Origin of the sequence: Anaerosphaera aminiphila DSM 21120 (assembly GCF_900129925.1) — a bacterium.
In the GTDB taxonomy this organism is placed as follows: domain Bacteria; phylum Bacillota; class Clostridia; order Tissierellales; family Peptoniphilaceae; genus Anaerosphaera; species Anaerosphaera aminiphila.
The window spans coordinates 1-57671 of sequence record NZ_FQXI01000007.1 but is presented as its reverse complement, the minus strand read 5'-3'; the positions used below and the strand labels follow the sequence as shown (position 1 = coordinate 57671).

Annotated in this window: 63 protein-coding genes (1 of these 63 running past the window's edge); 28 read left to right on the top strand and 35 right to left on the bottom strand. The window is 31.9% G+C overall.

Features of this window, described 5'->3' with window-relative positions:
• The 14 genes from BUB47_RS05840 to rlmD all read right to left on the bottom strand — a co-directional run.
• Positions 1-403: the 5' portion of a TraM recognition domain-containing protein gene (locus tag BUB47_RS05840; protein WP_407639559.1), read on the bottom strand. 29 nt of this gene lie to the left of the window's left edge; only the first 403 of its 432 coding nucleotides appear in the window; the start codon lies at positions 401-403; its stop codon lies off the left edge, out of view.
• Between the two features lie 311 nt (positions 404-714).
• The gene (locus tag BUB47_RS05830) at positions 715-4002 is read right to left on the bottom strand and encodes an Eco57I restriction-modification methylase domain-containing protein (protein WP_073184652.1); all 3288 of its coding nucleotides are present in this window, start codon (positions 4000-4002) and stop codon (positions 715-717) included.
• Between the two features lie 62 nt (positions 4003-4064).
• Positions 4065-4268: a helix-turn-helix domain-containing protein gene (locus tag BUB47_RS05825; RefSeq protein WP_073184650.1), complete on the bottom strand. Its 204-nt coding sequence runs from the start codon at positions 4266-4268 to the stop codon at positions 4065-4067.
• A gap of 108 nt (positions 4269-4376) precedes the next feature.
• Positions 4377-4535 carry a Maff2 family mobile element protein gene (locus BUB47_RS05820; protein ID WP_073184648.1) on the bottom strand — a complete coding sequence of 53 codons (159 nt, stop codon included), beginning with the start codon at positions 4533-4535 and terminating at the stop codon, positions 4377-4379.
• A gap of 193 nt (positions 4536-4728) precedes the next feature.
• Positions 4729-5208 carry a helix-turn-helix domain-containing protein gene (locus tag BUB47_RS05815; protein WP_073184647.1) on the bottom strand — a complete coding sequence of 160 codons (480 nt, stop codon included), beginning with the start codon at positions 5206-5208 and terminating at the stop codon, positions 4729-4731.
• Positions 5209-5307: 99 nt separating this feature from the next.
• Positions 5308-7089 (bottom strand): VirD4-like conjugal transfer protein, CD1115 family, encoded by a 1782-nt coding sequence (locus BUB47_RS05810; RefSeq protein WP_073184645.1) that lies wholly within the window; start codon positions 7087-7089, stop codon positions 5308-5310.
• Entirely contained in the window at positions 7086-7565 is a 480-nt protein-coding gene (locus tag BUB47_RS05805; protein WP_073184644.1) for a PcfB family protein, read from the bottom strand. The genes BUB47_RS05810 and BUB47_RS05805 overlap by 4 nt, the downstream gene beginning before the upstream one ends.
• 69 nt (positions 7566-7634) lie before the next feature.
• Positions 7635-7988 carry a DUF7768 domain-containing protein gene (locus BUB47_RS05800; RefSeq protein WP_073184642.1) on the bottom strand — a complete coding sequence of 118 codons (354 nt, stop codon included), beginning with the start codon at positions 7986-7988 and terminating at the stop codon, positions 7635-7637.
• 74 nt (positions 7989-8062) lie between these two features.
• Positions 8063-8977 carry a DUF6017 domain-containing protein gene (locus BUB47_RS05795; RefSeq protein WP_073184640.1) on the bottom strand — a complete coding sequence of 305 codons (915 nt, stop codon included), beginning with the start codon at positions 8975-8977 and terminating at the stop codon, positions 8063-8065.
• A gap of 33 nt (positions 8978-9010) precedes the next feature.
• Positions 9011-9949 carry a ParB/RepB/Spo0J family partition protein gene (locus tag BUB47_RS05790; protein WP_073184638.1) on the bottom strand — a complete coding sequence of 313 codons (939 nt, stop codon included), beginning with the start codon at positions 9947-9949 and terminating at the stop codon, positions 9011-9013.
• On the bottom strand, positions 9906-10727 hold the full coding sequence (locus BUB47_RS05785) for a ParA family protein (protein ID WP_073184636.1): 822 nt from the start codon (positions 10725-10727) through the stop codon (positions 9906-9908). Before BUB47_RS05785 ends, BUB47_RS05790 begins: the two co-directional genes overlap by 44 nt.
• A gap of 92 nt (positions 10728-10819) precedes the next feature.
• Positions 10820-13039, bottom strand: a complete 2220-nt coding sequence (locus BUB47_RS05780; protein WP_200779483.1) for a S8 family peptidase — start codon at positions 13037-13039, stop codon at positions 10820-10822.
• Complete coding sequence (locus BUB47_RS05775; RefSeq protein ID WP_073184635.1) at positions 13029-14180, bottom strand: AAA family ATPase; 1152 nt, start codon at positions 14178-14180, stop codon at positions 13029-13031. The genes BUB47_RS05780 and BUB47_RS05775 overlap by 11 nt, the downstream gene beginning before the upstream one ends.
• A gap of 414 nt (positions 14181-14594) precedes the next feature.
• Positions 14595-16244: a 23S rRNA (uracil(1939)-C(5))-methyltransferase RlmD gene (gene rlmD / locus BUB47_RS05770; RefSeq protein WP_073184633.1), complete on the bottom strand. Its 1650-nt coding sequence runs from the start codon at positions 16242-16244 to the stop codon at positions 14595-14597.
• A 104-nt stretch (positions 16245-16348) separates the two neighbouring features.
• Here rlmD and BUB47_RS05765 point away from each other — a divergent pair, with 104 nt between their 5' ends.
• The gene (locus BUB47_RS05765) at positions 16349-17176 is read left to right on the top strand and encodes a polysaccharide deacetylase family protein (RefSeq protein ID WP_073184631.1); all 828 of its coding nucleotides are present in this window, start codon (positions 16349-16351) and stop codon (positions 17174-17176) included.
• Positions 17177-17255: 79 nt separating this feature from the next.
• On the opposite strand, the gene BUB47_RS05760 is transcribed toward BUB47_RS05765, so the two are convergent.
• The gene (locus BUB47_RS05760) at positions 17256-17576 is read right to left on the bottom strand and encodes a YqfO family protein (RefSeq protein WP_407639558.1); all 321 of its coding nucleotides are present in this window, start codon (positions 17574-17576) and stop codon (positions 17256-17258) included.
• Positions 17577-17661: 85 nt separating this feature from the next.
• On the opposite strand from BUB47_RS05760, the gene BUB47_RS05755 reads away from it, so the two are divergent.
• Positions 17662-18774 carry a pyridoxal-phosphate-dependent aminotransferase family protein gene (locus BUB47_RS05755; RefSeq protein ID WP_073184629.1) on the top strand — a complete coding sequence of 371 codons (1113 nt, stop codon included), beginning with the start codon at positions 17662-17664 and terminating at the stop codon, positions 18772-18774.
• A 65-nt stretch (positions 18775-18839) separates the two neighbouring features.
• On the opposite strand, the gene BUB47_RS05750 is transcribed toward BUB47_RS05755, so the two are convergent.
• From BUB47_RS05750 to rpmH, 13 genes are all read right to left on the bottom strand, one after another.
• Complete coding sequence (locus BUB47_RS05750) at positions 18840-19286, bottom strand: hypothetical protein (protein WP_234945640.1); 447 nt, start codon at positions 19284-19286, stop codon at positions 18840-18842.
• A 3-nt stretch (positions 19287-19289) separates the two neighbouring features.
• On the bottom strand, positions 19290-20171 hold the full coding sequence (locus BUB47_RS05745; RefSeq protein WP_234945639.1) for a PhzF family phenazine biosynthesis protein: 882 nt from the start codon (positions 20169-20171) through the stop codon (positions 19290-19292).
• 3 nt (positions 20172-20174) lie between these two features.
• Positions 20175-21023, bottom strand: coding sequence for a ParB/RepB/Spo0J family partition protein (locus BUB47_RS05740; RefSeq protein WP_073184626.1), 849 nt, complete (start codon positions 21021-21023; stop codon positions 20175-20177).
• Positions 21024-21031: 8 nt separating this feature from the next.
• A complete protein-coding gene (locus BUB47_RS05735) occupies positions 21032-21784 on the bottom strand; it encodes a ParA family protein (RefSeq protein WP_073184624.1) in 753 nt (250 codons plus the stop codon).
• 47 nt (positions 21785-21831) lie between these two features.
• Positions 21832-22173: a hypothetical protein gene (locus BUB47_RS05730; RefSeq protein ID WP_073184622.1), complete on the bottom strand. Its 342-nt coding sequence runs from the start codon at positions 22171-22173 to the stop codon at positions 21832-21834.
• Between the two features lie 126 nt (positions 22174-22299).
• Entirely contained in the window at positions 22300-22995 is a 696-nt protein-coding gene (rsmG, locus tag BUB47_RS05725; protein ID WP_073184620.1) for a 16S rRNA (guanine(527)-N(7))-methyltransferase RsmG, read from the bottom strand.
• Entirely contained in the window at positions 22992-24887 is a 1896-nt protein-coding gene (gene mnmG / locus BUB47_RS05720; protein ID WP_073184617.1) for a tRNA uridine-5-carboxymethylaminomethyl(34) synthesis enzyme MnmG, read from the bottom strand. The genes rsmG and mnmG overlap by 4 nt, the downstream gene beginning before the upstream one ends.
• Before the next feature lie 12 nt (positions 24888-24899).
• Positions 24900-26279 (bottom strand): tRNA uridine-5-carboxymethylaminomethyl(34) synthesis GTPase MnmE, encoded by a 1380-nt coding sequence (gene mnmE / locus BUB47_RS05715; RefSeq protein ID WP_073184615.1) that lies wholly within the window; start codon positions 26277-26279, stop codon positions 24900-24902.
• Between the two features lie 171 nt (positions 26280-26450).
• Positions 26451-27209: an RNA-binding cell elongation regulator Jag/EloR gene (gene jag / locus BUB47_RS05710; RefSeq protein ID WP_073184614.1), complete on the bottom strand. Its 759-nt coding sequence runs from the start codon at positions 27207-27209 to the stop codon at positions 26451-26453.
• Positions 27206-27928, bottom strand: a complete 723-nt coding sequence (locus BUB47_RS05705) for a YidC/Oxa1 family membrane protein insertase (protein WP_234945638.1) — start codon at positions 27926-27928, stop codon at positions 27206-27208. Before BUB47_RS05705 ends, jag begins: the two co-directional genes overlap by 4 nt.
• Positions 27929-27942: 14 nt before the next feature.
• A complete protein-coding gene (yidD, locus tag BUB47_RS05700; protein WP_083529081.1) occupies positions 27943-28158 on the bottom strand; it encodes a membrane protein insertion efficiency factor YidD in 216 nt (71 codons plus the stop codon).
• 4 nt (positions 28159-28162) lie between these two features.
• Positions 28163-28486 carry a ribonuclease P protein component gene (gene rnpA / locus BUB47_RS05695; protein WP_073184608.1) on the bottom strand — a complete coding sequence of 108 codons (324 nt, stop codon included), beginning with the start codon at positions 28484-28486 and terminating at the stop codon, positions 28163-28165.
• Between the two features lie 16 nt (positions 28487-28502).
• The gene (gene rpmH, locus BUB47_RS05690; protein WP_073184606.1) at positions 28503-28637 is read right to left on the bottom strand and encodes a 50S ribosomal protein L34; all 135 of its coding nucleotides are present in this window, start codon (positions 28635-28637) and stop codon (positions 28503-28505) included.
• A gap of 403 nt (positions 28638-29040) precedes the next feature.
• Here rpmH and dnaA point away from each other — a divergent pair, with 403 nt between their 5' ends.
• The 10 genes from dnaA to BUB47_RS05640 all read left to right on the top strand — a co-directional run bounded on the left by dnaA (position 29041) and on the right by BUB47_RS05640 (position 39454).
• Entirely contained in the window at positions 29041-30384 is a 1344-nt protein-coding gene (gene dnaA / locus BUB47_RS05685) for a chromosomal replication initiator protein DnaA (RefSeq protein ID WP_073184604.1), read from the top strand.
• Positions 30385-30540: 156 nt separating this feature from the next.
• Entirely contained in the window at positions 30541-31632 is a 1092-nt protein-coding gene (dnaN, locus tag BUB47_RS05680) for a DNA polymerase III subunit beta (RefSeq protein WP_073184603.1), read from the top strand.
• Positions 31633-31640: 8 nt separating this feature from the next.
• Complete coding sequence (gene yaaA / locus BUB47_RS05675) at positions 31641-31838, top strand: S4 domain-containing protein YaaA (protein ID WP_073184602.1); 198 nt, start codon at positions 31641-31643, stop codon at positions 31836-31838.
• Positions 31838-32953 (top strand): DNA replication/repair protein RecF, encoded by a 1116-nt coding sequence (recF, locus tag BUB47_RS05670; RefSeq protein WP_073184600.1) that lies wholly within the window; start codon positions 31838-31840, stop codon positions 32951-32953. The genes yaaA and recF overlap by 1 nt, the downstream gene beginning before the upstream one ends.
• Positions 32940-34877 (top strand): DNA topoisomerase (ATP-hydrolyzing) subunit B, encoded by a 1938-nt coding sequence (gene gyrB, locus BUB47_RS05665; protein WP_073184599.1) that lies wholly within the window; start codon positions 32940-32942, stop codon positions 34875-34877. The genes recF and gyrB overlap by 14 nt, the downstream gene beginning before the upstream one ends.
• Before the next feature lie 9 nt (positions 34878-34886).
• On the top strand, positions 34887-37307 hold the full coding sequence (gyrA, locus tag BUB47_RS05660; RefSeq protein ID WP_073184597.1) for a DNA gyrase subunit A: 2421 nt from the start codon (positions 34887-34889) through the stop codon (positions 37305-37307).
• A 35-nt stretch (positions 37308-37342) separates the two neighbouring features.
• Entirely contained in the window at positions 37343-37651 is a 309-nt protein-coding gene (locus BUB47_RS05655; protein WP_073184595.1) for an STAS domain-containing protein, read from the top strand.
• A 1-nt stretch (position 37652) separates the two neighbouring features.
• Positions 37653-37997 (top strand): ATP-binding protein, encoded by a 345-nt coding sequence (locus BUB47_RS05650; RefSeq protein ID WP_073184593.1) that lies wholly within the window; start codon positions 37653-37655, stop codon positions 37995-37997.
• 10 nt (positions 37998-38007) lie between these two features.
• Positions 38008-38796 (top strand): SigB/SigF/SigG family RNA polymerase sigma factor, encoded by a 789-nt coding sequence (locus BUB47_RS05645; RefSeq protein WP_073184591.1) that lies wholly within the window; start codon positions 38008-38010, stop codon positions 38794-38796.
• A gap of 19 nt (positions 38797-38815) precedes the next feature.
• Complete coding sequence (locus BUB47_RS05640) at positions 38816-39454, top strand: hypothetical protein (protein WP_073184590.1); 639 nt, start codon at positions 38816-38818, stop codon at positions 39452-39454.
• Between the two features lie 29 nt (positions 39455-39483).
• Here BUB47_RS05640 and BUB47_RS05635 read toward each other — a convergent pair whose 3' ends face one another.
• On the bottom strand, positions 39484-40356 hold the full coding sequence (locus BUB47_RS05635; protein ID WP_073184588.1) for a DUF975 family protein: 873 nt from the start codon (positions 40354-40356) through the stop codon (positions 39484-39486).
• A 137-nt stretch (positions 40357-40493) separates the two neighbouring features.
• Here BUB47_RS05635 and BUB47_RS05630 point away from each other — a divergent pair, with 137 nt between their 5' ends.
• Positions 40494-41219 (top strand): YoaK family protein, encoded by a 726-nt coding sequence (locus tag BUB47_RS05630; protein WP_073184586.1) that lies wholly within the window; start codon positions 40494-40496, stop codon positions 41217-41219.
• Here the strand turns inward: BUB47_RS05630 and BUB47_RS05625 are convergent.
• Both BUB47_RS05625 and BUB47_RS05620 read right to left on the bottom strand, forming a co-directional pair.
• Complete coding sequence (locus BUB47_RS05625; protein ID WP_073184713.1) at positions 41216-41761, bottom strand: chromate transporter; 546 nt, start codon at positions 41759-41761, stop codon at positions 41216-41218. The genes BUB47_RS05630 and BUB47_RS05625 overlap by 4 nt on opposite strands.
• A gap of 1 nt (position 41762) precedes the next feature.
• Positions 41763-42326, bottom strand: a complete 564-nt coding sequence (locus BUB47_RS05620) for a chromate transporter (protein ID WP_073184584.1) — start codon at positions 42324-42326, stop codon at positions 41763-41765.
• A 90-nt stretch (positions 42327-42416) separates the two neighbouring features.
• Here BUB47_RS05620 and proC point away from each other — a divergent pair, with 90 nt between their 5' ends.
• The 3 genes from proC (at position 42417) to brnQ (ending at position 45548) form a co-directional block, all read left to right on the top strand.
• Entirely contained in the window at positions 42417-43199 is a 783-nt protein-coding gene (gene proC, locus BUB47_RS05615; protein ID WP_073184583.1) for a pyrroline-5-carboxylate reductase, read from the top strand.
• A 19-nt stretch (positions 43200-43218) separates the two neighbouring features.
• On the top strand, positions 43219-43803 hold the full coding sequence (locus tag BUB47_RS05610) for a DJ-1 family glyoxalase III (RefSeq protein WP_073184581.1): 585 nt from the start codon (positions 43219-43221) through the stop codon (positions 43801-43803).
• A gap of 404 nt (positions 43804-44207) precedes the next feature.
• On the top strand, positions 44208-45548 hold the full coding sequence (brnQ, locus tag BUB47_RS05605) for a branched-chain amino acid transport system II carrier protein (RefSeq protein WP_073184579.1): 1341 nt from the start codon (positions 44208-44210) through the stop codon (positions 45546-45548).
• An 80-nt stretch (positions 45549-45628) separates the two neighbouring features.
• Here brnQ and BUB47_RS05600 read toward each other — a convergent pair whose 3' ends face one another.
• The gene (locus BUB47_RS05600; RefSeq protein ID WP_073184578.1) at positions 45629-46675 is read right to left on the bottom strand and encodes a M56 family metallopeptidase; all 1047 of its coding nucleotides are present in this window, start codon (positions 46673-46675) and stop codon (positions 45629-45631) included.
• 11 nt (positions 46676-46686) lie between these two features.
• Positions 46687-47073, bottom strand: a complete 387-nt coding sequence (locus BUB47_RS05595; RefSeq protein ID WP_073184576.1) for a BlaI/MecI/CopY family transcriptional regulator — start codon at positions 47071-47073, stop codon at positions 46687-46689.
• A gap of 159 nt (positions 47074-47232) precedes the next feature.
• On the opposite strand from BUB47_RS05595, the gene BUB47_RS05590 reads away from it, so the two are divergent.
• From BUB47_RS05590 to BUB47_RS05575, 5 genes are all read left to right on the top strand, one after another.
• Positions 47233-47484: a hypothetical protein gene (locus tag BUB47_RS05590; protein WP_073184574.1), complete on the top strand. Its 252-nt coding sequence runs from the start codon at positions 47233-47235 to the stop codon at positions 47482-47484.
• Positions 47485-47615: 131 nt separating this feature from the next.
• Entirely contained in the window at positions 47616-47771 is a 156-nt protein-coding gene (locus BUB47_RS09985; RefSeq protein WP_159430537.1) for a hypothetical protein, read from the top strand.
• A 39-nt stretch (positions 47772-47810) separates the two neighbouring features.
• Positions 47811-48140, top strand: a complete 330-nt coding sequence (locus BUB47_RS05585) for a hypothetical protein (RefSeq protein ID WP_073184573.1) — start codon at positions 47811-47813, stop codon at positions 48138-48140.
• A 23-nt stretch (positions 48141-48163) separates the two neighbouring features.
• A complete protein-coding gene (locus BUB47_RS05580) occupies positions 48164-48457 on the top strand; it encodes a hypothetical protein (RefSeq protein WP_073184571.1) in 294 nt (97 codons plus the stop codon).
• A 201-nt stretch (positions 48458-48658) separates the two neighbouring features.
• Positions 48659-48856, top strand: coding sequence for a hypothetical protein (locus BUB47_RS05575; RefSeq protein ID WP_073184569.1), 198 nt, complete (start codon positions 48659-48661; stop codon positions 48854-48856).
• A 673-nt stretch (positions 48857-49529) separates the two neighbouring features.
• Here BUB47_RS05575 and BUB47_RS05570 read toward each other — a convergent pair.
• Entirely contained in the window at positions 49530-50612 is a 1083-nt protein-coding gene (locus BUB47_RS05570; RefSeq protein ID WP_073184567.1) for a DUF3048 domain-containing protein, read from the bottom strand.
• Positions 50613-50797: 185 nt separating this feature from the next.
• On the opposite strand from BUB47_RS05570, the gene BUB47_RS05565 reads away from it, so the two are divergent.
• The 7 genes from BUB47_RS05565 to BUB47_RS05535 all read left to right on the top strand — a co-directional run bounded on the left by BUB47_RS05565 (position 50798) and on the right by BUB47_RS05535 (position 57169).
• Positions 50798-51418 (top strand): NAD(P)H-hydrate epimerase, encoded by a 621-nt coding sequence (locus tag BUB47_RS05565; protein ID WP_073184565.1) that lies wholly within the window; start codon positions 50798-50800, stop codon positions 51416-51418.
• Positions 51415-52809 (top strand): MATE family efflux transporter, encoded by a 1395-nt coding sequence (locus BUB47_RS05560; protein ID WP_073184563.1) that lies wholly within the window; start codon positions 51415-51417, stop codon positions 52807-52809. Before BUB47_RS05565 ends, BUB47_RS05560 begins: the two co-directional genes overlap by 4 nt.
• Positions 52810-53065: 256 nt before the next feature.
• Complete coding sequence (locus tag BUB47_RS05555) at positions 53066-53674, top strand: GNAT family N-acetyltransferase (RefSeq protein ID WP_073184561.1); 609 nt, start codon at positions 53066-53068, stop codon at positions 53672-53674.
• Positions 53650-54675: a DnaD domain protein gene (locus BUB47_RS05550; RefSeq protein ID WP_073184559.1), complete on the top strand. Its 1026-nt coding sequence runs from the start codon at positions 53650-53652 to the stop codon at positions 54673-54675. Before BUB47_RS05555 ends, BUB47_RS05550 begins: the two co-directional genes overlap by 25 nt.
• Positions 54676-54698: 23 nt before the next feature.
• Complete coding sequence (locus tag BUB47_RS05545; protein WP_073184558.1) at positions 54699-55673, top strand: ATP-binding protein; 975 nt, start codon at positions 54699-54701, stop codon at positions 55671-55673.
• A gap of 12 nt (positions 55674-55685) precedes the next feature.
• Positions 55686-56891: a pyridoxal phosphate-dependent aminotransferase gene (locus BUB47_RS05540; RefSeq protein WP_327021295.1), complete on the top strand. Its 1206-nt coding sequence runs from the start codon at positions 55686-55688 to the stop codon at positions 56889-56891.
• A gap of 11 nt (positions 56892-56902) precedes the next feature.
• Positions 56903-57169 carry a hypothetical protein gene (locus BUB47_RS05535; protein ID WP_073184556.1) on the top strand — a complete coding sequence of 89 codons (267 nt, stop codon included), beginning with the start codon at positions 56903-56905 and terminating at the stop codon, positions 57167-57169.
• Positions 57170-57563: 394 nt separating this feature from the next.
• Here BUB47_RS05535 and BUB47_RS05530 read toward each other — a convergent pair.
• Positions 57564-57671: transposase (locus BUB47_RS05530; protein ID WP_143270613.1), on the bottom strand; the 108-nt coding region annotated here is incomplete at its 5' end.

Below are 57671 nucleotides of genomic sequence, written 5' to 3'. Positions count from 1 at the left end.
AAACATCATATACCTCATCAGGCTTTGGTTTTAGTTTTGTGGACAGATACTTTTCAATATCAAAGGTGTTTCTTTTATCAAAGTCCGATAAGTATTTGTAATTGGGGTGCTTTGTAATGTCATACTTCTCGGATAGAAACGGGCGAACACCTCTTAGCTGTAAAATGCACTTGCCACCGTCCATAACAGCAAGTTCATCCATACTCATAAGCTCCTTTCCCAGCTTTTGATAATTAAGCCCATAACTTCTTTGTGAACCTCTGGTATCGGAAGTGTTGAACATATCAATGGTTTCTTTACCAAGGGTTTCTGATAAATCTTTGAGGGTGGTTTTTTCCTTGCCTCCAAGGAAAATCATGCTGTCGCAGTTGCCTATAATGGTATCTGCATTTTTGCTGACCAGATATAAATTTCTGTATTTCTTCATTTGTAAATTCCGTTGCATTTGGTATTAAATTTTCAAGGATCCCTCCTCGTTCTATTAATCTTTTTGTTCTTGCTTTTCTCTCTTTAACCTTATCTTGGTTTTTAATTTTCTTTATTATTGGGTTGCTTTAAGCGTTTTTCTTTTCCAGCTTTCTCAATTTTTATTTGCTTTAATTTTAATTTCTTTTTTTAGCATCTTTCATGTCTTTTCTTCTCCTCTGATATTAGTTCATAGAAAAAGCAACCTGACTATACATCAAGTTGCCTCATTATTAAATGTTTTTTCTATTATTTCTCTAATATTCTCAACATTTTTATATATAGCTTCCCAAGTTCTTCCACAGTTTGAGCAATAAATTTTTCATTATCACATTCTTTATGTGCTTTCTTTGATAACCTTGCCATCTTCTCCTGTATCTCAAAAATTTTTTCATTCCCATATAAAGGTATTTGATATCTAGGATTGATTGGAAAAGATCGGCTATCTGATGACATATTTACAAATTCATTTACTACATTAGAATTTATTATCGCACATATATAATGAGCTTCATTTAAAGAAATATATTTCCCATCAGGCCTTTGTGAAATTGTAACGGCATGATTTTGGAAAACAGGTCTTTTATACTCGCCCCATGGAGTCTCTATTTCACTTACCACTGTCGCTACATTCTTTGTATTGTCTCTAAATGCTACAAAATGAGGTGCAAAAGAGTATTCCCCGACTCTCGCTAGTGAGTAGTATGGAATATCTTCACCATTAATCAATTTCTTACTATAAGCACTTTGATTTTCAAATAATCCTTTAGATTCGTTAAAAAACTTAAATATTTTTGGTGATTCTTTCCTTAAAGTAAGTTCATCTATTGCCACCTGAGTACTTACATTTTTATCATATACAAATGGCACTAGAAATTCACTTGTAACTTTAAAAGGTTCTATATCTTTTCCTTTTATCAAAGGATGGAGGTATTTATTTTCAAAATAGTATCTTCTCTGAGGTACTTTAAACTTAGAACGTTTTACTTGCACATTTTGAACAGTAATATTTTTACTATCCTCTTTACCTTGATCAACGGTTTCAAAAATTAATAATTCTTGAGGATAAACTTCTACTCCCTCTCTGCCCCTATATATTGATTTTTCTTTAGCCAATAACTTGTATTCTTCAATTGTTACTAAACTACTTTTATTTATAACTGTGAAATTTGTAGTATCTTCATTCAGTTGAATAGCTAGCGCCTCATCTTCCTCGAAAGTATTCTTAAAATCTATTTTCTCCTGTTGTGAATTTGCCCCTCTTTTCTTTTTATATTTAGTTACGGGAATTCCTTGAGCATAATCTTGTTCTTTGTATGAAATATAATAAGTATAGAATTTTTGAGTAACATCGACAAATGGATTGCCCGATTTAGTCCAATCATGTGCTTTCATAAAATATGCTCTAGAACCATTATTCAAAATCAAATTTCTATATCCTTCATATGTTTGTTGAACCAAAAAAGTATCAGGCATAAGCATTCCAAACACTCCATCATCAGATAACCAAGTACTTATGGATACATTTGTTATTAAAGCTGCTATATTTAAATTAATGCCACCTGTATAAGCATCCCCTGAGAAAATAGTATCTGTTATTTCTAAAGACTTAATCTTTTCCCTATAAAGCGAAGGCAAGTTTTTCCAGTCTACCCAAGGAGGGTTTCCAACAATTAAATCTACTTTTCCAATATTTGCTGTTGTTAAATAATTTGTAATTATTCTTGCCCAAATACCATTCCATTTTTTATCTTCAAACTCTACAAACGTCTCTGATAATTCTCTAAGTTTTTCCTGAATAATACTTATGTGTCTTTGATTAGATGGTATTAACTCCATAAGCCTAATATAGATAGCATCTGAATTTAATGCTAGTATATCTAATTCTATATCTATCATTATTCTTGAGAATTTTTTTAAATTCCTTAAACCAATCTCAGGGAAAAAAACATCAAAAGGTGCAATTTTTGTGTCAAAAGAATACTTTATAAATGGAATTTCCTTTATTTCTATTTTTTCTGGGATATATGCTGCATCGCCAGAATATACGGGTATCTCAACTTCTGTATCAAAATAAATAAAATTAGTTATATTTAAAAAATAGTTTACACGTGCAGTAATAACTGCCAAAGGATTTAAGTCAATTCCAATCACTCTTGTTGTAATTTCCCTTAAAATATCCGCACTATCTAGACCTTTCTCTTTGCATTCTTCTACTATTTTATTTATTAATACAGTTAAAAATGTGCCGCTTCCACAAGTAGGATCTAACGCTCTCCATTTAGCAGTTTGAATGTGCACAAGAGATTCATTTACAATATGCTCTGCTAACCATTCCGGCGTATAATACTCGCCTAAAGAATGTCTAACCTCGTAGGGAATGATTGATTGATAAAGCTTTTTGAAAAAATCATTAGCAATATACTCTCCTTCATTTACAAATTTAATTGTATATATGTTCAATTTTGCAATAATTTCTTGAATGCTATTTGATATTTTTTCATTCCATTGTTCTTGGCTTGAGTACCATGAAAAAAAGTCCCCCTCTAGTAAGTTCTGAATCCCATAATCTCTAATAATTGACCCTGACTCTAGTTCTTGCATTTGAAGTCTAAGTGATTGATAATCTAAATTAAGTAATTCTTCATATTGTATAAGAGAATCATCATACTTCACTTGGGAAATTACTTTAAAAGCTATTAATTTAATTAAAATAGCATAGGATGTTTGCAAAGAAAATAAAGCATTATATTCTTCATCAATAGTTTTAAATTCATTATTAAAATATTTAGAAAGAGCTTTTCTTCTTTCAATAATAGCTCTTTGCTGGGAATTATCATCATGCGATAGTTTGAAAAGATGTTTCCATTCAGTTAATAACATCCTAGTTTTATCTGTACCAGTGTCTTGCAAAGAACGAAACAAGACCATTGCTAGTTTTCTGCTTGGTGAGTTCTTACCTCCCCCGAAATCATCTGCAAGGCTATCAGCAGTAAAATCTTTTTGTCCCAAACCAATTATATTTTTTATTAATTGATCAATTTGCAAATGTCCAAGAGGTATAAAATCTGTATTTTCAAATTTACCTCCATTCTGTATAAATGTAGCACACTTAATGCCATCGGTTACCATTCCAAATGTTTTATTATTACCCTTTAAATTAAAGCCGTCCAGGTAATTCTTTATTTGATTAAGTGCTGATAATTGATCTTTGTCTGATGATAAAGTTCGTGGCTGTTTGAACTCTATGACTACATTTCCGATTGATGTGTCAGCATGTCCTTTGCTTATGGCTCTAACTGTGTCTACCGCTTCTTCTTTCGTTGGATAATATGAGATATCCAAGTGATCAAATAATTGATTAAATATTAATGTAAGGTATTGATCAAATCTAGTTTCAATTGTTTTTTCATTTGGAGCAGTCTTTGCATCTTTATTCATAGCAATGGCCATATCGTAAATTGCTTTTTGATATATATCTGAATTTAGAACTGCTTCCAGTTGTTGTTTTCTAAACTTGTTTTTATCTATTTTCATTTTTCCCTCCACCTACTATTTTTATTAGAATAGTTATATGAGTATTTTTACGTATCTCTAGCTTATTCATCCTTAAACTCAATAACTTCATTAGGAGAAAGGTTCATTGTTCTGCATATTAGTTCCAAATTCTTCATAGATATATACTCGTTTTTTCCCATATTAGCCAAAAGATTAGATGATATTCCCGTCAGTTCCTGAAATTTTATCTTCTTCATATCCCTTTTAGCAAGCTCTACCCATAAGGGTCTATAACTTACACCCATAATTTCTCCTCCCTTTCCTTATAGATAGATTGTATCATTAATCTTGCTTTTATGAAATATAATCTTTGTAGTTTCTTTTTCATCCAATTCTTTTGCTTGTTTTCCTCTCTATTTTGGTATTAAATGTTTCATACCTTGTGATTTTGCACCTGGATTATCATTTCCATAGCCTTCAAGTAAGTTAATAACTCCCCAAATACCAAGTCCTGCTCCAAGGGCAATAACAAGTGTCTGTAATACATCTACTGCTGAATTGAAAAATGCCATAATTAAATCCTCCTAATTTCTTTGTTTTATTTTTGGGTAAAAAAATAACCGCTACTATGCGGTTTCAGTTTCGTCTGTGAGGCCGATCCCATAAACATCGTATACCTCATCAGACTTTGGTTTTAAGTTTTGAACAGATACTTTTCAGTATCAAAAGTGTTTCTTCTATCAATAACGATTATACATAGTTAATTTATCCCACTACTTTTAATAAAAACCACTTATAATTCTGCATGATTATATTTGATTTTACAATATAACCCGCAACAAGTAATAATAGACCAATACCTACCATACCCATACCGGTAGCACTGCCAAGATTTTTAATCGCAGGAATGAAAAATAATATTATTCCAACTCCCATAAGTATAGATCCTATGATTTGAATAACACCAATACTTCTTTTACTTTTAATTACTCCCATTAACACTTCTTCTGATTTTTCCTTTAATACTTCATCTGGAATATGTTCTCCAGCTAATAATTCATTTAGAGTTATTCCTAAACTATCACATAAAGAAGTAAATAGCGATACATCTGGCATAGATTTTCCATTTTCCCATTTTGATACCGCCTTATCGGTAATACCTAACTTTTCGGCTAATTGATTCTGAGTTAATCCTTTTTGTTTTCTACAATCTGCAATAAATCTGCCAATTTTAATTTGATTCATTTGTGATACCCTCCTTATACAGATTTATTTTAACATATTAGATTAAAGGATTGTATCTACCGATGGTAGAGTGGATGAATTCCCTGTTTTTTGTCCCTACTAGTAGTTTACTGGTATTTTATTTTCGTCTGTGAGGTCGATTTCGTAAACATCATATACCTCATCAGGTTTTGGCTTTAGTTTTGTGGACAGATATTTTTCAATATTAAAGGTGTTTCTTTTATCATAATCCGATAAGTATTTGTAATTGGGGTGCTTTGTAATGTCATATTTCTCGGAGAGGAAGGGGCGAACACCTCTTAGCTGTAAAATGCACTTGCCACCATCCATTACAGCAAGCTCATCCATACTCATAAGCTCCTTTCCCAGCTTTTGATAATTAAGCCCGTAACTTCTTTGTGTTCCTCTGGTATCAGAAGTGTTAAACATATCAATGGTTTCTTTACCAAGGGTTTCTGATAAATCCTTGAGGGTGGTTTTCTCCTTTCCTCCAAGGAAAATCATGCTGTCACAGTTGCCGATAATGGTATCAGCATTGTCTTTATATAGAGCCTTTAATTGGCTTTGTGCCTGTAAGACAAGGCAGGCGGAGATTTCACGGCTACGGATTGTTGCCATGAGTTTTTCCAACTTAGGAATCTGCCCAATATTCGCAGCTTCATCAATTAGACATCTTACATGAACAGGTAGTCTGCCTCCATATACATCGTCTGCCTTATCACAGAGAAGATTGAAAAGTTGTGTGTATGCCATGGACACCAAGAAATTAAAAGTATCGTCTGTATCGCTGATGATTATAAATAGGGCAGTTTTTCTATCTCCCAAGGTATCCAGTTCCATTTCGTCATAGGCAGTCAATTCTCGTAATTCCCTAATGTCAAAGGGAGCCAGCCTTGCACCACAGGAGATGAGAATAGACTTTGCGGTTTTTCCTGCTGCTAATTTGTACTTCTTGTACTGCCTTACAGCAAAATGCTCTGGGTCTTTTTCCTTTAAGGCATCAAACATTAAATCTACTGGATTTTTAAAGTCCTCATCATCTTCCCGAACCTCAGAGGCATTGATAAACTCAATAAGGGTGGAGAAGTTTTGCTCATGTTCTGGAGCCTCAAAATAGATATATCCAATGAGAGCTGTGTAGAGCAAGGTTTCTGCCTTAAGCCAAAAGTCATCCCCTGCCTTTCCTTCGCCTTTAGTATTGGCAATGAGGGTAGTAACTAATTTCAAGATATCCTTTTCGCTTTTGATGTAGGCAAAGGGATTATAGTGCATGGATTTCTTAAAATTGATGGTATTTAGGATTTTGATTTTATATCCCTCTCGCTGTAATAATTTCCCGCATTCCACAACAATACTACCCTTTGGATCAGTGACCACATAGGAGCTGTGGCATTGCATGAGATTTGGTTTCAACCAAAATCTTGTTTTCCCGGAACCGGAACCGCCTACAATAAGCACATTTTTATTTCTTGCATTCTTAGGGTTCTTTGGACGGTTTGACATCATTAGTTTTTCTGTCTGTGTAAGTATCACATTGTTTCGGAATACGGGATCTACAAAAGGGTGAATATCATTGGCATTACCCCAACGTGCTGAGCCATACTCTATACCTTTTCTATATTTCTTGGCGTTCTTGCCTTTAATATAAACAACAAGACGGATTATAGTAGCAATCAAAATACCAAAGAGCAAATCCTTTGGGTAAAAGCTTGGGAGTAGACTATTAAAAGCTATTGAAAAACCCTCCCTAAGATTTAATATCTTTTGTCCAAGGTCAAAGCCTGCTGAATACCTCCATGCCTGCGATACCTTTGTAAAGAAGAGGGCAAGCAAGAGATAGGGGATATTCAGAATGAGGAGTTTTCTAATTTTTCCATTCATAGGCTTTGCTCCTTGTTTTTGGATTTTACCCTGTCGGTAATAGAGTTCTTTACAAGCTGAGCAAACTTTTTAAGTTGTGCCAACGCTGAAGGTCTTTCCGCTTTTTTCATGGTCTTTGCTGTAAATTCAGTAAAGGCAGAAGTAATGGCATCTGCATCTCTGCCCTTGAAAAAGACAAGGTATTTAGGTGGTGATACAGATTTATCTTTTTTGATGGCAAAGTCCACACCGTATTTCTTTGCCACACGTTCAAAACTTTTGATATTTTTATCTGTAACCTCAATGTTACTTAGTCCTTGGTCTTGCTTTGCAAGGTTTTTCACGCTCTGCTTTCCACGAGGAATTGCGGGTTCTTTCACCTTCTTGTTTTTACGCCATGCTAAATATTTAAGAATAGCTGATTTTAACGTTCTTGCTGTCAGCTTTGTACCGCTTATAACAAGTGCTACCGACCTGTTTTCTACTTCTTCTTGCATAATAAAATCCTCCTTTCATGGTTTGAAAATATTTATTACGGTGGAACAAGCAACCGTCTAAGGAGATAGTCAGACATTGGCTTTTTCCCTCCCATGTCCCTTGACTGTCAAAATTCCATCAAGGGTAGTAGCTGTAATACGAAGTCGATCGGCAGTGGCAATGTCATTTTTTACATTTTCATCTATCACATCACCGCAAACTACAAGCACACGGGAACGCCTTAACATATCCCTTGCCATATCAATCCCGTCCTTATGTTCCTCCGGGATTTCGTCGTTTAGATAAAGCGGAAGAAATAACAGAGGACACATAGGGGTAAATCCTGCTTCATAGATTTTTCTGCAATATTTGGTGGCGGTTTCAGTATTTTCAAACTCGTTCATTCCCCAAGCAGCTGTAATATATGCCATTGGTCTTCTCATAATTCAAAACTCCTTTCTAATTTTGGATACAAAAAAGGCATCTTGCTATTCCTATAAAACAGGTGCAAAACGCCTTAATATTTTCCTTTAAAATCGTGATTTACAAGTGCTGAATAGTAGTTGTCTATAGTTGAGGGAGCATTAAAAAGTGTTGTCAGTAGATATCTCTTGATATTACGAATATAGGTGGTAGTCTTTTTCAAACACTCAAATACATAATCAATATGGAGACTGTTAATTCGTAACAGCTTTTCTTTGACCAGTTGTGAAGGGTAATCATCTCCTGAAATATTGATAGTGTCCTTTGTGGAGCACAGAGTTTCTACCATAAGCTCTACAATTTCTTCTAGGCGTCCACGGTCATGGTGAGTTTTTATATACTCGTATTCAATATTTTTTAATACCAGTTCTTTGACTTCTTTTACGCTTTTCAATCCAATCGAATCATATCCCATCTTTTTTTCTTCTGGTTCTTTATTTGCTGGATATTGATTTGATGGATAAGGATTTGATACCTCCATACTTAATAAATCAGTATTTAATATATTAGTACTTAATTGGTGGGGTTTTTCCAAGATAGGTTCATCCTGTTTAGGTTTATCCAAGATTGGGTTTTCCAGTATTGGTTTCTCCTGTACCTGCTTATCCAAGATTGGATTTTCCCCTTTATGTGAAACATCAGTAGTATCAAGGGATTGTGGCTGTTCGAAAATTGTATACTCTATTGTAGTTAATTGCCCTTTTTCATTGCGTAATCTTCTACGAATAACATAGCCATTGGCTTCAAGTTCCTTTACCCCACTGTTAATACTATCAATACCATCCTTACATATACGAGAAAGTCCCTTTGTTGTATAATCCCAATTCTCTGGAAGAGAAAGCATAAGGGATAGTAAGCCTTTTGCCTTTAATGAAAGCTCTGTATTTCTCAAATGGTGATTTGACATAACCGTATAATCTCGTGTTTTTTCTACTCTAAATACTGCCATAAGTATCACCTCTTTTCCTGCCTGTATTATTGTCTATCGTTCTTGATCCCTTGTCCGTTTTTTATGCCATCCTTCAAGTAATTTCATAATGGTTTCCTCCATTTGTTTAGGTGTATATGACTTTGGAAAATATTTTTTTAACTTATCCCCAGTAAGGGTTACCTTATCTAAATCACCTTTCTTTTCCTCACTCATAATGGCACTCATTACCTCAAGGGTTAATTTTCCTTCGTTGCTAAACTTCTTTAAACGCTGTGCCTGTGAAAGCGAGGGAGTAGCTTGCTCCATATCCATAGCATCAAGCAAGTCGGTTTGTTCCTCTTTTTTAAGGAATGATAGCTCTACAGCAGGATTAAAGGCAATTTTCTTTTCATCTACCATTGAAAGTATTTCGGGGATAAGGTGGGTAAGGCGGATGTAGCGATAAATTTGATTTTTGCTTTCACCAACTTGCTCGGCTAAAAGTTCACTTGCTTTTTTGCCTAATAAATTATTCCCAACTTGGGAACCATTTTCTTTTAATGGTCTGCCTGCCTGTCTTTTCATTGCTGATAATTTCATTTTATATGCAAAGGCTCGTTCACTTGGTAAGATATTTTCTCTCTGCAAGTTGCTGTCAACCATAATAATAACAGCTTCATCATCGTCAAGGTTACGGACTATTACAGGCATTGTATCAAGCTCAGCAAGTTCACAGGCTCTTTTTCTTCGATGCCCTGCAACAAGTTCATAACCACCTTCATCACGAGGTCTTGCAATGGCTGGAACAAGAACACCATATTGTTTAACACTTTCTGCTGTGTCAAACATGGCTTCATTGTCAATTACCTTAAATGGGTGGTCTTTAAAAGGAAACAGTTCTGTTAAAGGGATTTCAATTATCTTCTCTCGGTTTTCATCAGCCCTGCTTTCCTCTGTGGAAAATAAATCATCTACTGATGCCAGCTTTATGTTTTTGGCGGATCTTTTCAATTTTAAGCACCTCCTTGGTCAAACTTTTATATCCTTCTGCAACCTTTCCCTTTGGATCATGAGCAAAGATACTTTTTCCCTCTGCACTAATTTCTGCGGCTTTAACTGAACGGGGTATATCAGCATTAAATACTTTAATACTGCCTCCATAAGTCTCTCTTACCAATGCACTGATGTCCTTTGCAAAATTAGTACGCCCATCTACCATAGTTAAGAGAATCCCGTCAATTTTCAATTTTGGATTTATCTGTCTGCGTACCTTTCCAATGGTCTGTAATAGCTGTTCTAATCCTTTTGCTGGGAGATAATCCGCTTGTACAGGAACGATTACACTATCTGCCGCAGCAAGGGCATTAATTGTCAGCATTCCTAAAGAGGGCATACAGTCTAAAAGAATATAGTCATACTGTTTTTTCACCGTATCAAGGTATTGTTTAAGTATGGTTTCTCTGCTCATGGCATTAACAAGAGATACTTCCATGCTAGATAACTCAATGTTAGCAGGGAGTAAATCCACGCCCTCATCATGTTTTAAAATACCCTCTTTAGGCTCAAAAGCTGTATCAGTAATCACCTTGCCCATGATAGTAGCAAGGGTAGTATCAATACTATCTGGCTGTGAATGCCCCAAACTAATAGATAAACTGCCTTGAGGGTCTGCATCCACAAGTAATACTTTCTTATTTTCCATAGCTAAACCTATACCTAAGTTGGCACAGGTGGTTGTTTTGCCAACACCGCCTTTTTGGTTGGCTATGGCAATGATTTTTGCATTCAATTCTGTTCCTCCTTTTAATTTTGTGCATAAAAAAAGAGCTAATCATATATAGACTAACTCCTTTTTCTAAAATATTTTATTGTAATCACGTGTTATGATTGGGAATCAAGACGCAATCTAAGTGTATTAATAGCACGATATCTATTTAATGCTTCTATTTCGCTATAAACATCTAAAGTATTGCTTACATCTTCAATGGTTACAGCTAATGCATATGGAACATCGATATTCTCTTCATCCCAACGTGAAAATAATTCAAGCCAAATCTGCCAATCACCAGCTTCAAATTTTGAAAACAATTTTGTAAACTGGTGACAAACATCCCATTTTTGTCTACCAACTTTAAAATCTTGTTGAACTGGCTTTAAACGTCCATCAGAACTGCTCTTTTTTAATGATGCCCGTATATATGCCCCTAAATATTCTGTTCCTTTTGTTCTGTCAACTGGTGGCATTGAAATACATGTTACTGAAACTTTTGCAACATTTCTTCCAACCTGAGCAGCTAAAATTTCAGGCATATAAATTGTTACACGTTCTTTAGTAACCTTATTTAAGGTACCTGTTCTCACAAATGTTACTTTGGAGGGAGAAGAATATTTGCTCTCATCTACGTTTGATAAACCTCTACCGTATAAATTATGAGCATATGCCAATTCTTCATCAGTAATACTGTCCTCATCCCAAATAGGCATAGCATTGTGATATAACAAGGCTTTTGCCAACAGGATATCTTGGTTAGGGATAATTCCTAATATTTCTGCAAAATCTCCAGCTACAACAGGAGCAGTAAAACTTGTCCCTGCATCTGGCGTCAGTTGACCGTTTTTGTCTAAAAGTAAAGAATATTTATCTTCAGGCACTGATACTGAACCTGCAATACATGTTATACAACCACCGTAAGCAGTCAAATCAGGTTTAGAAAAACCATTAAATCCTGAACCTATCCGGCTATATGAAGAAACTTCATTTATAGTAGAAAGACTATTTGGGTGCGTTTCTCCTGAAGTTGCTCCAACAACAACAGATAACATAGAATCAGCTGGAGCTGATACTCTCGAATCATCATCATCTAGAATATCTTCTAAACAAGATTCAGTGCTCCACAATTGGTGATTTCCAGCTGAAATAACAAACTGTACATTTCGTTTTAGTTGTAGAGCATCCAATTCATAACCTAAAATACTCATTTCATCCCCTTCAATTGGTGAGGATGCATTTGCAGATAGATTATATATTTTAGATATATCACAAAATGTAGCTACAGCATTCTGAATTCTTTTGATAAACACATTTACAGGAACACTTCCATCTAAAATGTTGCAATCAATAATACGAGTTCTTGGAGTAATTTTCGTACTAGGCAATTGGTCACATATGTATTTGAATGCAACTCTACTAGCAACTTTTGTTCCATGCTCACTATCACCACCAGAAGAACCATCTGTCCAATGATGGAGTATAAGTGGTTCTAATCCTTCTGGAAAATTCACTCCCGAGTCTAATACAGTTACTATGGGTAATTTATCAATAAGAACACTATCGTCCAATTCCAATTCATTTAAATCAATTGCATCTTTTGATGCTGCATCTGCACTAAAAAAATCAGTTTCCTCAATCCTATAAATTGCTGAATCATTCTCGTAATGAAATAAGGAATTCGAAGGTATGATTACCCGAATTACTGGCGTGTTATCTGACAAGTAATATGGTTCTTCCTGAATAATCCCATCTCTGTCTCCAATTTTTTCAACTAATCTTTGTATTGCTAAATCATATATTTCTTCTCTTAAGTTAGGCACAAGCATTAGCTGAATATCCAATGAATCAGGAACCAGATCCGAACAAGTGGTTTTTTGCAAAGAACTTGAATTCTTTTCACTGCCAAGATAAGGCTTAAAATCTTCTATATAATCAAAATATGTTTTACCTGATCCTGAACGAGTATAATCATCTATTCTCTTTTTTAATGATTGAAACTGGTTTTTTGTTGTAGCAATTACAGCCTTATTCTCACTTTTAACAACTTTAACTTCCATACCAGTTGATGTAAATAAATCCTTTTTATCTTTGATCTTTTCTCCATCTGGCAATTCAACTTTGAATATCATTAATCCTGTATCTGATAAAGAATCATCCTCTGAAACATTTTCAATCGCTTGTTTTATTGATTGAAGACTGCTACTTAATTTTTGTCCATGCTCAGTAAAAGATATATTTCTTGGTGTTGTTCTCCCTGTTGGTTTTTTGTCTACCCTAGTAACTTCTTCATCAGGTATCCACAAATGGTTTCTTCTTTTATCACTCATCATTTAGCTCCTCCTTTTTAAAACGATAGTCCAACGTAGATTTGGGAATACTTGTTATCTCTTCTAATGTTCTTAATGATATACCATTTTTTTTAAGCTTATATAGTGCTTTCATAAAATCATCACTATTCTCACTTACAAAAAGTGTGTTTTGTTGCAACCATATTTCTGCAATCTCTTTTTGAGAGACAACTTTATTTACATTTTCCAATACACAATATTTGGCAAGTGATTGCATAAAACTCTGAACTTCTGCACCACTCATACCTTCAGACAATATTGTTAAAGTCTTAATATCAATATCATACTCAGATAATTTTTCAGAATAAAATCTTTCTATAATTTGAGTTCTCTGTTCCACATTTGGTAATTCTAATAGTATTGAAGAATTAAATCTTCGCCAAATAGCTGGATCTAAAAGGTGATGGTGATTTGTTGCAGCTACTAAAAAAACGTTCGATGGCATGGCATCCATATTTTGCAAAAGAGTTGTCACAACCCTCTTGAGCTCCCCTAATTCATTAGAGTCATCTCTTTTTTTAGCAATAGCATCAAACTCATCTAGAAATAACATAATTCTCTTATTCTTAACAAAATCAAAAATTTTTCTTATGTTTGTTCCTGTTTGCCCTAAATAAGAAGAAACTAAGCCATCCAGTTTTACGTATGCAACTGGTATTTGCAACTCGCCTGCTAAAGCATTCGCAGTTAATGTCTTTCCACAACCCGGAGGTCCACAGAATAACAGCCTGTTTGCGGGAGCGATACCTCTATCAATAAGTTTTTCAACAGATTTTTGCTCTGCTACAATTTGCCGAACTGCTTGTAATGTTTTCTCAGGCAAAGCAACATCTGACAATGTAATTTTAGGGGTTAAAATCTCTAATAATTCCAAGGTACTATCCTTATCTTTAGGCATCGGAATTGCATTTTGAACGGAAAAAGACATTTCTGAAAGTGGACTATCGCTATAAGCTGCAGAACGTTTTTTATCATATACATATGCTTTCCTCAGTGAGGAAGATGTTTTAAGATTTCCTTTCTTCTCTTCATCATCAGCTAAAATATTTAATGCATTTTTAAAAGCATCTTCGCTACCAGAGCTATGAGCTTCTATCAATTTAACTACTAAACTTGATTTCATATTGACACCTCTTTTTGGGACACTATTGTTTATACTGTTAAATAGTATCATTTTTATTCCCATTTGTCAACATATTATTGGACACGATTGGACAGGTAATTATTGATTGCAATCTCTCCCCAGAAATAATTATTTTTATATCATCAGGAAAGGTATATATACTGGCAATATCTCATTGATTCTCCGTACATCTTTCATCATTTAAAATAGGTTCAAGTGAGAAATTTTGCCCATCCTTTGTTCTATATATTTTTACGTCCAATTCTGTCCCTCCTTTCAATTTTAGGCACAAAAAAGAGCTAGTCATATAAACTAACTCCCTGTGAAAATGTACTATTTAATTTTATCTATATAAAAAAGCTGCCTACTCAAAATTAAGAGCAAACAACTTTTAGTTTTCATATTCAATTTTATTTATTGGATAACTACAAAATGCCTTAAGGCATCTTTAATTGCCTCTACCTTTTCAGGTGTTGGGTGTTTCCGTTCTTGTTTTAATTCTTCTACTGTATTTGGAGCATCATACATGGGTAATCCTAAATCTCTTTTTACTTCTGCAATATAAGCAGTATGCACTTTGAAATTATATTTGTTTTCTATATACTCTTGTATTATTTTATAGGTTACTCTTTCACTTGGTCTATATTCTTCAGCTTTTCTCGCTATCTCATCAATAGGAATCTGTCCTTCCTCATCACCAAACTCCACATTTACGTTGATATGGCTATCTGCATTTTTGTGGGACAAAGATACTACCGTCTCAACGTGATTTGTTCTTGGAAACTGGTCAAGGCCTTTTATTTCCTCAATCCTATATCCTCTTTTTAAAAACTCCTGCACGTCTCTTACAAATGTCACGGGATTACATGAAATATATAAAAATTCTTCCGGATTAAAGTTAATTATATTTTCAATCGCCCTTGGGTTTATCCCATCTCTTGGCGGGTCTAAAACTATTACGTCCGGCTTTACATCTAAATCTTTTACAACTTGAAAGACATCTCCACAAATAAATTCAATGTTCTCTAAGTTATTTAATTTAACATTTTCTCTTGCTGATTCTACTGCTTCTTCTACTATTTCAACGCCTATTGCCCTTTTTGCATTTCTCCCAAGTATTTGAGTTATAGTTCCCGTTCCTGAGTACAGATCTAAAAGCACTTTGCCTTTTAAGTCTCCAAGCATATTTTCGCCCATTGAGTATAGGACTTTTGCCGATTCAGTATTTGTTTGGAAAAATGAAAATACACTTACTTTAAATTTAAGTCCAAGGAGTTCTTCATATATATAATCTCTTCCAAAGTAGATGTCCACTTTCTCCGGCACAATTGCATCTGACAAGCTGTCGTTTGTAGTGTGAAGAAGTCCAACTATATTTCCTTCTAAGTTTAAGTTTTTTAATTCTTCAAAGTAATCTGAAAAGTCATATTCACTACTTGCCGTTACTATGTTTATTAAAATTTCACCTATAGATGACCTTCTAATCAGCAGGTGCCTTAAAGTTCCAGTGTGTCTCATTTTTTGATAGGGAGGCAAGGTTCCATCAAAGTAATCTCTGGTAAAGGCTCTAATTACATTAAAGTCACTGTGCACAATATTGCACTCATCAGTATTTACTACTTCATAGAATTTATTTCTCATGTGAAGTCCAAGAGACAGGGGGCCGTCTCTGTACTCATCTGAAAATGTATACTCCATTTTATTTCTATAGTGTTTATAATTTGGCGAGCCTAAAAATTCAAAGTTCTCTAATTTAAGCCCTTCACCTTCAAATAAGTTTGTTATTAAGTTCTTTTTATAGACTACTTCGTCATCATAGTTAAAGTTTTGATATGTGCAGCCTCCACAAACTTCAGAGTGCACACAGTTTGCCTCTGTTTCCCATTTAGATTTTTGCACCACATTTAAAAGCTTTCCCTTAGATCTTCTAACTCTTTTAATTTCAACTTCTTGACCGAGTATACCGCCTTTAAATACTATTTTATTTTCATCGTATTCTATTTCACTTTTATTTGGAAAACTGACTTTTCCAACTGTTCCAATTATTGTTTTTTTATTTTGCATATTCTCTCCTCAAAGGATTATTTTATATATTATATCAATATTATTCCTATTTTTGGCTCCTTATGATAAAATTTAAAGGTAAAACATGAAATTAGAGGTTATCTATGAAAAAACATTTTTTAAAAATATTAATTGTACTACTTGCACTTATATTAATTGCAGGTTTTTACTTGTATAAAATTCGCACTGTTGGCGACAATACTGTGCCGGTTATTACCTATCACAGTATTAGTGATAAAAATCCCACTGACAATGAATATATTATAGATGTCAGCACTTTTGAAGAAATGATAAGAACTCTTTCTGAAAATGACTTTCACTTTTTATCTACTGATGAAATAGTAAATGCCATTGAAAACAACGAAAAACTACCTGCAAATTCCATTTTAATAGCTTTTGACGATGGTTACAAAGACAATTTTACAAATGTACTTCCAATACTGGAAAAGTACGATGCCAAAGCTACAGTTTTTGTAATAGGTTCATATATAGGAGAAGTGAAAAACTATTTAACTTGGGACCAAATTCAACAGATGAGTGATTCCGACAGATTTAATATTGAAAGTCACTCCTACAATCTCCACGATTTATTTTTAGACGGCCCACATAAGGGCAAGACTTGGCTCAGTGAAAAGCTTGAAGGTGAAACAGATGAAGAGTATTATGCTAAAGTCAAAAATGACTTAGTTTGGAATAACAATCTAATCTATGAACACACTTCTATATTTCCAAATGCCATTGCCTATCCCGGTGCAATGTTAAATGATACTGTACTAAGGGCTGTAAAAGACTCGGGGCTAAAACTTGGATTTATTGGCGGAAACAAGTCTGCAAGCAGTCTTGAAGATATTGACCAATATAAGATAAAGAGATTTCACATAAAACCAAGTACAAATATTGAAAATACTGTGCGATTTTTAAAACACAATTAATATTAATAACTGCAAACAAAAAGGGCTTAATCTAAAAATTAAGCTCTTTTTATTTACCGCTCTTATCAATTTATATAAACTACCACTCTATAAGTTCCATTATATTTACTACGGGCTTTTCATAGGGATGAATTAGCTCAATAACTTTTTTTGTTTCCTCTAAGTTTTCGCTCTCTATTCTAAACTCCATCTTAACTTCTTCAACTTCACTAACCTTACCAATCTCTCCAATAAAGGGGTTTGATCCTTCAATGGGTCTAAAATTGCCAACTACATTTGAAATTGCATAGACATAATCATAGTTTTCATATTTGAGTATACTTCTCTCATTGAGTGCATTGGCCAAATTAACAACATACTTCTTCGGAATAAACAATTCTATTTTTAAAAACTTTGCCAAATTTATCACCTCATTAATGATTATATAATAGCTATGCCCCTTTTTCAATGTATGTAATTATGTTATTATTGTTAAAGGTGATTATATGAAAATATTATGTGCAGGCCCGACGTCTATTGACAAAAGTGTAATGGACAAAATGGGCGAATCAAAAACTAATCCGGACTTAGATCCGAACTATGAAGCTTTCCATAGAAATGTGGAAAAAAAGATTTCAAAACTAAGTAACACCGACTCCACCAGTTTTATAATGCTGGGAGAAGCAATACTTGGGCTAGAGGCCTCCATATGCTCTCTAATGCAAAAGGGCGAAAGAGTGCTGGTTATATACAATGGTTTTTTTGGAAGGGGATTTTCCGACTATGTAGAAGGTTATGGAGGCATTGCCTACAAATATAAAGACGACTTTCACAGGGGAATAAATCTTGAAAGTTTAAAGGAGTTCTTAGAAAAAGACAGTGACTTTTCAATTGCAACTCTAGTACACTGCGAAACTCCATCTGGAATTACTAACGATATAGAGTCAATTTGCAACCTTTTAAAGAGCTATAATATTTTAACTGTTGTAGATGCTGTGTCCTCTATTGGTGGAGAATACATAGATTTTGATAAATTTGGAATAGATGTGTTGATTGGTGGCAGTCAAAAGTGTATTTCAGCTCCTGTGGGCTCAACTTTAATTACAATATCTGAAACTGCAAAAGAAAAAATTAAAAATAGAAATACAAAAGTTCCAAGTTACTACTTAAATTTTGAAAATTATTACGATTTTAAAGGTGCCCCTTTTTGCTATACCTTTAATGAAAATCTAATCTATGCACTGGACAGAGCTCTGGACTTAGTTTTAGACCACGACTATGTAGAAGTCCACAAAAAATATGCAACTATTACCAGAGAAATTTTTACAAAGTGTGGATTTGAACTATTTGCAGAAGACAGCTTTTCAAACACTGTAACAGCTATTAAAACTCCTGCAGAAATAACCAGTTCACAACTGCTAAGGGCTCTTATGGAAAAAGATATTATTATTTCTAAAGGCGTTGGAAATACTTCTGAAACCCTATTTAGAATAGGCCATATGGGAAAAAATATTGACACAGAAAATTTTAAAGAGCTCTACTTAGCCATAGATGAAATTTTTAAAGAACTAAATGTAAAAAACAAGGGCTCACTATATGAAGAGTTTTTAAAGTATTAAAAATAAAGTTGTTGGACTATTTTAAATCCAACAACTTTATTTTATTAATATATTTAATTTATCACTTAAAAATTAGTCTTATTGTACTCTTTAAATATGTTTTCAAATATATTTGAACTTCCATTGTCAAGTTTATACCACTTGTCACTTACTTTTATAAAATTTCCGCTTCTTGCAATTTCAGTTTTTTTAAATTTATTGTCATATACATTTATAAAGTCTATAGCGCCTCCTGATTCAACTTCTGTGGTGACTTCTTCGCCCTTTAGACTGTTAATTTTAAATATAATATCTTTTAATTTAGCTTCATCTTTTATTGTAGTCATAGTGTTATTTTCAAATCTAATGAGTTCTACATAGGAAGTATTTTTTATATTTAAATCTACAACTTTATTTCTACTTGAAATTAAATTGTAAGATAGTACTAATAAAAGTACAAAAAATGCTATTATGAATAATTTATTTTGACTTGTAGATTTTTTGGATCTTCTTCTCCTGCTAATGTGTACCACCCTCTAAATATTCAATACTCCATTCATAAATACAAACGCTCTTCCCCCAACTCTGACTGTATCTTTTGAAATCATTTCTGCTGTCAGTGTGGATTTTCTATTTATTTCAACTCCCTGAGTTGAAGTTATCTTTTTGTTATCCTTGTCCATATGCTCTGTTATATAGTACATTGTAGCGCCTGTAGACGTTCCTGAACCGGCTTCTTCATTTACTCCTATTGAAGGAGAAAATGTTCTCTGCACAACTTTATCGTCAGACTCCAATGTAAAAACTTGAAAGCTCACTACATTTTCTCTTTCTGAAAGTTCATATATCATTTCATAGTTAGGTTTGATTTTCTTTAACATTTCAGCTGATTTCACCGGAATTACTATATCTGACCCGCCTGTTTCAATTTTTTTAGGCTCTAAGTCAAAGTCTTTAAATCCAATATCTTCCAGCGGTATATTTAATGACTTTGCAATTTCTTCATTAGTAATAGTTTTTTCAACTTCTCTGGTATTTAAAATCATATATACGCTGTCTATTTTATAGTTGTTGTACTCCAATTCTACTTGTATCCTGCCACATTTTGTAAGTTGTTCTATTTTTTGAATTCCTCTTTCAATAGGCAACAAATACTCATTTTCACATAGGGCATAAAATGTTGCAATTGTCGCATGTCCACAGAGATTTATTTCCCTTTCAGGAGTGAAAAACCTAGTGGAATAAAGTCCCGTGTCTATTTTCTTTATAAAAACAGTCTCCGACTGATTTAAATCTTTGGCTATATTTTGCATTTCATCGTCATTTATTTTTCCATGAGATAAAATTACACCTGTGGCATTTCCATTGTAAGCTCTATCTGTAAAAGCATTTACTAAATACATATTAAAATAACGCACTACTTATTCACTCCTTAAAATGGTTTCACATATCCTAGAAAGGTCTTCGTCTGAGTAGTATTCTATTACAATTTTTCTTGATTTGCCCTCGCCCTTAAAGCTGACTTTAGTCCCTAAAATACTTGAGAGCTCTTCTCTTATTCTCTCTTTAAAAATATCAGTTTTTTCAGGTTTTTTTGTCCTTTCAAATATAAGTGTAGTTTCCTTAACTGTATTTCCACTTTCAACAATTCTCATTGCCTCTTTATACTGTTGATCTTTATCTTTTATAGAAAGTAATAGCTTCCCATGAGATATGGAAAGTAAATTATCCTGTAGTAGTTTAATTACCCTCTCGTCTAACTTTAAAAGCCTTATAGTGTTTCCAATGTACTGCCTGCTCTTTCCTATTGCCAGTGACAACTCCTCTTGAGTCATCTTGTATTCGTCTATTACATTTTTATAGCCTAAAGCCTCTTCTATTGGGTTTAAGTCCTTTCTTTGAATGTTTTCAATTAAAGATATCTTATCTGCTTCTTCAGAGTTTATTTCCTTTATAACTGCGGGAATTTCATTTAGTCCTGCTTTTTTTGCAGCTCTAAACCTTCTCTCGCCGGCTATTATAATATATTCATCATCTACTTTACGAAGTATAATCGGCTGTATTACACCGTATTCTCTTATAGAGTTTGAAAGTTCATTTAAAGAGTCCTCATCAAAATACTTTCTAGCTTGATTTTTATTAACCGTTATTAAATCCATTGAAACTTTTTGCAGTCCTCTGTCATCTTCTTGATTTAGTATTTTTTCAACAGCTTCTGAATCTTTAATAAAGTTATTTATTCCTCTTCCCAATCCGCCTTTTTTAACCACTTAATCACCTATTCTCTATTAATAAATTCTTTTGCCAGTTTCGTATAGCTTCTAGCTCCCTTTGAAAACTTGTCGTATTCAAAAATTGTCATTCCATAACTTGGCGCCTCTGCCAATCTCACATTTCTAGGAATTACATTTTTATATACCAAGTCGTCAAAAAATCCCTTTACTTCCTCACAAACTTGAACAGATAGATTTGTTCTGGAGTCATACATACACATTACAACTCCCTCAATTTTTAAATTTGGATTAAAATTATTTTTTACTAAAGTAATAGTATCCATTAGTTGTCCAACGCCTTCCAGGGCATAGTATTCGCTCTGTACAGGAATTAATATACTATCTGATGCCACTAGTGCCATCATTGACAATACACCCAAGGAAGGTGGAGAATCTATAATACAGTAGTCATAGTCCTCTATTAAATTTGATATGTTTTGTTTTAATATTAGTTGCCAAGACTCTCTTTGAGAAAGTTCTATTTCAATGCCCGCTAAATCCGAAGTAGATGGAATTAAATCCAAGTTTTTTGTCTTCGTTTTTATTATTACTTCTGACTCTCCATCTGTAAGCAAGTCGTATACGTTTTTTTCTCTGTCCTTTTCCACTCCAAGTCCGCTAGTTGCATTTGCCTGAGGATCCATATCTATGACTAGTACTTTCTTTTTTAATTTGGCAAGCGCAGCTGAAAGGTTTACGACTGTAGTAGTCTTTCCAACTCCACCTTTTTGATTGAAAACTGTGATAACTTTCGCCATAGTACCTCCCTTTTATTTTTATTTAATATAACGCTCCACGTGGAGCATTATATTTTTTCATTTAATACGCTTAAAATATACTCTTCTACATTTAAGCTTTCCTCTTCAGAGTTTTCAAGTAGTTTTTTATAAACTGACTCTTTAAATAAAAGTTTAACTTCTATTTCATTTTCAACTTCAATTTTATCTTCTGCTTTTTCATCTTCTTTTAAACTCTTTAAAGCTAATATAATTTTTTCTTTATTCAGCTTTATAAATTCCACATCCATTTCAGTGGGAATTTCATTTATTTTTATTCCCTCTTCACCTGTACTTGGATTAATGCCGATTTCTAATTTTAAATTGTCAGCTAAGTTCTTTACTATCTTCTTAAATCTCTCATCTTCCATAGATTACACCTTCATTTTTGTAATTAAACAATGCTCCACGTGGAGCGCTATTTAATTGTCTACCTATAATTATACTTTAAATCTCTTCTTATGCAAATAAAAAAGCAACACTAAACAGTGTCGCTTTTAAAGTGGTTTGTTCTTTGGCTTGCCTCCAGCTCGTGGATACTTAAACGGAGTGCTTTTTATTTTTTTTATTACTACCAGATAATGAGTTATTTCTTCAGGTAGGTCAATTTTTACAACTTCTTCAAGTTTCCCACCCAACACTTCTATAGCTTTTGAAGCTTTCTCCAGCTCTACTTCATATTCCGGACCCTTCATTGCTATTAGATATCCTCCAACTTTTACAAAGGGCAGGTCATATTCTAAGAGTGTAGATAAGTTGGCTACAGCTCTTGATGTGGCAACGTCAAAGGCTTCTCTGTACTCCAGTTTTCTTCCCAACTCTTCAGCTCTTCCGTGAATTGTATCTATATTTTTTAAGTTTAACTTATCTATCACTTCGTTTAAAAATAGTATTCTCTTGTTTAAAGAGTCCAGCAGTGTGATTTTTAAATTTTTGTTGTAAACTTTTAATACTATTCCCGGAAATCCAGCTCCCGTTCCTATGTCAATTACACTTTGACTACCATTTAAATAATCTGCCTTAAAAAGTGACAGAGAGTCCAAGAAGTGTTTAATATCAACTTCATCACTCTTTGTTATCGCTGTGAGATTCATCTTTTGATTCCACTCCAGTAGAATATCCTTGTATTCTTCCAATTCTTTTGCACTTTCAGAGTTTAGATTAAAGTCTTCTATTTTTTTCGCTAAACTCATTTTTGTCTCCTCAACTGTTCAAGGTGTATTAATAGTACGTTAATATCTGCCGGCGAAACTCCCAATATTCTAGATGCTTGACCAAGTGATTCAGGTTTTATCTTTTGTAGCTTTTCTCTGGCTTCAAGTCTTAATCCCTCTATTTTTGAATAGTCCAAATTTAAATCCAACTTTTTGTTTTCAAGCTTTTTAAACTGATTTATCTGCACTTGTTGCTTCTTAATATATCCCTCATATTTAATTTCCGTTTCAACTTCTTCTATTATATCGTCTCTTAACTCAGGTCTTTCTAAGTCAAATACACTTACTTTGCTATAGTCTAACTCAGGTCTTCTAATTAACTCCAGTAAACTTTGAGGGTTTTTAATTGGCGTACTTCTTATTTCTACCAGTATTTCATTATTCTTTTCCGTAGGGTTTATTTGTAGACTTCTAACTCTATTTATTTCTCTATCTATATTTTCTTTTCTATATAAATATCTATCATATTTTTCTCTTGTTACAAGTCCTACATCATAGCCCTTTTGAGTTAATCTAAGGTCTGCATTGTCCTGTCTTAGAGTAAGTCTATACTCAGCTCTTGCAGTCATCATTCTATAAGGCTCTTTTGCTCCCTTTGTAACTAAGTCATCTATTAAAACTCCTATATACGCCTCAGATCTGTCCAATATAAAAGGTTCCTTACTTTGAAGTTTTAAAGCTGCATTTATCCCGGCTACTAATCCCTGTCCGGCAGCTTCTTCATATCCTGAAGATCCGTTTATTTGCCCTGCAAAAAACAATCCAGAGATATCCATGTGTTCAAGAGTTCTCTTTAAAACTGTTGCATCTATTGCATCATACTCAATTGCATAGGCAGACCTCATAATGTGACAGTTTTCAAGGCCTTCTATTTTGTGGTAAATCTCAGTTTGAATTTCTTCCGGTAGAGATGAAGATACTCCCTGTATATACATCTCCTCTGTAGTTAAGCCCTCAGGCTCTATAAACACTTGATGCTTATTCTTGTCTCTAAATCTCATTACCTTGTCTTCAATAGATGGGCAGTATCTTGGCCCAGGCCCTTCGATATCGCCTAGATATAAGGCTGATCTGTTTATATTTTTTAAAATTATCTCATGACTTTCTTCTGTAGTGTATGTCAAATAACAAGCTTCTTGCTCTTTGTCCAAGTCTTTATCTATATTGTCAAAGGAAAAGGGAACTATTTTTTCATCTCCAGGTTGTATTTCCATTTTAGAAAAGTCAATTGATGACTTTAGCACTCTAGCAGGTGTTCCTGTCTTTAGTCTCACAAGGTCCAGTCCTATATCTCTTAGAGAAGTGGAAAGTTCATCCGCTGGTTGAAAGCCCTGTGGTCCTGATGAATAGTTGACTTCACCCATATATATTCTTCCTTTTAAAAATGTTCCAGTACAGATTATTGCCGTCTTTGTCTTGTATATAGCTCCTGTTTTAGACTTAATTCCGAAAACTTTATTGTCTTTTAACAGTATTTCTGTTGCCTCTGCTTCTCTTAAAAACAAATTTTCTTGTTTTTCAATAACTCTCTTCATGCTCTCATGGTATTTTCTCTTGTCTGCCTGCGCTCTAAGGGAGTGTACGGCCGGTCCTTTGGAAGTATTTAACATTCTGGACTGTATAAAAGTTCTGTCAATATTTCTGCCCATTTCACCGCCAAGAGCGTCTACTTCTCTTACTAAGTGGCCTTTTCCTGTTCCTCCAATATTTGGATTACAGCTCATTGCTGCTATTGAATCTAAATTCATACACAAGAGCACTGTTTTAAATCCCATTCTTGCAGTAGCAAGAGCAGCTTCACAACCTGCGTGACCTGCTCCTACAACTACTACATCTGATTCAGATGCTATATATTCTCTTATTTCTGCCATATTATTTTATTCCTACTTTCCAATACAAAATTCGCTAAATACTTTATCTAAAACATCTTCTGTTGTAGTTTGTCCTGTTATTTCTCCCAGACTGGATAATACGTCCTCCAGGTTGACTTCCAGAAGGTCTAAGAAAACTTCGTTGTCTATATCCAGCTTAACTTCATCCATTGATTCTCGGGCCCTTTTAAGAGCTCTCACATGCCTTAAGTTGTTGACGTATACCTCTGAATTTTCTCTTATCTCTCCATCAAAGAACATATTTTTTATCTGTTCTTCAATTTTTAGTATTTCACCTTGTCCCACAACTGATATATCTAAATACTCTCTATCTCCCAGAAGTTCTCTTATATCTTTTTCTGAAACAACTCTGCTTAAATCAGATTTATTCATTAAAATTATTGACTTCTTATTTTTAATTAAGTTTATAATCTCTTCATCATTTATATCAAAAGGTCTTGAACCGTCAAAGATTGCAATGACTAGGTCACTGTCCTCTATGGATTTTTTAGCCAAGTCAACACCTATTTTTTCAACTTTATCTTCTGTATTTCTAATACCTGCCGTATCTGTAATCTTTAAGAGAATTCCCTCTAAGTTTACATAATCTGTTATGACATCTCTGGTAGTGCCTGGTATATCTGTAACTATAGCTCTTTCATCACGCAGTAAACCGTTTAATAGAGAACTCTTTCCCACATTGGGCTTGCCCAGTATTACAGTGTTTATTCCGTCTCTTAGGAGTTTCCCCCTATTTGAATTTTCTATTAATTCATCTAAGCTCTTTATTACGTCTTTTGCATCACTGTTTAAAGAACTATAGGTAGCTTCTACTATTTCATCTTCAGGAAAATCTATATTGGCAACTATTAGCGCCGTCATAGACATTACCTTTTCTCTTATTTCTTCAATTTTTCCTGAAAGTGAACCTTCAAGTTGTCTAATACTCACATCGTAGGATATTTCAGACTTTGACTTTATAAGGTCTATTACTGCTTCGGCCTGCGTTAAATCAAGTCTTCCGTTTAAAAAGGCCCTCTTTGTAAATTCGCCAGGTTCAGCTATTCTAGCTCCTCTGTCCAAGGTCATATTTAATATCTTTCTCACAGATATTATTCCACCATGACAGTAAATTTCAACTACATCTTCTCTTGTGTAGGTGCTTGGTGCCATCATTTTAGCTATTAATACTTCGTCTATAAGTTTGTCACCATCATATATGTGTCCGTATAAAAGTTTTCTATTTTCAGAGTCTGTTAAACTTTTTTTTGAAATAGGTTTAAACATACTATTTGCAATTTCAACAGACTTTTCTCCACTCATTCTAACTATTCCAATTCCCGCTTCTCCTGTGGCTGTTGAGATTGCAGAAATAGTTTCAGTACTCATCATAAAATCACCTTCGCAATATATTAGATTAATATAATACAATAAAACACTGGATATTACTATAAAATAATTAAATTTAATCCCTAAACTCAATCTTTAGCGTAATTATATTAACACTTCTCTATAGTATACAGTATTTTTATTTAAAAATAAAAAAACCGAGTAATCTCGGTTTTAATATTTTCTCTCTTTTTGAATTACTATTTTTCTATAGGGTTCTTTTCCCTCAGAGTGCGTTATTACTCCTTCGTAGTCCTGTAGTGTCTCATGTATTATCTTTCTTTCCTGTGCACTCATTGGCTCCAGTCTTATAGACCTGTTTGTCTTTAAAACCTTTGTAGCCATTTTCTTAGCAAGTTCTCTTAATGTCTGCTCTCTTTTTTTTCTGTAGTCACTTGAATCTACTACTACTCTTATATATTCACTGGAGTTTTTATTTACTATTAAACTCAGTATATATTGAATTGAATCCAGAGTAGCTCCTCTTTTTCCAATTACTATACCCAGTTTTTGTTCATCTCCTAGAATGTTGACTCTTAAAACATTGTCTTTTCTCTCAATTTCAAGGTCATAGTCTATATCAAGTGAATGCATTAGCTTATCCATAAATTCTCTTGTTATATCTTCTTCAGATCTCTCTATAGGAGCATCAATTAGCTCTTCATTAAGAGATTTATTTTCTAGTTCATCCATTCCTGGCATGTTTTGGCTCTTCTCTGGGTCTTCGCTAAATATTTCTTTTAATATTTCCTTAGTATCTTCAACTTTTGACACTTTTACTGTGGCGTCTTTAGCACCAATAAGTCCTAAAAAACCCTTCGAAGGTTCTTCTATAACTTCAACTTTTGCATCTTCAAGTGAAATATTTAGTTCTACTAGAGCCTGACTTACGGCTTCATCTACAGTTTTAGCTGTTTTAATTACATAATTCATTTTGTTTCCTCCATGTTTTTAGCAACAATATAGTTAGAAATCAACTGCTGAATTATTGCAAAAATATTACTTATAGTCCAGTACAATACAAGAGCAGCTTGCATAGTTCTCGACATCCAAAGTATCATTAGAGGCATCATTACCATCATACCTGACATCATAGATTGTGATTGTTGATTTTGCACCGTCTGTTGTGCAGGGTTTTTAGTTGTTATATACGATGTTAAAAATGTTGTCACTGCAGCTATTATTCCCAAAATCATAGACTTGTCTACAACTTCCAAGTTTTGTATAAAAAAGAAATTCTTATTCATTTCAGCAAACATTTTAGCATCGGTAAATGCGTATTTTGCCGGTTCCCAGAACACTCTATAAAATGCCATTAGTATTACTAACTGCACTATCATTGGCAGACAACCTGACAACATATTATAGTTTGAATCCTTATAAAGTTGTTGTTGTTTTACCATTAGAGTTTTTTCATCGTGTTTATACTTTTTTTGTAATTTCTCAAGTTCTGGTTGAAGTTCAGCCATCTTTTTTTGATTCCTTACTTGTGATACAGTTACCGGAACCATTACAAGTTTTAATATAATTGTTGCAATAATAATTGAAAGAGCAAAGAAAGATATACTTTCTGGTTCTGCTGAGAATGTTGATGCCAATACATCATAAATAAATCTTAAAAACATTCCCAAAAGTTTTCTTATTGCTTCCATTATGCCTCCTGTTCTTAAGGAAGTGGATCGTATCCGCCTTTAAAAAAGGGATTACATCTTAAAATTCTTCTTACCGATAGGTAAGAGCCTTTAAAAAATCCATACTTTTCATAGGCCATGTATGCGTATTGAGAACAAGTTGGATAGAATCTACAATGGGCTCCTGGAAATATATACTTTGATATGACTTTTTGATAAAATTTTATTAAACACATAGCTACTTTTTTCACAATATCACCTGATTCTCTTTGATAAATGTATAAAAGAATTCTTAAGTTCATTAAAACTTAACTTATCAACACCTTTTTTAACTACAAATACGTAGTCATATCCGTTTTTTAGCTCTCCACTACACTCTCTGTAAATTTCTTTAAGTCTTCTCTTTATTTTATTTCTAGTGACGGCATTTCCTATTTTTTTAGTAATAGTAAATCCCACTCTCTTGCAGTTTAAGTTGTTTTTCTTATAAAATACAGTAAGACTTTTATTTCCGTTTATGTTTCTTGCCGAATACACTCTTTGAAACTCAATGTTTTTCTTTAAATAACAATCCTTCATTTTTCCTCATTTTTAATTAAGCTGAAAGTATCTTTCTACCTTTTCTTCTTCTTGCCTTAATAATACTTCTTCCTGCTCTAGTTCTCATTCTAGCTCTAAAACCGTGTTCTCTTTTTCTTTGTTTGTTCTTTGGTTGGTATGTTCTCTTCATTTAAAATCACCTCCTAATTACAGTACTACAAATTATATTAGATTAGCCCCATTATTGTCAAGAAATTATAACTAAACTTTTATTTAAAATTAAGTAAGCATCCTAATTTCATCTTGTTGATAAGTTATGGTTTTTTTGTTAAAATATATGTGAATAACTTTATCGTGTTGTTGATGAAAATAAAATTGTTTATAAAAGGAGTTATAAACAGTTTGTGGATAAACTGTTTATAAACTCTATTTTTTAAGTCTTTTTTCACTTAAAAGCTAGATTTCAGTAAAATATCTATCAACAATCTCACATATACATTTAAACTATCAACAGGTTATTAACAAATGTGAATAACTTTATCCATAGTTTTTTATTAACATTTAGTTTTGTTTATAATTTTAGGAGGCATAAAATGGACAAAGATCTCTCCAGTCTATGGAGCGAAATTATGAATAAATTGGAGCAACAGTCTATGGCTTCAGTTTCCTTTAATACATGGTACAAAGATATGAAGCTTAAAGAAATAGACGAAGAGGAAAAAATTTTTTATGTCACTGTTCCCATTGAATTTATGAAAACGCGACTAACTAATAACTCTTCGCAGCTTAGGCTCGTAAAAAAATGTATTCAAGATGTCACCAAAGTAGACTATACGCCAATAATTTTAACAGAAGATGAAAGTAATGTTTCATTAAAAAAAGAATCAAATAATTTTCTTCCTAAATCAAGATTAAATCAAAAGTATATTTTTGAAAATTTTGTAGTGGGGAAGAGCAATGAGTTTGCTCATGCAGCATCACTTGCCGTGGCTGAAAGTTACTTAAACCCCCACGAAGCTCATTCCAATCCGCTTTTTATATATGGTGGAGTTGGACTTGGAAAAACTCACTTAATGCAGGCTATAGGTCATTTTGTACAATCTCAAGACCCAAGTAAAAAAGTTCTCTATGTTACAAGTGAACAATTTACAAATGAACTTATAAATTCTATTCAAACTAATAAAAATGAGGCCTTTAGAAATAAGTACAGAAGAGTTGACCTGCTCTTAATTGACGATATTCAGTTTATTGCTGATAAGGACAGGACTCAAGAGGAATTTTTCCATACATTTAATGAATTACATGAGTCAAATAGACAAATAGTTCTCACATCAGACAAACCGCCAAAGGACATAAAAGCTTTGGAGGAAAGACTTATTTCCAGATTTGCCTGGGGACTAGTGGTGGATATAGGACCTCCTGATTTAGAGACTAGAATTGCTATTTTAAGGTCTAAAGCTGAATCAGAGGGCTTTAATATTCCAAATAACGTAATTAATTTTATTGCCGAAAACGTAAAAAGCAACATTCGTGAGCTTGAAGGAGCTCTTTCAAGAGTAATGGCATATTCAAAACTCACTACAAGTGAAATATCGGAACAGACAGCGGCAATAGTATTAAAAGACCTTTACAATACAAAAAAGGAAAAAGTTATAAATACTCAAATAATAAAAGAAGTTGTTGCAAAGAGCTATAAGGTAAATATAGATGATATAGACTCTAAAAAAAGAACTAGAAGTATTGCATATCCTAGACAAATAGCCATGTATATCGCAAGAGAGCTCACTGATTTATCCCTTCCTAAAATTGGAGAGGAATTTGGAGGAAGAGATCACTCAACAGTAATACATGCTTATAACAAAGTAGAAAGAGATATGGAAGAAGATACTTCCTTAAAAATTAAAATTAACAATTTAATGAGGGAAATAAAGGAGTAAAATCTGTTAACAACTATTAAAGTTATAAGAGAGTTATCAACATGTTATTAAGTTAAAGTATTCTTCATTTATCAACAGTTAACTCACTTATTAACAAATTAACAGGCACTACTACTATTATTAACTATATATACTATATTACTAGGAGAAAAAATTATGAAATTTAAAATTAATAAAAGAGATCTATCTAAACATATTTCAATAGTACAAAAAGCAATATCAACTAGAACTACTATGCAAATATTAGAAGGTATACTATTAAAAGCAAAAGACAATAAATTGACACTTATAGCTTCTGATACAGAAATAACAGTAAATACATCTGTAAGTGCTATAGTTATAGAAGAGGGAGAAATAGTTATAAACTCCAGACTGTTTGGAGATATTATAAGAAAACTTCCCGATGATACTATACACATAGAAGTATTAAATTCAAATATGAACATAAAATGTTTAAACAGTGAATTTAATATTCAATGTCAACCAAGTGATGAATATCCTGATTTACCTAAAATTGATGAAATAGTAAATGTAAAACTAAAGGGCTTTGAATTTAAAGAAGCTATTAGAAAGACTTCCTTTGCAGTTTCTTATGATGAAACCAGAGTTGCATTTACAGGAGTTCTAATGGACATAAAGGAAAATGAAATAAATTTTGTAGCACTTGATGGATTTAGAATGGCACTAAAAAAAATAATAATAAATTCTACAGAAAGTGTCAGCTCTATAGTTCCTGCCAGAAGTTTAAATGAACTTATAAAAATAATAGAAGATGACAGTCAGTTAAATATTTCAATAGGAAAGAATTCAATGAAATTTGATTTTCAAGACACTACATTTTATACAACACTTTTAAGTGGAGAATTTTTTAAATATGATGGACTTATAAGGGAAAATCATTCAACAGTAGTGGAAATAGCAAAAAATATCTTTCAAGATGCACTTGAAAGAGCAAGTTTACTTGCAAAAGAAGACAAGGCAAACCTTGTGAAATTAAATGTAAAAGAAAATGAAATAGAGATAACTTCAAATTCCGAAATTGGAAACGTAGAGGAAATTGTAAGTTCAAAAGTAGATGGAGAACCTTTAAAAATAGCATTTAACTCAAAATATCTACTAGAGGGAATAAAGATAATAGACTCTGAAAAAATCAGTCTTAATTTCACAGATTCCATTAATCCATGTATTATAAAAGAAGACGATGAAAACTACATCTACTTAGTGCTTCCAGTAAGACTTGCAAACTAGGTGAAAAAATGAAAAGTGAAGATTATATAAAATTAGATAGTTTTTTAAAATTAGTAGGTGCCGTTCAAACTGGTGGAGAGGCAAAAATGCTAATACAAGATGGAAATGTCAAAGTAAACGGAAGTATTGAAACTAGAAGGGGAAAAAAACTCTATAAAAATGATAAAGTTGAGTTTAATGGCGAATTTTTTATAGTCGGTGAATAATGAAATTAATAGATTTAGAAATTTTTAATTTTAGAAATTATGAACACTTAAAATTTGATCCCAATGAAAATGTAAATATAATAATTGGAAAGAATGCCATGGGAAAGACAAACTTATTAGAGGCTATTTATATTGCAACACTGGGGAAGTCCTTTAAATCTGCAAAAGACAACGAACTTATAAGAATAGCTAGCCAAAGTGCAGAAATAAATTCCACAATACAAAATTTTGACTATGAAGACACTTATAAAGTTGAAATAAATTTAAATAAGAAAAATAATTTTTTTATAAATGATGAGCAATTGAACATTAAAAACTACAAGAGAGATATGGCATCAGTAATATTTACTCCAGCTGATTTAAATATTATAAAATTTGGACCAAATGACAGAAGAAAGTATTTAGACAATTTAATATCTAAAGTAGATGCAATGTATGAATACAATCTCTTAAATTATAAAAAAATTATATTTGAAAGAAATAAACTCTTAAAGAAAAATATTAACTATGACTTGTTGGAAGTTTATGATTTTCAACTTGCTCAAATAGGAGTGAGTATTTTAAGAACTAGACTTAACTATGTAAAGCAAATAGAAAAACACTCTAAAGATCACTTTATGAATCTCTCAGGTGGAGATGATTTAAAAATAACCTATCTCAGTACAATTCCGTTAAATTCAGAAGAATCTGAAATGGAAAAAATATTTTTAAAGCACTTAAAGAAGTCGCTAAAGAGAGATTTGGAGTTAAAATATACTACAGTTGGGCCCCATAGAGATGACTTGGATTTTAAAATAAAAAATTTGAGTTCAAAAATTTTCGGATCTCAAGGGGAAATACGCTCTATTGTTTTAAGTTTAAAACTTTCTGAACTGGACATATTAAGAGAAAAATTAAAAACTAATCCCATATTACTTTTAGATGACGTATTTTCTGAATTAGATAAGAGTAGGTCTAAGTATTTAATAGACAGCTTTAATGGCACTCAAATATTTATAACATCTACAGATTTAAATGAAAATATCTTTAAAAATTTAATTGGAAAGTATTTTAATATAAGTAATGGCAGAATTATAGATTATGATAGATTAGGAGAATACAATGAAAGAAAATAATAATAGACATTATGGTGCAGAGGACATTCAGGTATTAACAGGTCTTGAACCGGTTAGGAAGAGACCTGGAATGTATATAGGTTCCACAGGTTCCAAAGGACTGCATCATTTAGTTTATGAAGTAGTTGACAACTCAATAGATGAGGCTTTGGCTGGAATTTGTGACTATATATTTATAAAAATATATCAAGACGGCTCAGTTAGTATTGAAGACAATGGATCGGGGATTCCAACAGGAATACACCCTCAGACAGGTAAATCTACAGTTGAGACAGTTCTTACAATACTTCATGCCGGAGGAAAATTTGACAACAATGCATATAAAGTCTCAGGTGGACTACACGGAGTAGGTGTTTCAGTAGTAAATGCGCTTTCATCAGAGTTGATAGTAACAGTAAAAAGAGATGGTAAAGTCTATGAACAGCACTTTTCAAGGGGAATTGCAACTTCTAAGTTAGAAGTAGTGGGAAGTGTAGCTGTTGAAAATACGGGAACTAAAATATTTTTTAGACCTGATGAAGAAATTTTTGACACAGTAGATTTTGAATTTGATACTCTTTCTAAGAGATTTAGAGAAATGGCCTTTTTAAATAAGGGCATTAGAATTGAATTTAAAGATGAGAGAGTTGGAGAAAACGGAAAAGTAAGAGAAAAAGTTATGTACCACTACGAGGGAGGAATAAAGTCCTTTGTAGAGTATATAAATAAAAATAAAACTCCAATTCACGAAGAAGTTATATATATAGAAGAAGTTAGAGATGGGACTTTAGTTGAAGCAGCACTTCAATATACAGATTCCTATAGTGAAAATATATTGACCTTTGCCAATAATATAAATACAGAAGAAGGTGGAACACATCTTTCAGGATTTAGATCTGCACTTACCAGAACAATTAACGTATATGGCAGAAAGTACAATGTAATAAAAGAAAAAGAAGAAAACTTATCCAGTGAAGACGTTAGAGAAGGACTTACCGGAATAATAAGTGTAAAACTTCAAGATCCTCAATTTGAAGGACAGACAAAGGCAAAACTAGGAAACTCTGAAACTAGAGGAATAGTAGATTCTGCGGTATCAGAAGAACTATCTAACTTCTTTGAAGAAAATCCAAAAATAACAAAGACTATTTTAGATAAGGCTCTATCAGCTAGAAGAGCTAGAGAAGCAGCTAGAAAAGCAAGAGACTTAACTAGAAAGAAAAATATGCTGGAGTCTATGACTCTACCTGGAAAATTAGCTGACTGTCACAATGCTGACAATGAGACAACAGAAATTTTCATAGTTGAAGGTAACTCTGCCGGCGGTTCAGCAAAAGACGGTAGAGATTCAGAATTTCAAGCAATACTTCCACTTCGTGGTAAAATATTAAATGTTGAAAAGGCAAGACTTGACAGAATATTAAACTCTGAAGAAATAAAAAATATGATTACAGCTTTTGGAACAGGTATAGGAGAAGAATTTGACATAAATAATTTAAGGTACAACAAAATTATAATTATGACAGATGCCGACGTAGACGGTGCTCATATAATGACACTGTTGTTGACATTTTTCTACAGATATATGCCTAAGTTAATAGAAGAAGGACATGTATACGTTGCAAAACCTCCTCTATTTGGAATAATGAAGGGCACAAAAGCAGTTAGATATGCATATGATGAAAAAGAACTTCAAAGCTCTTTAACAGAACTTGGAAGAGATAAAAAGTTTTCAATTAAGAGATATAAAGGTCTTGGAGAGATGAATTCAGAAGATCTTTGGGAAACTACAATGAGTCCTGAACATAGAATACTGTTAAAAGTTGAAATTAGTGATGCCATAGAAGCAGATCAGACATTTTCAATGTTAATGGGTGCAGACGTAGAGCCAAGACGTGAATTTATTCAAGATAATGCAGTCTATGTAGAAAATATTGATGCGTAGGAGGATATAATGACAGAGTTTAATGATAGTGGAATAATTAACGTTGACTTAGAAGAGAAGATGAGAAAGTCTTATCTGGACTATTCTATGAGCGTAATAGTATCACGTGCACTTCCAGATGTAAGAGATGGTTTAAAACCGGTTCACAGAAGGATATTGTACGGAATGCAAGTATTGGGACTTTCACCCAATGGATCTTATAAAAAATCAGCAAGACTTGTTGGGGATGTAATGGGTAAGTTTCACCCTCATGGTGACTCATCTATTTATGATGCAACAGTAAGACTTGCTCAACCTTTCAGCACCAGATATCCTCTAGTAGATGGACAGGGAAACTTTGGTAATATAGATGGAGACGGCGCAGCAGCTATGCGTTATACAGAAGTTAGAATGTCAAAGTTAGCCCTTGAAATGCTAAGAGATATAAATAAAGACACAGTTGACTTTAAGCCAAACTTTGACGAAGAGGAAACTGAACCGGTAGTACTACCTGCTAGATTTCCAAATCTATTAGTAAACGGATCTTCAGGTATTGCAGTAGGTATGGCAACAAATATGGCACCTCACAACTTAAATGAAGTAATAGACGGTGTAATTGAATATATTGACAACGAAGACATTACAGTTGAAGAACTTATGAATACTATTAAAGGTCCTGATTTTCCAACAGGTGCACAGATTATGGGAAAAGAGGGAATTAAACTGGCATATAAAACTGGACGAGGAAAGATTCAAGTTCGTGCAGTAGCAGATATAGAAGAAGTAAAAAATAGGAATAGAATAGTTATTTCAGAAATTCCATACCAAGTAAATAAATCTAATTTAGTTATGAAGATGGCAGAACTTGTAAAGGAAAAAGAAATAGAGGGAATATCCTCAATAAGAGATGAGTCTACACGAAAAGGTGTAAAGATAGTAATAGATTTAAAGAGAGATGCAAATCCAAATGTAGTCTTAAATAAACTATATAAAAACACTCAAATGAAAATAACTTTTGGAATTATAAACTTAGCTCTAGTAAATGGAGTTCCAAAAGTACTTTCACTAAAAGAGCTGATATCTAACTATGTAGACCATCAAATAGAAGTAGTTACAAGAAGGACAAAATTTGAACTGGCAAAGGCAAAGGCAAGAGCTCACATAGTTGAGGGACTAAAAATTGCACTTGACAACATTGACAGAATTATAGAAATAACAAGACAGTCCAGAACAGATGAAGATGCAAAAGCTACTTTTACAGAAGAATTTGGACTATCAGATATTCAAGGTCAAGCAATTTTAGACATGAGAATCAAAAGACTTACAGGACTTGAAAGAGAAAAGCTTGATGAAGAATATGAAGAGCTGGTTAAATATATGGCAAGACTTACAGAAATTTTGGAAAATCACAGTATTTTAATGGACCTAATAAAAGAAGAGCTACTTGAAATTAAAGACAAATATGGTGATTTGAGAAGAACTGTAATTAAACCTTCAGCAGAAGAAATAGATTTAGCAGATATAATTAAAGAAGAAGATGTTATAATAACTTTAACTCAATTCGGATACATTAAGAGAATGCCGGAAGGCACATATAAACCACAAAAAAGAGGTGGAAGGGGAATATCAGCCCTTACCACTAGAGAAGAGGACTTTGTAAATGACTTATTTATAACTTCAAGTCACGATTCAATATTCTTCTTTACAAATCTTGGAAGAGTTTATAAACTTAAGGCATATGAAATTCCTGAAAGTTCAAGACAAGCAAAGGGAACTGCTATAATAAATATACTAAACTTATCAGCAGATGAAAAAGTACAATCTATAATTCCGGTAAGAAACTTTGATCCGGAACTAAAAATAGTAATGGCTACAAAACACGGAATTATTAAGAGAGTATCCTTTGATGAATTTAAAAATATTAGAAAATCAGGTATTATTGGCATGACTTTAAAGGAAAATGACAGTATAATTTCAACTAAGTTAACTACAGGAAATGAAGAATTAATACTTGTAACTAAAAAGGGCAAGAGTATAAGATTTAGCGAAAATGACGTTAGATTAACAGGAAGAACTTCGATGGGAGTTAAATCTATAGAACTTGGCAAAGACGATGAAGTTGTGGCATTTGACATAGTGCAGGATGATAAATATCTACTGGTTATCTCAGAAAAGGGATATGGAAAGATGACTTTATTAAATGAGTACAGAACTCAAACGAGAGCTGGAAAGGGAATAATAACTTATAAAGTTAAAGATAAGACCGGAGATTTAGTATCTGCAAAAGTTATAGATAAAAATGACGAAATTATGATGATAACATCAGCAGGAGTAATTATAAGAATTGAAACTGAGGGAATTTCAACAATGGGAAGATCAACTTCAGGAGTAAAACTGATGAATATTAAAGATTCAGATGTAGTTGCAGTTGCGAAATATATAGGAGATTAGTTGTAATTGAATTAGTCGAGTTTTAGGAGGTAAAAATGGCGTTTGAAATTAATTATGAGAACAAGGAAGAACTGATAATATATCCAGTAGGAGAACTTGATATCTATACTATTTCAGAATTTAAAGAAAAAGTAATGAAACTCTATGAGGAAGATAAAAAAAATATCCTCATAGATGGAGATAAACTGGAGTATATAGACTCAACAGGCCTGGGAGCTCTAATTTATATACTAAATGAAATTGAAAAAGACAATAATAAAATAGCCATTAGAAATATAACTAACAGCATAAGAAAATTATTTACAATTACAAAACTTGATAATGTTTTTGAGATGAGGTCGTAATATGGACAAAATAATTTTAACAATTCCAAATAAAGCAGAGTATATAAGTTCAGTAAGGTTACTAATATCTGGAATTATGTCAAACTATAAAATTGATATAGAAACTCTTGAAGACATAAAAATGGCAATAACAGAAGGTTTAAATATAGCATTTAAACTTCAATGCAGTGAAAATATTAACATAGAGTTGGAATTGGATAAAGAGTTAAAAATTAAAATATCTGAAATATGTGAAGAGAAAATAAATGAACTAGAAGAACTTCATCTGTCAAACACCATAATAGAGTGCCTTGTAGATGAAAGTTATTTAGACAGAGAAGTACTTTGCATGGTTAAAAAATTTTAAGGTTGATACTATGAAAAAAGAAGAATATTATAACTTGGGAAGAAAACTAACTAAAGAAGAGCGAAAAGAACTATTTAAGGAATACAAGGAAACAAATGATCCTGAGCTCAGAGATATTTTAATAGAAGAGCACCTCTATATAGCAGAAATATTGTCAAAAAAATATTCAGGTAGGGGAATAGACTATGATGATATCTATCAAGTGGCATCAATAGGACTTATTTATGCTATAGATAGATATGATTTAAGCAAGGGATATGAATTTTCTTCTTTTGCAACTCCAACGATTATAGGAGAAATTAAAAAGTACTTTAGAGATAAGGGATGGACAATTAGAGTGCCAAGGAGAATTCAGGAGCTCTCTAAGAAAATAAATGATGCAAAAGTCCACCTATCTCAAGAATACCAAAGAACTCCTACAATAAATGACATAGCCGAATATTTAGATAGTACACCTGAGGAAATATTAGAGTCTATAGAGGCAAGTAAAGTATATTCTCCTCAATCACTGGATGTAGTCTATGATTCAAATAACGATGATAAAGAAATTAATTTGTCTGACTTAATAGGCGAAGATGAGAGATACTTTGATAAAATAGAAATGAAAGATTTTTTTGAAAAGTTAATGGAAGATTTAAACGATGTGGAAAAGACAATATTATTAGACAGATACTTTAATAAAAAGACACAAGTTTCCATTGCAAAAAAATTGAACATTTCACAGATGACAGTATCTAGAATAGAAAAAAAAGTATTGGATAAGATGAAAAAAGAAATAGATAAGACAACAAAAGTCTAAATTAAAGGAAAATAAAAAAATGAAGAGAAAAGAATTTTTGTTATTTTTAAATAAAATAGTATTCTTTTTTGAAATATTAATTTCTATATCTTTGATAATAGGAATACTAATTTCAGTTCCGGATATTGTCAGGTACTATATAGTTATACTCCAAAATAATGCTGAAATAAGTAGTGGAATATTTAAGGAGTTTTTATCTCATATACTGCTCTTAGTAATAGCAATGGAGTTTGTACTGTTGATGGTTGCGCATACAGATGCCACAATAATACATTTGATTTTACTAGTTATCTCCAGAAAAATGCTAATAGAATCAGAAAGTGTTCCGGATTTATTAATAGGAGTTATTGCAATAGCTATTTTATTCGGAATTAGAAAGTATTTACTAGTTGAATCATCTGATGTGAAAATAGCCATTACGAGACACAAGGGAATATTTAGCTCAGGAACTCACGTAAATGATATAAATCAAGTCTATGAATTTGAAATAGAAGACAGGGGATTTGAAACACTGGGGGAACTTGTATTTTTTCTATTTGAAAGAGAAGGCAAGCCTATACTAGTAGGTGAAACTGTAGATGACGGAAAGTATTTTTATGAAATAAAATCTGAGGAAAATGGATCTATAAAAGATATATTGGTCTATAATATAAAATAATACTCTAGCTTAGCTAGAGTATTATTTTTTTAGTCAGCATTAAGATTTTCAATTTCAACATTCTTTAATTTATCTCTATCAAAAATATATAAACTTGCAAATGTTGCTTGCATATAGGGATTTAGTAAAATATATCCAAGATTTAAAAGAATAGATGCTAAAATTTGCCATCCAATAAAAGATAAATCCAATATAAAAATATCGTATTTTTCTCCGGAAGTCATATTGCTACTTAAACTAATTGCATCAGAGATACTCAAGTTTGGATCTTCTGCAAGTATATAATCTACAAAATAGTACTGATAGCTCTTTACAATTCCCGGAACTAGTAATAGTAAACTCCATAAAATTATATATAAGTCTCTTACAAAAAGTTTTAGTGAGATTTTTAGCCAACTTCCATCTTTAAAAGAACTAAATAAATAGGAGATTTTTGCATCACCATCATAACCATTTAAGAAAAATCTGGCTCTACCTATTCTCAATGGGTTTATTATAAAAATTCTCAAAATAAAAATCGCCATTAAAATAAACCAAAAAATTGTATTTGAAATGACAATAGATAATTTACCTGTAAATAAAAAATTATCTGCCAAGCTCTTAGGAAGGTACTTTTCTATGAAATTATACACGTTGAGATTATTGCCATTTAAATTTAAATCAAAGGTTGTATTATTTTCAGGTGACTTAAATTTTTCGTCGTAATTTTCCACATATTTACTATTATTTTCATCAATACTTGAAATATTTCTATTAACTACGTTTTTAGTATTGTCTAAAATAGAATTTCCATTAAGTATGTTTACAAAAATTGCAAATATTAAACAGACGATAACAGCCTTAAATAGTGAAAATTTTAAAAATCTTTTTGCGTTGTTCTTTAATTCTTCTCTAGTCCACATATAAACTCCTTTAAATTTTATAAAATTATTATAACATTAATTGACTATTTTAAAAACAAGAAAACGTTTTTTACTTTACAAAGAATATATAAGTAAATATAATTTTAGTATAGAGTAAAAAATTGGAGCAAGTGAAAATGTCAAAGTTAAATGAAAGAGTAAAAAGTGAAAATTTAGAAGTGGAAAAATTTTGGGTCTATGTGGTTTTAATGTTAGTAAGCGGTTTTTATGGAGCCTTTACTTATACCATAAGAGGTGGAGTATTTTCAAATGCTCAAACTGCAAATTTTGTATTAATGGCAATAGCATTTGGAAATAAACAGTGGGCACATGCTTTATACTTTGTAATTCCAATAAGTGCCTATTTATTTGGAATTACAATATCGGAAGTCATATATGATCCAATGAGAAAGTTAAAAATATTGCGTTGGGAGACAGTGTTAATATTTATTGAAATAGTTGTGGTGACAATTTTGGGATTTTTACCAGAAAGTGCTCCCTTTCAAATATCTCAAATTGCAATAAATTTTATTTGTTCAATGCAGTTTAACACCTTTAGACAGACTAGAGAAATTTCTGTTTCTACAACATTTTGTACAAATCATCTAAAGGGAATGGGAAACAGTATTGTAAAATTTTATAGAGATGGAAAAAGTAAAGATAAAAAAGAGATTACTGTTCACTTTACAATGATTTTAGTCTTTGTAATAGGGGCAATAATCTCTACAGTACTTTGCAATAAATACCTTGGAAGAGCTATTTTAATTACTTTAATTCCACTTGGTGTTATATTTTTAAAATTTCTCTATGCCGATTTAAAAAAGGAGAGAGATAAATTTGATATAGTTCCACGTGGCCATTAAAATATTAAATTAAGCCCTATCCCCAGTGCTGCACCAAGGGCTATTAACTTAAACATACTCACTTTTTTTATGTAGAGTATAAGTCCAATGACGAAGGTTGTAATTACTATAAAGTTAATACTTTCAAATCCACTTGGAAATACGCTAGTCCTTATTAAATTAATAGCAGATATTAGTATTAGCGATACAATTCCAGCTTTTAGCCCATTTAAAATCCAATCTAGTACTTTAAATTTTTTGTTTTTTGAAAATAAGAAGTATCCAAATATCATCATTATAATAAATTGAGGAGTTAAAATACCTGCAGTTGCAACTATAGCTCCAATAAAACCACTTACCCTTTGACCTACAAATGTTGCTGAATTTATGGCAATTGGGCCTGGGGTCATTTGAGAAATTGAAATTAAATCTAAAAACTCAGACATTGAAAGCCAATTATTTCCCACAACTACATATTTTTCTATTAGGGGAATTGTGGCATATCCTCCGCCGAAGGCAAGTGAGCCTATTTTAAAAAAAGTTAGATAGAGCTCTATTAGTATATTACTCAATTTCCTTCCTCCTATCTGTTACGTAAAATACACATATGCCAAGAATTGCAGAGCATAGTAGAAGAGGAGCTGTACTAATATTTACAAAAAATCCCAAGACAAAAACTAAAATCATTATTGCAGATGAAAAAATAGGATAGTTTTTATAGGCAGCTTTTCCCATATTAAAGACAGTAACTAAAAGCACAGCACATACAACACCACTAATTCCATCAAGTGCAGACTTTATAAAAAAATTTGTCTTAAATTGTGTATAGAACACAGATACTATAGATAGTATCAAGAGACATGGCAGAGCCGAGGCTATTAAACAAGTTATAGCACCAATAGGACCCCTTAACTTATAGCCTGTGAGTATGGAAGTTGAAACAGCCATAGCACCCGGGCCACTTTGAGCCAGTGCCACTAAGTTTGTCATCTCATCGTCGTCTATTAATTTTAATTCATTTACAAAGACGTCCTTTACTATTGGAACGATTGTATAGCCTCCGCCAAAAGTTACTGCACTAATTTTAAAAAACGTAAAAAACAGCTTTGCTAGAGATACTTTTTTCATTTAAATCACCAATTTAATTATAGCACAAGAGGCTGGAATAGTAGAAAATTAAAGAAATTTGTGCCATAATTATATAGAGGTGATATTTCTATGAATAGAGTGGGAATAGTAGGTATTGGAAATATGGGCGGAGCAATAGCCCATGGACTTATAAACAATAAAGAAGAAATAATAGTTTCTGATGGAAGTGCAGAAAAATTAAGTGAATACAAGAGCTTTTCCAATGTTCAAATAGCAAAAGACAATATAGATTTGGTAGAGAAGTCTAAAATAATTATCTTGGCTGTAAAACCAAATTTATATAAAACTGTAATAGACGAAATAAAAAATGAATTTAGTGAAGATAAGATTTTAATATCCATAGCACCTGGATTTACTATAGAAAAATTAGAAAATTTACTGCCAAATAGAAAAATAGCAATGATAATGCCAAATACACCTGCATTGGTCTACGAGTCAATGTCGGCAATTTGTCCAAATACACTTTTAACAGAAGGAGAAATAGAAGAAGTAAAGAAAATATTCAACTTAATAGGAAAAGTTGCAATACTAGAAGAAGAGTACTTTCCTGCTTTTTCAGGAACTTGTGGATGTCTTCCTGCATATGTCTATATGTTTATAGAAGCTGCAGCTGATGGGGCGGTTTTAAATGGAATGAAGAGATTTGATGCATATGAGTTTATAGCTCAAAGTGTATTGGGCTCAGCTAAAATGGTACTTGAAACTAAAAAACATCCAGGAGAATTAAAAGACATGGTAACTTCTCCGGGAGGCACTACTATTGAAGGGCTTAAAGTGTTGGAGGAAAAAGGATTTAGAGGTTCTATTATTGATGCAATAAATGCAACAGTTGAGAAATCTAAGAATATGTAAATTGAAAGGGGATTTTAAAATGAAAGATTTACTTATTTTTTTAGCAGATGGATTTGAGGAAATAGAGGCGTTAACTGTTTGTGATTACTTAAGACGTGCAGAATTAGAAGTCGAACTTATAAGTATTACAGATAGTAAAAAAGTAAGGGGAACTCATGGTATTACAGTTTTAGCAGATAAGACCTTTGATGAAATGAACATTGAAGACTATAGAGCTGTATATATTCCTGGTGGACTTCCCGGAGCTACAAATTTAGCTGCTGAAAACAGAGTTTTAGAGTTGGTAAAAGTTTTTGACAATGAAGAAAAGTTAGTAGTGGCAATATGCGCAGGTCCAATAGTACTGGACAAGGCAGAAATTTTAAAAGAGGGAAAATTCACTTGTTTCCCTGGATATGAAGTAAATTTAAAACAAAAGGGAAGAGTTGACGAGCCTGTAGTAATTGACAAAAACATAGTAACTTCAATGGGACCATCTTTTGCTCAAGTACTTGCCTTTGAATTAATCAGCATCTTAAAAGATGAAGACACTTCAAATAAAGTTAAGAGCAGTGTTCTATTTACTAACTTAGTTGACTTTATTAAAGAAGGTAAAGTTAAATAATTACTATGTGAGATGTAAAAAATTTGGTATAATTTATAAAAAGTATTTAGATAGTCTAAATATTAAAAATAAATTTTACTTTATTTTAAAAGAGATTTTCATAATAAGAAATAATTATCCATGAAATCAAATAATGACAGTAGATTTTGTTCACTCCCCATTGTTATGGAAAATTTTTGTATAAAATTTATAACAGAATTAAAGATTTTTATTAGGTATCTGTTATAGTTTTCAACAAAGTCCTTTAGCCTTTAGAAAACCTGAAAGCGTTTCAAGGGTGTAAGGGGAGAGAGTTTGAGAGAGGGCATGAGGGAAAATCGCAATTCCCTTCGCCCTCTCTCAAGTATTTAAAAATCTTTATAAAATAAAATTTATTTAATGAAAAATATTTTCTAGGAGGGATTATGAGTAAAAAATTTAAGGATTACATGCTTATAGGTTCAATGTTATTTGGACTTTTCTTTGGTGCCGGAAACTTAATATTTCCAGTATTTTTAGGTCAAGAGGCAGGTTCAAAATTAATTTTGGCAATGATTGGATTTTTAATTGCAGCAGTGGGACTTCCAATACTTGGAACTGTGGCAATGGGAATATCAGGTTCTGAGGGATTAATTGAACTGTCCAGTAAAGTAGGTAAAAAATTTGGAGTGTTTTTTACAGTGGCACTCTATTTGACAATAGGTCCATTTTTTGCTCTCCCTAGAACTGCAACAGTGGCATATGAAGTGGGACTTAAATCTTTTATAAGTCCGGAAAATACAAAGCTGGTTTTATTTTTATTTACTGCAATATATTTTATAGTGGCCTTTTTATTTTCAAGAAAGCCCTCAAAAATAATGGTGTGGGTTGGAAAAGTATTAAATCCAATATTTTTGGTGCTGTTGTCAATTTTAATTATAAAGTCCTTTATTTCTCCAATGGGAAATGTATTTGAGCAACCTGCCGGAGAACTTTATGTTACAAACTCCTTTAGCCAAGGATTTATAGGTGGCTATAATACAATGGACGCATTGGCATCACTGGCATTTTCTATAATAGTTATAAATTCAATTAAAAACTTAGGTGTAAATGAGCCATCGGAAATTGCAAAGTATACGCTAAAATCAGGGATAGTAACCCTTGTTTTAATGTCTTTAATTTACGGTTCACTAATATTTATGGGAGCCTCTAGTTTGGGACAAATGCCAGTAGCAGAAAATGGTGGAGTGGCTTTAAATCAAATAGCAAGTTACTATTTTGGAGTTCCGGGACAAATACTGCTTTCAATAATAGCTACGGTGGCCTGTCTTAAAACGGCAATAGGACTTATAACAGCTTGTTCAGAGACATTTAATAAAATGTATCCGAAAATAAGTTACTTTGGATTTATATGTATAATAACAGGATTTAGTTTTTTAGTGTCAAATGTGGGTTTAAATATGCTATTGGATTTATCTATGCCAGTGCTTGTATTTCTCTATCCTCTTGCAATCGTCTTAATAGCCCTTATATTTGTATCAAGGGTATTTAAGGAAGATCTAGTTGTCTGGAGAATTACACTTCTATTTACAGGCATTGTGAGCTTTGTAGATGCACTTAAATCTTGCCCTGAAGCAATTTCTAATAACAGCGCTGTTTTATTTTTAACTAATGGCTATGACAATATAATACCCTTTGCAAAAGCGGGATTCGGGTGGATTTCAATAGCAATTATAGGATTTATAGTTGGAATTATAGTAAGTAAAAAAGTGAAAATTGCAAAATAATTAAAAAAATAATAGCTACTATAGAACTTTAATTAGTCTTATAGTAGCTATTTTGTTTTTATAAATAAATCTCCTTTAAATTAAAATATTTCATCATTTTCTATTAGAAAGGTATCATAACCTTCCTTATAATAAATTCCTTCATCTTCAGGGAAGTAAAAAGGCTTAAATATGAAAAAGTACGAAGCTATAAATAATATAAAAAATAATATACAAATAAAAATATTAATATATTTTGATTTACTTTTATAGTTACAATTTAAAACAATTTTAAATCTTTGCTTTATATCATAAAAATTACTAGTATTTATTAAGTAGGAGGCAACCTCTACTTTATAAGTTTCAAATTTATTTACATCATTTCTTAATACTTTTGCAATACTTTTCAAATAGTCTTTTTTTTCTAAATTTGTCATATGTTTGGTAGTTCTTAAATCACACTGTACTTCTAAAATATTATCAAAATCTTTAGCAAAAATATGAATAAAAGGGTTCCACCAAAATATATTTTTAAAAATTTGCATAAATATTTTTTTTATAATATCCTTTCCAAGAAAATGATTTAATTCATGAAAAATTATAAAGTGAAGCTCTTCATTGGTAAAATTTATATTTGGCAAATATATAGTGGGATTATTAATACCTACAATCATTGGTGAATTAATATTTTCCGTTTGAACAATATTTATTTTCTTGCCAATATTTTGAGATTTTATAATCTCGCCTAGTACAGTTTCATTATTTTTATTCCAAATATTTTTATATGTGTTTAATATTTTTTTAAATTTTATAAAATTTAAAATATCACAGATGGTTAAAATTAATATTCCCACAACCCATATTAATATAATAATATTATACATTCTTAAATTTAAACTATTAAGTGAAAATTCATAAGTTATAAAATTATAAAATATAGGGTAAATTTTTTCTGAATTAATTATTATTGCATTTTTAAAGTCAAAACTAAAAATAACACGAATTATTGCCAATAATATTAAAAATAAAATAGAATAGACATTAAAATTTGAAATAAATTTATCACGTTTTCTAAAAAAATTAATAATTAATATAAAAATATTAAACCATATAACAGACATAATAAAAGAAAAAACATTAATATCCAATTTAAAACTCCTTATTTTAACAAGTCCTCTAAGTCATCAATTTCTTCGCTAGTTATTTTATCAGTTTTCACTAAAAAAGAAAGAAATTTTTTAATAGAAGAATCACTTGGATTTAAAGCAGTTGCTTCATTTTTAAGCTTGTTAAAATCATAGTCATCTTTTTTAATAAGCGGCAAGTAAGTTCTCCCAAAGCCCTTGCCAGTTTTTACAATTTCATTGGCATAGATGGCCTTTTTATCCAGTAGCTGATTTAAAAGAATGTGAATAGAACTTTCTTTCCATGTTTTATTTTCTGTTAAATTTATTATTTCTGAACGAGTTAACGGTCTATCTTCACGCCACATAGTTTGTAGTATTTGCTCTTCATTTTCCGATAATTCTATGTGTTTATCATTCATAAATACTCCCCCTTCAATATTATATATAAGTATAGTATTTAAAGGAAATTAAAGCAATAAAAAAAGAGTTGACATCATATATAACAAATGGCATTATGTAAACATAACACTAAATTAAATATTAAAATAGTGTTAGTCTTATTTTAGGAGATGTTTTAAATGTTAGAAATTTTTGCAGTAGTTTCTGGAATATCAACTGTAGTATTTATTGGAATATTAATAGTATTTTTTTCTATAACAGGTAGATTTAAAAATTTAAGTGTTCTATTTTTTACAATTGACATCATATGGTTTTTAATTATTTTAATTACAAGTGAAGAATTAAGTATAAGTTCTTTTAGGGATGTAGGATATATGTTTTTGACAAGTATTGCATTCTATATAGGATGTGTAAAAGTAAAAAGTGTATAAATTAGGCTGAAATAGCGTGAAGCTAAGAATTTTAAGTTTTAAATATTTTATAAATTAATTTAAAATAAAAGGGAAATTTTAAAAATAGTTTTGTTACATATTTCTTATATAAGTATTCAGGAGAATAATAAATGAATAAAAATAACAATATTTTTGATGATTTAGATGAGTTTATTATACAGTTTTTAAAAGGGTTAGTTGCAGGATTTATAGCAACAATAATAATACCCAATCCTCTTGTAGGTATTATTGTTTTTGTCTTAGTATTCTCCTCAGGAAAAGACTAAGATTTTTAGGTAAATTTAAAAATAAGGAGAAACATAATAATGATAAATATTAATAAAAAACTACTTATACTCTTTATGCTGGCATTTGTTATATTAGTATCACTTGATTTAATATATTATCTAAACGTAATAGATGAAAATATAGTACTGTTTTTAAAAATATCTTGTGTATATATTACTGCTTGCATATTTGTATTAAGTGGTAAAAAAAGAATAATAGCCATTACATTTTATATTGCTTATCTTCTCTTATACATGCACTTAGAAGGGAAAAATGAAGTAAATTATTTTTTAGAAAAAGCATATTTTGGAGTCTCGGGAATGGCATCTTGGACTATGCTTATAAAATATATTAAAGAATTTGAATAGTAGTTTTAAAATTTGGAGGTAATATGAATAAAAATTTAATAAAAAACACGATACTATTTATTATATTTTTCCCGTTGGGAGTAATGGCTTATTATTTGACGACAATGTATTTCCCAAAGATATTTATATTAAATAATATGCAGATTAGAGGTTTAGTTGCTCCGTGGATAATTATTTTAGCCGCTATAATAATAGATTTAATAAAAAAACATAATAGTGAATTATATTTATCTTTTAGTAAAACACCTTTTGTTATGTTGAGAAATTTTTTTGTAGGATATTTACTGGGAAGTTCTATTTTAACATTTTTTAAATAGTTTTAAATTGAAAATAAGGAAGGTTATTAAAATGGAAAAATATTCAAAAGAAATATTTTTCTTGGTTATTTAGGTGGAATTGCTTTTATAAATATTATAAGTTTAATTTTTAGTAAGTGAATTACGTAGATATTAACATAGGTGAAATTTATAAATTAAATTACAATATATGACTAATTTAAAGATAAGGAGGTTATTAAAATGTTATTGGAATTCTGGGACTTTTATAGAGAAAACTTTGCTCTTGTTACAGGTTCTGTATTATTAATTATATGTATTTCTAAAATAATTGTAGCTCAAATTAAAGGAGAGCAGATAATTACTAAGGGAAGCTTAATTTATTGGACTATTTCATATATTATTATAATTTTAATAACCTTTATATTTATATTGTTTTGATGTAGTAGTTTGGTACATAGAAATATTGAAAGTGTATTATGTTGCTAAATAAAATATTGACATTAAATTTTACTCACTCGCTAAACTTTATTTTTTGAGCGTTTTAAGGGTGTAGCAGTAAATTCTATCCACTCGCTAATGCTCGTGGAGAATTCTTGCATAAAATCTATGACGAAATTGGAAATTTCTATAGATTGTTAAAGGGGAGGGAGTTTGAGGGAGGGCCATGAGGGAAAATCGCAATTCCCTTTGCCCTCCCTCAAAAATGTATTAAAATGACTTTTAGAGAAAAATAAATGCTTCTTTATATTTTAGCTAGACTAAACTAAATTATTTTAATTTTTATTAATTCTCAAATAATAAAATTGACAAAATAAAAGAGTAGCAGTGAATTTCAACCAATCGAACTTCGTTCTCTTGGGAAATTCTTGCATAAAATCTATGACGAAATCGTAGATTTCTATAGATTGTTAAATTGTAGCTCAAATTAGAGGAGAGCAGATAATTACTAAAGCTAGCTTAATTTATTGGACAATTTCATATATTATTATAATTTTAATAACCTTTATATTATTGTGATTTAAAAGTTTGGTAAGGAGAAATATTTAAAAGATAAAAAAGAATATGTATTAAAAAAGGAACTTCCTAATATTATAGAAAGTTCCTTTTTTATTTATTTAGTCTTAACTTCAGTATTTTCTGTTGTATCAGCGGTTTCTTCAACAGCTGGAATCGGTTCAACTACTATATTGTCTGTTGGGTCCAGAACTTCTATAAAGGTTCTGCCTGGAAGAAGTGTTATTTCCTCTCCTGAAAGTGTTTTAAAGATAGTTCTTGAGCTTTCAGAGTCTTTTTCCCAAGTGATGTCTATTATTTTTCCATTTGTAATTAATTTTCCCTCACCATTTCCAATATTTTCTATAGTTAAAGTGGCATTTGGTCCTGAAACGTAAGATTTTGCAAATTGAACTATAATATTATCTGCCATTACATTTGAAGAGTCTCTCTCGTCAATTAGAGGTTCGCTATCTCTTATGGCAAGGTAGGAGTTGGTTTCAGGATTATATTCAAATGTGGTGTTGTAGTGTTTAAAAAAGTCCAGTGATATTTTAGTGGCCTCTACCGCTCCCATTTGTGCATTGATTTTTTCAAGGTCTTTACTGTGGTCAAACTCAAAAGATTTTACAGTTGTAGGTTCATCTAAGTAGCCAAGTTGAGAGGCCTTTTCATGCATTAATTCATAGCTTGTATATCCGTCGTGAGGTCTTTTTTTATTTACGTCTTTATTTCTATAATATGTTATCCCCTCAAGTGCAATTCCATCAAGGTTTTTAACTCCAACTTTCGGTATTTGAGCATATCCCGCTTCTGAGCCGCCCCAGTGGGCATATATTGCATTATATTCTGCAGCTGTATTTACAAAGTAAGGTCTTGCAGATCTAACAGGTCCAAGTACATCTACTTTATTTTTCATAAAGAGTGTCAGGTATCTGGTGTATTCGCCCTCAGCTTTAAATTCATATATAACTTCTGCATCATTTAACCCTGATTGAGGTCTGGCATCTGGGTGATTATCCAGCATTACTGCAAATACAGGTTCCTCTTTAATATCTTCTGTAGTTTCTTCTCCGCTAAGTGGTGCATAGTAAGAAATTTTTTCAACTTCTGTTGTAGAATTTTCACTAGGATTCTTTTGACCTGAACAGCCACAAAGTAAAATAGAAAGCAGTGAAACTAAAATTATCTTTTTTTTCATTTAATCTTCTCCGTATGTAATATTTTTAAGAAATGGAGATGATGGTCTCCACTATAAATAGTTTAAGTATATTGGGAAGAAAAATCAACATTATTTATTTATGGGAGAAACCTCTTTTAACATAAGTAGATTATGATATAATTATTTATAAATGAATGTAGTATAGTTTAATAAAGAGGTGTGTCATGAGTTTATCAAGAGAAGAGATGTTTAAAATTGATAGAAACGCTACAGAAGTACATAAGATAAGGCCAATAATCTTAATGGAAAATGCAGCTCTGGGTATTTTTAATGAGATAAATAAATATGACTCCTACACAGTAATTTGTGGCGAGGGGAATAATGGTGGAGATGGAGTTGCTGTTGCAAGACATCTTTTATTAAATGGAAGAGAAGTTGACACATTCGTAGTTGGAGATGCTAAAAGTGAAGAGTTAAGGGAAAACTTAGAAATACTTGAAACTTTAACTACTAATATTTTTAAGATAAAGAATGTAGAGGATATTGAAAAATTAATAGATTCTCTGGAAGTAAATGAAGTGAGTTTGGACTGTATTTTTGGAATAGGCCTTAGCAGAAAAGTAGAGGGGCTTTTTAAAGAGGTTGTAAAGGCAATAAATGAACACTCCAATTATACGATTTCCATAGATATTCCCTCAGGAATTGATGCAAATACGGGAGAAGTACTTGGTGAGGCAGTGTTTGCAAATGAGACTATGACTATTTATGAAGAAAAAGACGGAATGGTAGACAATGTAATTTGTGGAAAGATAACTAATATATACTTAGGTGCGCCGAAAATATGAAAAAAAGAAGATTAAAATTAAATGAAAAACGAAATATAAATTTGACTGAAGGCTCTATAATGAGGGGAATTATATACTTTGCAATTCCACTCTTACTGTCAAACTTTCTGCAACAGCTATACAACACAGCGGATTTAATGATAGTTGGTACATTTGCAGGTAAAAATCCAATGGCAGCAGTTGGAGCCACAGGTCCTGTCTCAAACCTTTTAATAGGTTTGTTTGTAGGGCTTACAACAGGGGCTTCTGTTGTAATATCGCAGCTCTTTGGGTCAGGGGATAGAAGAAATTTAAATGACTCCATTCACACCGCCTACGCCATTGCAATTGTAGGTGGAATTATATTGTCCGTAGTGGGATATTTTGTATCGCCTATTTTGCTGGGAATGTTAAATACTCCCGTAGAGATAATGGACGATGCAGTTGCATATATGAGAATATTTTTTATTGGTGTAATTCCACTTTTAATTTACAATATGGGCGCCAGTATTTTAAGGTCAGTTGGAGACTCTAAAAGACCTTTTAACTTTTTACTTGTAAGTGCAGCTATAAATATAGTTTTGGACTTAGTATTTGTAAAGACACTAAAGATGTCAGTTGTGGGAGCAGGCTGGGCTACTTTTATAGCTCAATTTGTAGCTGCCGGACTTGTGACATACAGTCTTATGAAGTCTGACAACATATTTAGGTTAAAGTTAAAAGACATTAAATTTTATAGTGGTAGCTTAAGGGCAATTTTTAAAATAGGTATTCCATCGGGAATTCAAGGTTCAGTAATTTCACTGTCAAATGTGTTAATTCAGTCAAAGATAAATATATTCGGCTCTGATGCAATTGCAGGACTTGCCGCAGAGAGTAGAATAGATGGTTTTATATTTATGTCTCTACAGGCAATAGCCCTTGCGGCAACTACATTTGCAGGACAAAACTTTGGAGCGAAGAAGTACAGCAGAATAAAAGACGGTTTAAAAGTTTCAATAGCACTTGTAGTTGGAACTGCAATAGTGCTTCCAGCAATATCTGTAATTTTTGCAGAGGAGCTAATTGGAATATTTAACAAGGATCCACAAGTTATAGAGTACGGTGTGAAGTGTCTGTACTACTTGGCTTTGGGATATTTTATATTTGGAATAAGCGAGGTCTACGGCGGCTTTATAAGAGCTTCAGGAAAAGCCATGGGACCTATGGTAATTTCTATAATTTCAATGTGCGGACTTAGAATATTGTGGATATACACTGCACTTGAAGCTTGGCCAAGAATAGAGATAATATACCTTTCATATCCTATTTCCTGGACAGTAACTTGTATACTAATGGCTCTGTACTACTACTTTGGAAAGTGGAGACCTGATATAGAAACAAATAAGCTCAAAGGCAAAACAGAAAGTTAAATTAAAGACATCACCTTGTATTGAAGTTGTTGGAAGTCAATATAAGGTGATTTTTAAATAAGATAGGAAGTATATTTAAGACTATAGTAGTTTATATCTTGAAAAATATTCCTATTTATTATATTATTGTTTCTAACAATCAAAAATAAGTACATATTATTTATTGTCACTTTAAAATACTGAGATTTATATATTTTTTCAGTAAAACTGTTACAAATAAAAAAAATAATAGTATATTATAGTAGGGAGTGTTCTAATGATTTACAGTGAAAGACTTATCATAAAAAAAATGACACTTCAAGATGTATATAAATTTAAAAATTGGGAAAGTCATGAGAGTCCACTTTTTAGCGACTATAATTTTGACGAAGATAGTGATAGAGAAATAGAAGAGTGGTTTTTGTGGAAGACGTCAAATCCCAGAAATATTTACTTCACTATTTTTTTAAAGGAAGTTCCTATAGGCTATATTAGCTTTAAAAATGTAAACAAGAGAAAGAAAAGTGCAGTTCTTGGAATAGTAATAGAATCAGGGAAAGTCGAAAAGGGATTTGGAAAAGAGGTCCTATATAGAATGCTCAATTACTATTTTTATGAGTGGAAATTTGAAAAATTGTACTTAGATGTTGCAAGGTTCAATATAAGGGCAATTTCTCTCTATGAAAAAATGGGGTTTAAAAAGTATTCCTCCAGAATACAACTCTACCAAAACAGAGAATTTGATTTAAATGAAGAAAAATATAGAGATTTGAGAAATAAATTTAAAATAATACTGGGAAACAAGTTTTTTTATGTAGATAAAATGGTTTTGTATAGAAATACTTTCGATGGGGTGGTAAAATGTATTTCAAACTTCAAAAATTAAGCATGGATTTAGGTGACACACCGATTGAAAATATTTTTATAAATGATTATATGCCCGGTGCTGACGGCAATTTTGTCAAAGTATATTTAATGAGTTATAAACTGGCCAGAGAGTCTGGAGGCGTTAGAAGTTTTGATTTTCACTTAGTTGCAGATTTACTGGGACTAATTGAATCAGACGTGCTAAGAGCTTGGGACTACTGGGAAAAAGTGGGCATAATATTAAAAGAATATGAAGAAGACGGAAGTTTTAATATAGTTTTTTTAAATTTAAAAGAACTGTATATTCAAAATATCTATTCTGCTCCAAAAATAGAAGAGAGAATAGACCAAAATTCAATATTAGACGATTCTAAAATTGCAGATTTACTCTCAAAGGCTGAATACTACTTGAGAGGACAAATTTCAGTGGCGAAGAAACAAGATATTGCATCTTGGAGAGATACTTACAATATGCCTGTAGAGCTTATTGAAGAGGCATTTTGGTATGCTACGGAAATAAAAAAAGTAAATAAACTTTCATATATAGAGGCAATAGTTAGAAACTGGTCTGAAAATAACATTAGGACAATGGAAGACATACAAAAAAGTTATTTTGAGTACGATGAAAAGTACTACAGATTCTTAAAAGTTAAAGACAGAATAGGAATTTCAAATAAGTCATTTAACAACACTGACTTTGAACTTGTGAACAACTGGTTTGACAAGTATGAAATGAACATGGACTTAGTAATGGCAGCCTGTGATAAATGTGTAAATATAAACAATCCAAACTTGGGATATGTAAATAAAATACTGCTTAACTGGAATGAAAAGGGCATAAAGTCAGTTGATGACATAGAAGTTCTGGACAAGAGAGAAAAGAAAGTTAAAAAGACAAAATTTCACAATTTTAAACAATTAAGTGACGAGTATCCGGAAGAGTATTTGGAAGACCTTGCCAGAAAGAAAAGAGAGGCCCTCTTTAAAAACTTAAGAGAAGACGAAACTGAAAATAGATAAGAATTAAAATTGGGATGATGAAAATGAAGGATATGTTTAGAAAAATTGAAAGAGAATATGAGCTTCAAAGAGACAAAAATCGAAGAGAAATGGAAAGTCGAAAAGAAGAAGTCTATTCAAGCGTACCTGAGATAAAAAACATAGATCAGTGTACTTCAACACTTGGATTTGATGCTCTAAAAAGTCAAATAAAAAGTCCTTCTCTAGATGAACTTAGAAAAATAAACGAGGACATATACGCCCTTCGGGGCGAGAAAGAAAAGCTTCTTCTTGAAAACGGGTATAGTAGAAATTATTTAGATGACATATATAATTGCGAGGACTGCAAAGACACAGGAGTTTTAGAAGACGGATCAAGGTGTCACTGTATGCAAGCTAAAATTGCAAGAGAGTTGTACTCAATAAGCAATATGAGCTATACACTGACAAAAGAAAATTTTAACACATTTGACCTTGGAATATTTTCCACTGAAATATATAAAAGTGAGGGAATTTCTCCAAGAGAAAATATGGAAATGATTCTAATGCTCTCCAGAAAATTTGTAAAGACATTTTACGAAAAAAATGATATGAACCTATTATTTTACGGAGCAACGGGACAGGGCAAAACTTTTATGTTAAACTGTATAGCAAAAGAATTATTGGACAGAAATGTGGCAGTGATTTATCAGACAGCTTTCAATACAATTGAGCTGGTAGAAGATAGAAAATTTAGAAGAAACGAAGTGAATTCAGTTAAATATAGTTTATTATTTGACTGCGAGCTATTAATAATTGACGATTTGGGAATTGAATTTACAAATTCTTTTTCAGCATCGGAGATTTTTAATATAGTAAACACTAGAATACTAAGGGGAAAGAAGACACTAATCTCTACAAATTTATCACCAAATGAGCTTACACAAAAGTACACAGATAGAGTGTTTTCAAGAGTATTTCAAAAATTTGAACCAATTAAATTTTTTGGCGAAGATTTAAGATTAAAAATTAATTCATAAGAGGTGGAAGATATGATGAATATATCACAGAGAATAAAAGAAGTACCCTATTCAGCTATAAGAAAGTTAACTCCATATGCGGAAAAAGCAAAAGCAGATGGTAAAAAAGTTTACCACTTAAATATAGGCGCCCCAGATACTAAGACACCTAATGAATTTTTCGATGCTATAAGAAACACTAATTTAAAAACATTAGACTATGCTCCGTCAAAGGGAATGAAATCACTTATGGAGCAAACTTGTAAATACTATAGAGACAGGGGAGCGGATTTTGACCCTGAAAGTGAAATTATTATAACTACAGGAGCTAGTGAAGCTCTGGTATTTTCAATAGTTGCAGTTTCAGAATTGGGACAAAAAATACTGACTTGTAATCCCTTTTACTCCAATTACTACACTATATTTAGACAGTGCGGCATAAATCCCGTTACATTTGACACAACAGTAGAAACGGGATATAGACTTCCAAACTATGAGACAATTAGAGATTCAGTTACCGAAGACACTGCTGCAATACTTCTTTCTAACCCGTCTAATCCAACGGGTGCAGTTTATACAGAAGAAGAACTTAGAAGAGTAGTTAGAGTTGCAAAGGAAAAAGATTTATTTATAATTGCAGATGAAGTTTATAGAGAATTTATCTTTGATGGAAAAGACTTTATGTCCTTTGCAGAAATAGAGGGAATTGAAGATAGATTAATCTTGCTTGATTCAGTTTCAAAGAGATTTGGAGCATGTGGAGCAAGAATTGGAGCTATACTTTGTAAAAACAAAGCTCTGATGACAGAAATTATTAAACTTGCAACAGGAAGACTTGCTGTTTCAACAATAGATCAAATAGGAGCAGCAGAACTTTACAATGTAGATAAAAGTTATTTTGAAGAAGTAAATGCAGAGTACCAAAAGAGAAGAGACTGTATATACGAAGAACTTAAAAAAATAGATGGAGTAAAGGTCTATAAACCTGAGGGAGCATTTTATATAATGCCGGACCTTCCAATAAAAGATGCGGAAGACTTTGCAATGTGGATGCTTACAGATTTTGATGACAATGGAGAAACAGTTATGATTGCACCTGGAGATGGATTTTATCACGATTCAAACGTGGGTAAAAGTCAAGTTAGGCTTGCATATGTAATAAATAGAGACGATTTAAAGAGAGCTATAGAAATTTTAGGCAAGGGACTTGAAAAATATAGACAATTGACAAATCAATAGAGGTGTACAGCTTGAAAAAGGAACATTTGCAAAAGATATTTATAGGCCTTGCCGTAATACTAATAGCATTACAGTTTGTCTATAGAGAAATAAAGTGGAAAACTGGAGTTTACAATGAATATATTAGAATAGCAGAGTATGTAGTAATAGCTCTGGTTATGATAGTTGGAATATTTTTTGTAAGAGCTGAAGATAAAAGATTAGTAAAGGGACTGCTTATAATTTATGCAGCATTAATATTGTTGTTCTTTTTATTTAAATTTAAAAATTTAGTATAGGACTTGAATTTACAAATACACTCTTAAAGTTAGTTTAAACTAATTTTGAGGGTGTATTTTTTATGTTTAGATTTTATTTTTTAAATTTAATCTTAATAATTCTTGAGGGAAGGCAAAGGGAACCTAAGATTTTTCCTCATAGCCCTCCCTCAAACTCCCACCCATTTAACAATCTATAGAAATTTCTAATTTCGTCATAGATTTTATGCAAGAATTCTCCACAAGCATTAGCGAGTGGATAGAATTTACTGTACACCCTTGAAACGCTTAAAAACAAGATTTAAGTGACTGAGATCCAATTAATCTATAGAAATATTTGATTTTGTTGGTTCATTGTCAAATGTTGGGGTAGGTTTTTTCCTACCTCAATTTTTATTATAATTTTTTGTTTAAATTAACTGCAACACCACAAAATCCTCTTCTTAAAGGTCTCAAAATTACGATATCCATAAGATACTCGTTTAATCACTTTGATTTTATTGTTAAATCCTTCCGTTCTTCC

Bases quoted from the DNA above. Each gene is read 5' to 3' on its own strand.
- BUB47_RS05830 (WP_073184652.1), bottom strand. From the start codon at position 4,002: ATGAAAATAGATAAAAACAAGTTTAGAAAACAACAACTGGAAGCAGTT.
- BUB47_RS05825 (WP_073184650.1), bottom strand. From the start codon at position 4,268: ATGGGTGTAAGTTATAGACCCTTATGGGTAGAGCTTGCTAAAAGGGAT.
- BUB47_RS05820 (WP_073184648.1), bottom strand. From the start codon at position 4,535: ATGGCATTTTTCAATTCAGCAGTAGATGTATTACAGACACTTGTTATT.
- BUB47_RS05815 (WP_073184647.1), bottom strand. From the start codon at position 5,208: ATGAATCAAATTAAAATTGGCAGATTTATTGCAGATTGTAGAAAACAA.
- BUB47_RS05810 (WP_073184645.1), bottom strand. From the start codon at position 7,089: ATGAATGGAAAAATTAGAAAACTCCTCATTCTGAATATCCCCTATCTC.
- BUB47_RS05805 (WP_073184644.1), bottom strand. From the start codon at position 7,565: ATGCAAGAAGAAGTAGAAAACAGGTCGGTAGCACTTGTTATAAGCGGT.
- BUB47_RS05800 (WP_073184642.1), bottom strand. From the start codon at position 7,988: ATGAGAAGACCAATGGCATATATTACAGCTGCTTGGGGAATGAACGAG.
- BUB47_RS05795 (WP_073184640.1), bottom strand. From the start codon at position 8,977: ATGGCAGTATTTAGAGTAGAAAAAACACGAGATTATACGGTTATGTCA.
- BUB47_RS05780 (WP_200779483.1), bottom strand. From the start codon at position 13,039: ATGATGAGTGATAAAAGAAGAAACCATTTGTGGATACCTGATGAAGAA.
- BUB47_RS05775 (WP_073184635.1), bottom strand. From the start codon at position 14,180: ATGAAATCAAGTTTAGTAGTTAAATTGATAGAAGCTCATAGCTCTGGT.
- rlmD (WP_073184633.1), bottom strand. From the start codon at position 16,244: ATGCAAAATAAAAAAACAATAATTGGAACAGTTGGAAAAGTCAGTTTT.
- BUB47_RS05765 (WP_073184631.1), top strand. From the start codon at position 16,349: ATGAAAAAACATTTTTTAAAAATATTAATTGTACTACTTGCACTTATA.
- BUB47_RS05755 (WP_073184629.1), top strand. From the start codon at position 17,662: ATGAAAATATTATGTGCAGGCCCGACGTCTATTGACAAAAGTGTAATG.
- BUB47_RS05735 (WP_073184624.1), bottom strand. From the start codon at position 21,784: ATGGCGAAAGTTATCACAGTTTTCAATCAAAAAGGTGGAGTTGGAAAG.
- BUB47_RS05730 (WP_073184622.1), bottom strand. From the start codon at position 22,173: ATGGAAGATGAGAGATTTAAGAAGATAGTAAAGAACTTAGCTGACAAT.
- rsmG (WP_073184620.1), bottom strand. From the start codon at position 22,995: ATGAGTTTAGCGAAAAAAATAGAAGACTTTAATCTAAACTCTGAAAGT.
- mnmG (WP_073184617.1), bottom strand. From the start codon at position 24,887: ATGGCAGAAATAAGAGAATATATAGCATCTGAATCAGATGTAGTAGTT.
- mnmE (WP_073184615.1), bottom strand. From the start codon at position 26,279: ATGATGAGTACTGAAACTATTTCTGCAATCTCAACAGCCACAGGAGAA.
- jag (WP_073184614.1), bottom strand. From the start codon at position 27,209: ATGAATTATGTAATTAAAACAGCTAAAACTGTAGATGAAGCCGTAAGT.
- BUB47_RS05705 (WP_234945638.1), bottom strand. From the start codon at position 27,928: ATGGAAGCAATAAGAAAACTTTTGGGAATGTTTTTAAGATTTATTTAT.
- rnpA (WP_073184608.1), bottom strand. From the start codon at position 28,486: ATGAAGGATTGTTATTTAAAGAAAAACATTGAGTTTCAAAGAGTGTAT.
- rpmH (WP_073184606.1), bottom strand. From the start codon at position 28,637: ATGAAGAGAACATACCAACCAAAGAACAAACAAAGAAAAAGAGAACAC.
- dnaA (WP_073184604.1), top strand. From the start codon at position 29,041: ATGGACAAAGATCTCTCCAGTCTATGGAGCGAAATTATGAATAAATTG.
- dnaN (WP_073184603.1), top strand. From the start codon at position 30,541: ATGAAATTTAAAATTAATAAAAGAGATCTATCTAAACATATTTCAATA.
- yaaA (WP_073184602.1), top strand. From the start codon at position 31,641: ATGAAAAGTGAAGATTATATAAAATTAGATAGTTTTTTAAAATTAGTA.
- recF (WP_073184600.1), top strand. From the start codon at position 31,838: ATGAAATTAATAGATTTAGAAATTTTTAATTTTAGAAATTATGAACAC.
- gyrB (WP_073184599.1), top strand. From the start codon at position 32,940: ATGAAAGAAAATAATAATAGACATTATGGTGCAGAGGACATTCAGGTA.
- gyrA (WP_073184597.1), top strand. From the start codon at position 34,887: ATGACAGAGTTTAATGATAGTGGAATAATTAACGTTGACTTAGAAGAG.
- BUB47_RS05655 (WP_073184595.1), top strand. From the start codon at position 37,343: ATGGCGTTTGAAATTAATTATGAGAACAAGGAAGAACTGATAATATAT.
- BUB47_RS05650 (WP_073184593.1), top strand. From the start codon at position 37,653: ATGGACAAAATAATTTTAACAATTCCAAATAAAGCAGAGTATATAAGT.
- BUB47_RS05645 (WP_073184591.1), top strand. From the start codon at position 38,008: ATGAAAAAAGAAGAATATTATAACTTGGGAAGAAAACTAACTAAAGAA.
- BUB47_RS05640 (WP_073184590.1), top strand. From the start codon at position 38,816: ATGAAGAGAAAAGAATTTTTGTTATTTTTAAATAAAATAGTATTCTTT.
- BUB47_RS05635 (WP_073184588.1), bottom strand. From the start codon at position 40,356: ATGTGGACTAGAGAAGAATTAAAGAACAACGCAAAAAGATTTTTAAAA.
- BUB47_RS05630 (WP_073184586.1), top strand. From the start codon at position 40,494: ATGTCAAAGTTAAATGAAAGAGTAAAAAGTGAAAATTTAGAAGTGGAA.
- BUB47_RS05620 (WP_073184584.1), bottom strand. From the start codon at position 42,326: ATGAAAAAAGTATCTCTAGCAAAGCTGTTTTTTACGTTTTTTAAAATT.
- proC (WP_073184583.1), top strand. From the start codon at position 42,417: ATGAATAGAGTGGGAATAGTAGGTATTGGAAATATGGGCGGAGCAATA.
- BUB47_RS05610 (WP_073184581.1), top strand. From the start codon at position 43,219: ATGAAAGATTTACTTATTTTTTTAGCAGATGGATTTGAGGAAATAGAG.
- brnQ (WP_073184579.1), top strand. From the start codon at position 44,208: ATGAGTAAAAAATTTAAGGATTACATGCTTATAGGTTCAATGTTATTT.
- BUB47_RS05595 (WP_073184576.1), bottom strand. From the start codon at position 47,073: ATGAATGATAAACACATAGAATTATCGGAAAATGAAGAGCAAATACTA.
- BUB47_RS05590 (WP_073184574.1), top strand. From the start codon at position 47,233: ATGTTAGAAATTTTTGCAGTAGTTTCTGGAATATCAACTGTAGTATTT.
- BUB47_RS09985 (WP_159430537.1), top strand. From the start codon at position 47,616: ATGAATAAAAATAACAATATTTTTGATGATTTAGATGAGTTTATTATA.
- BUB47_RS05585 (WP_073184573.1), top strand. From the start codon at position 47,811: ATGATAAATATTAATAAAAAACTACTTATACTCTTTATGCTGGCATTT.
- BUB47_RS05580 (WP_073184571.1), top strand. From the start codon at position 48,164: ATGAATAAAAATTTAATAAAAAACACGATACTATTTATTATATTTTTC.
- BUB47_RS05575 (WP_073184569.1), top strand. From the start codon at position 48,659: ATGTTATTGGAATTCTGGGACTTTTATAGAGAAAACTTTGCTCTTGTT.
- BUB47_RS05570 (WP_073184567.1), bottom strand. From the start codon at position 50,612: ATGAAAAAAAAGATAATTTTAGTTTCACTGCTTTCTATTTTACTTTGT.
- BUB47_RS05565 (WP_073184565.1), top strand. From the start codon at position 50,798: ATGAGTTTATCAAGAGAAGAGATGTTTAAAATTGATAGAAACGCTACA.
- BUB47_RS05560 (WP_073184563.1), top strand. From the start codon at position 51,415: ATGAAAAAAAGAAGATTAAAATTAAATGAAAAACGAAATATAAATTTG.
- BUB47_RS05555 (WP_073184561.1), top strand. From the start codon at position 53,066: ATGATTTACAGTGAAAGACTTATCATAAAAAAAATGACACTTCAAGAT.
- BUB47_RS05550 (WP_073184559.1), top strand. From the start codon at position 53,650: ATGTATTTCAAACTTCAAAAATTAAGCATGGATTTAGGTGACACACCG.
- BUB47_RS05545 (WP_073184558.1), top strand. From the start codon at position 54,699: ATGAAGGATATGTTTAGAAAAATTGAAAGAGAATATGAGCTTCAAAGA.
- BUB47_RS05540 (WP_327021295.1), top strand. From the start codon at position 55,686: ATGATGAATATATCACAGAGAATAAAAGAAGTACCCTATTCAGCTATA.